This window comes from Pedobacter terrae (genome assembly GCF_036946585.1).
Taxonomy (GTDB): Bacteria; Bacteroidota; Bacteroidia; order Sphingobacteriales; family Sphingobacteriaceae; genus Pedobacter; species Pedobacter terrae_C.
This window is the reverse complement of the sequence record NZ_JAQIIV010000015.1, coordinates 57,672-115,342: the sequence shown is the minus strand read 5'-3', so window position 1 is coordinate 115,342 and position 57,671 is coordinate 57,672. Positions and strand designations below refer to the sequence as shown.

General features: G+C 37.6%; 53 protein-coding genes and 2 tRNA genes (2 of these 55 cut by a window edge). 15 read left to right on the top strand and 40 right to left on the bottom strand.

Going from position 1 to position 57,671, the window contains the following annotated elements; genetic code table 11:
• On the top strand, window positions 1-341 hold the 3' end of the coding sequence (gene feoB / locus PGN18_RS17500; protein WP_442955366.1) for a ferrous iron transport protein B. The gene continues 1,768 nt to the left of window position 1, outside the view; the window shows 341 of its 2,109 coding nt (coding positions 1,769-2,109); its start codon lies beyond the left edge, outside the window; the stop codon is at window positions 339-341.
• Window positions 342-1,455: 1,114 nt separating this feature from the next.
• Here feoB and PGN18_RS17495 read toward each other — a convergent pair.
• Entirely contained in the window at window positions 1,456-1,932 is a 477-nt protein-coding gene (locus PGN18_RS17495) for an Lrp/AsnC ligand binding domain-containing protein (protein WP_025145395.1), read from the bottom strand.
• Between the two features lie 349 nt (window positions 1,933-2,281).
• Between PGN18_RS17495 and PGN18_RS17490 the strand changes: the two genes are divergently transcribed.
• Both PGN18_RS17490 and PGN18_RS17485 read left to right on the top strand, forming a co-directional pair.
• Window positions 2,282-2,426, top strand: a tRNA-Asp gene (locus tag PGN18_RS17490).
• 138 nt (window positions 2,427-2,564) lie between these two features.
• Window positions 2,565-3,590: a LacI family DNA-binding transcriptional regulator gene (locus tag PGN18_RS17485; protein ID WP_335320884.1), complete on the top strand. Its 1,026-nt coding sequence runs from the start codon at window positions 2,565-2,567 to the stop codon at window positions 3,588-3,590.
• A gap of 56 nt (window positions 3,591-3,646) precedes the next feature.
• Here the strand turns inward: PGN18_RS17485 and frr are convergent, their stop codons facing one another.
• The 13 genes from frr to pnuC form a co-directional block, all read right to left on the bottom strand.
• Window positions 3,647-4,210, bottom strand: coding sequence for a ribosome recycling factor (gene frr / locus PGN18_RS17480; protein WP_335320883.1), 564 nt, complete (start codon window positions 4,208-4,210; stop codon window positions 3,647-3,649).
• Between the two features lie 36 nt (window positions 4,211-4,246).
• The gene (pyrH, locus tag PGN18_RS17475; RefSeq protein ID WP_335320882.1) at window positions 4,247-4,951 is read right to left on the bottom strand and encodes a UMP kinase; all 705 of its coding nucleotides are present in this window, start codon (window positions 4,949-4,951) and stop codon (window positions 4,247-4,249) included.
• 361 nt (window positions 4,952-5,312) lie between these two features.
• Entirely contained in the window at window positions 5,313-8,585 is a 3,273-nt protein-coding gene (locus tag PGN18_RS17470) for a TonB-dependent receptor (protein WP_335320881.1), read from the bottom strand.
• Window positions 8,586-8,640: 55 nt separating this feature from the next.
• A complete protein-coding gene (locus PGN18_RS17465) occupies window positions 8,641-9,306 on the bottom strand; it encodes a 3',5'-cyclic-nucleotide phosphodiesterase (RefSeq protein WP_335320889.1) in 666 nt (221 codons plus the stop codon).
• Between the two features lie 14 nt (window positions 9,307-9,320).
• Window positions 9,321-9,602, bottom strand: coding sequence for a hypothetical protein (locus tag PGN18_RS17460; protein WP_335320880.1), 282 nt, complete (start codon window positions 9,600-9,602; stop codon window positions 9,321-9,323).
• A gap of 10 nt (window positions 9,603-9,612) precedes the next feature.
• On the bottom strand, window positions 9,613-10,707 hold the full coding sequence (gene nagA, locus PGN18_RS17455; protein ID WP_335320879.1) for an N-acetylglucosamine-6-phosphate deacetylase: 1,095 nt from the start codon (window positions 10,705-10,707) through the stop codon (window positions 9,613-9,615).
• Between the two features lie 182 nt (window positions 10,708-10,889).
• Window positions 10,890-11,735 (bottom strand): translation elongation factor Ts, encoded by an 846-nt coding sequence (gene tsf / locus PGN18_RS17450; protein WP_335320888.1) that lies wholly within the window; start codon window positions 11,733-11,735, stop codon window positions 10,890-10,892.
• 113 nt (window positions 11,736-11,848) lie between these two features.
• A complete protein-coding gene (rpsB, locus tag PGN18_RS17445) occupies window positions 11,849-12,682 on the bottom strand; it encodes a 30S ribosomal protein S2 (protein WP_335320878.1) in 834 nt (277 codons plus the stop codon).
• A gap of 18 nt (window positions 12,683-12,700) precedes the next feature.
• Window positions 12,701-13,087, bottom strand: a complete 387-nt coding sequence (rpsI, locus tag PGN18_RS17440; protein WP_090765025.1) for a 30S ribosomal protein S9 — start codon at window positions 13,085-13,087, stop codon at window positions 12,701-12,703.
• Between the two features lie 3 nt (window positions 13,088-13,090).
• Complete coding sequence (gene rplM / locus PGN18_RS17435) at window positions 13,091-13,534, bottom strand: 50S ribosomal protein L13 (protein ID WP_039481184.1); 444 nt, start codon at window positions 13,532-13,534, stop codon at window positions 13,091-13,093.
• A gap of 213 nt (window positions 13,535-13,747) precedes the next feature.
• Entirely contained in the window at window positions 13,748-14,581 is an 834-nt protein-coding gene (locus tag PGN18_RS17430; RefSeq protein ID WP_335320877.1) for a hypothetical protein, read from the bottom strand.
• Between the two features lie 42 nt (window positions 14,582-14,623).
• Window positions 14,624-15,169: an ORF6N domain-containing protein gene (locus PGN18_RS17425; protein WP_335320876.1), complete on the bottom strand. Its 546-nt coding sequence runs from the start codon at window positions 15,167-15,169 to the stop codon at window positions 14,624-14,626.
• A 76-nt stretch (window positions 15,170-15,245) separates the two neighbouring features.
• Entirely contained in the window at window positions 15,246-15,908 is a 663-nt protein-coding gene (pnuC, locus tag PGN18_RS17420; RefSeq protein WP_335320875.1) for a nicotinamide riboside transporter PnuC, read from the bottom strand.
• 146 nt (window positions 15,909-16,054) lie between these two features.
• On the opposite strand from pnuC, the gene PGN18_RS17415 reads away from it, so the two are divergent.
• Together PGN18_RS17415 and PGN18_RS17410 are read left to right on the top strand one after the other, a co-directional pair.
• Complete coding sequence (locus PGN18_RS17415; protein ID WP_335320874.1) at window positions 16,055-17,134, top strand: mechanosensitive ion channel family protein; 1,080 nt, start codon at window positions 16,055-16,057, stop codon at window positions 17,132-17,134.
• A 270-nt stretch (window positions 17,135-17,404) separates the two neighbouring features.
• Window positions 17,405-17,860: a hypothetical protein gene (locus tag PGN18_RS17410; protein ID WP_335320873.1), complete on the top strand. Its 456-nt coding sequence runs from the start codon at window positions 17,405-17,407 to the stop codon at window positions 17,858-17,860.
• Between the two features lie 65 nt (window positions 17,861-17,925).
• On the opposite strand, the gene PGN18_RS17405 is transcribed toward PGN18_RS17410, so the two are convergent.
• The 12 genes from PGN18_RS17405 to PGN18_RS17350 all read right to left on the bottom strand — a co-directional run bounded on the left by PGN18_RS17405 (window position 17,926) and on the right by PGN18_RS17350 (window position 33,732).
• Window positions 17,926-20,220 carry a Tex family protein gene (locus PGN18_RS17405; protein WP_335320872.1) on the bottom strand — a complete coding sequence of 765 codons (2,295 nt, stop codon included), beginning with the start codon at window positions 20,218-20,220 and terminating at the stop codon, window positions 17,926-17,928.
• A gap of 630 nt (window positions 20,221-20,850) precedes the next feature.
• Entirely contained in the window at window positions 20,851-21,234 is a 384-nt protein-coding gene (locus tag PGN18_RS17400) for an iron chaperone (RefSeq protein ID WP_335320871.1), read from the bottom strand.
• A gap of 104 nt (window positions 21,235-21,338) precedes the next feature.
• The gene (locus PGN18_RS17395) at window positions 21,339-22,325 is read right to left on the bottom strand and encodes a pyruvate dehydrogenase complex E1 component subunit beta (RefSeq protein ID WP_335320870.1); all 987 of its coding nucleotides are present in this window, start codon (window positions 22,323-22,325) and stop codon (window positions 21,339-21,341) included.
• Between the two features lie 249 nt (window positions 22,326-22,574).
• On the bottom strand, window positions 22,575-23,186 hold the full coding sequence (locus tag PGN18_RS17390; protein ID WP_335320869.1) for a DUF4304 domain-containing protein: 612 nt from the start codon (window positions 23,184-23,186) through the stop codon (window positions 22,575-22,577).
• A 68-nt stretch (window positions 23,187-23,254) separates the two neighbouring features.
• A complete protein-coding gene (locus PGN18_RS17385; RefSeq protein ID WP_335320868.1) occupies window positions 23,255-23,812 on the bottom strand; it encodes a GNAT family N-acetyltransferase in 558 nt (185 codons plus the stop codon).
• 2 nt (window positions 23,813-23,814) lie between these two features.
• The gene (gene tnpA / locus PGN18_RS17380) at window positions 23,815-24,255 is read right to left on the bottom strand and encodes an IS200/IS605 family transposase (protein WP_335320867.1); all 441 of its coding nucleotides are present in this window, start codon (window positions 24,253-24,255) and stop codon (window positions 23,815-23,817) included.
• A 129-nt stretch (window positions 24,256-24,384) separates the two neighbouring features.
• On the bottom strand, window positions 24,385-27,240 hold the full coding sequence (locus tag PGN18_RS17375; protein ID WP_335320866.1) for a PD-(D/E)XK nuclease family protein: 2,856 nt from the start codon (window positions 27,238-27,240) through the stop codon (window positions 24,385-24,387).
• A 10-nt stretch (window positions 27,241-27,250) separates the two neighbouring features.
• Window positions 27,251-28,321, bottom strand: coding sequence for a PDDEXK nuclease domain-containing protein (locus PGN18_RS17370; RefSeq protein WP_335320865.1), 1,071 nt, complete (start codon window positions 28,319-28,321; stop codon window positions 27,251-27,253).
• A gap of 1 nt (window position 28,322) precedes the next feature.
• Window positions 28,323-31,541 (bottom strand): UvrD-helicase domain-containing protein, encoded by a 3,219-nt coding sequence (locus PGN18_RS17365; RefSeq protein WP_335320864.1) that lies wholly within the window; start codon window positions 31,539-31,541, stop codon window positions 28,323-28,325.
• An 83-nt stretch (window positions 31,542-31,624) separates the two neighbouring features.
• Window positions 31,625-32,140, bottom strand: coding sequence for an endonuclease domain-containing protein (locus PGN18_RS17360; protein WP_335320863.1), 516 nt, complete (start codon window positions 32,138-32,140; stop codon window positions 31,625-31,627).
• 85 nt (window positions 32,141-32,225) lie between these two features.
• Window positions 32,226-33,017: a tRNA threonylcarbamoyladenosine dehydratase gene (locus PGN18_RS17355; protein WP_335320862.1), complete on the bottom strand. Its 792-nt coding sequence runs from the start codon at window positions 33,015-33,017 to the stop codon at window positions 32,226-32,228.
• A 61-nt stretch (window positions 33,018-33,078) separates the two neighbouring features.
• Window positions 33,079-33,732 carry a TatD family hydrolase gene (locus tag PGN18_RS17350; protein WP_335320861.1) on the bottom strand — a complete coding sequence of 218 codons (654 nt, stop codon included), beginning with the start codon at window positions 33,730-33,732 and terminating at the stop codon, window positions 33,079-33,081.
• 187 nt (window positions 33,733-33,919) lie between these two features.
• On the opposite strand from PGN18_RS17350, the gene PGN18_RS17345 reads away from it, so the two are divergent.
• Window positions 33,920-34,453 (top strand): thioredoxin family protein, encoded by a 534-nt coding sequence (locus PGN18_RS17345; RefSeq protein ID WP_335320860.1) that lies wholly within the window; start codon window positions 33,920-33,922, stop codon window positions 34,451-34,453.
• 75 nt (window positions 34,454-34,528) lie between these two features.
• Here the strand turns inward: PGN18_RS17345 and PGN18_RS17340 are convergent, their stop codons facing one another.
• The 7 genes from PGN18_RS17340 to PGN18_RS17310 all read right to left on the bottom strand — a co-directional run bounded on the left by PGN18_RS17340 (window position 34,529) and on the right by PGN18_RS17310 (window position 39,982).
• Window positions 34,529-34,738, bottom strand: a complete 210-nt coding sequence (locus PGN18_RS17340) for a hypothetical protein (protein WP_335320859.1) — start codon at window positions 34,736-34,738, stop codon at window positions 34,529-34,531.
• Window positions 34,739-35,344: 606 nt separating this feature from the next.
• A complete protein-coding gene (locus PGN18_RS17335; RefSeq protein ID WP_335320858.1) occupies window positions 35,345-37,045 on the bottom strand; it encodes a glycoside hydrolase family 3 protein in 1,701 nt (566 codons plus the stop codon).
• 106 nt (window positions 37,046-37,151) lie between these two features.
• Window positions 37,152-37,727, bottom strand: coding sequence for a nicotinate (nicotinamide) nucleotide adenylyltransferase (gene nadD, locus PGN18_RS17330; RefSeq protein WP_335320857.1), 576 nt, complete (start codon window positions 37,725-37,727; stop codon window positions 37,152-37,154).
• 144 nt (window positions 37,728-37,871) lie between these two features.
• The gene (locus tag PGN18_RS17325) at window positions 37,872-38,255 is read right to left on the bottom strand and encodes a type II toxin-antitoxin system VapC family toxin (protein WP_265852413.1); all 384 of its coding nucleotides are present in this window, start codon (window positions 38,253-38,255) and stop codon (window positions 37,872-37,874) included.
• Window positions 38,255-38,458: a type II toxin-antitoxin system VapB family antitoxin gene (gene vapB / locus PGN18_RS17320; protein ID WP_335320856.1), complete on the bottom strand. Its 204-nt coding sequence runs from the start codon at window positions 38,456-38,458 to the stop codon at window positions 38,255-38,257. Before vapB ends, PGN18_RS17325 begins: the two co-directional genes overlap by 1 nt.
• 35 nt (window positions 38,459-38,493) lie before the next feature.
• Complete coding sequence (gmk, locus tag PGN18_RS17315; RefSeq protein ID WP_335320855.1) at window positions 38,494-39,060, bottom strand: guanylate kinase; 567 nt, start codon at window positions 39,058-39,060, stop codon at window positions 38,494-38,496.
• 58 nt (window positions 39,061-39,118) lie between these two features.
• Complete coding sequence (locus PGN18_RS17310) at window positions 39,119-39,982, bottom strand: YicC/YloC family endoribonuclease (RefSeq protein WP_335320854.1); 864 nt, start codon at window positions 39,980-39,982, stop codon at window positions 39,119-39,121.
• 547 nt (window positions 39,983-40,529) lie between these two features.
• On the opposite strand from PGN18_RS17310, the gene PGN18_RS17305 reads away from it, so the two are divergent.
• Genes PGN18_RS17305 through PGN18_RS17295 form a run of 3 tightly spaced genes read left to right on the top strand, consistent with a single transcriptional unit; the run spans window position 40,530 to window position 42,679 of the window.
• Entirely contained in the window at window positions 40,530-41,249 is a 720-nt protein-coding gene (locus PGN18_RS17305) for a hypothetical protein (protein ID WP_335320853.1), read from the top strand.
• A complete protein-coding gene (locus tag PGN18_RS17300; RefSeq protein ID WP_335320852.1) occupies window positions 41,246-41,962 on the top strand; it encodes a hypothetical protein in 717 nt (238 codons plus the stop codon). Before PGN18_RS17305 ends, PGN18_RS17300 begins: the two co-directional genes overlap by 4 nt.
• Window positions 41,963-41,968: 6 nt before the next feature.
• Window positions 41,969-42,679: a hypothetical protein gene (locus PGN18_RS17295; protein WP_335320851.1), complete on the top strand. Its 711-nt coding sequence runs from the start codon at window positions 41,969-41,971 to the stop codon at window positions 42,677-42,679.
• A gap of 211 nt (window positions 42,680-42,890) precedes the next feature.
• Here the strand turns inward: PGN18_RS17295 and rnc are convergent, their stop codons facing one another.
• The 3 genes from rnc to PGN18_RS17280 all read right to left on the bottom strand — a co-directional run bounded on the left by rnc (window position 42,891) and on the right by PGN18_RS17280 (window position 45,225).
• Complete coding sequence (rnc, locus tag PGN18_RS17290; protein WP_293788679.1) at window positions 42,891-43,619, bottom strand: ribonuclease III; 729 nt, start codon at window positions 43,617-43,619, stop codon at window positions 42,891-42,893.
• A 94-nt stretch (window positions 43,620-43,713) separates the two neighbouring features.
• Entirely contained in the window at window positions 43,714-44,967 is a 1,254-nt protein-coding gene (gene fabF / locus PGN18_RS17285) for a beta-ketoacyl-ACP synthase II (RefSeq protein ID WP_335320850.1), read from the bottom strand.
• Window positions 44,968-44,988: 21 nt separating this feature from the next.
• Window positions 44,989-45,225, bottom strand: a complete 237-nt coding sequence (locus PGN18_RS17280; RefSeq protein WP_008508386.1) for an acyl carrier protein — start codon at window positions 45,223-45,225, stop codon at window positions 44,989-44,991.
• 158 nt (window positions 45,226-45,383) lie between these two features.
• On the opposite strand from PGN18_RS17280, the gene PGN18_RS17275 reads away from it, so the two are divergent.
• From PGN18_RS17275 to PGN18_RS17265, 3 genes are all read left to right on the top strand, one after another.
• On the top strand, window positions 45,384-45,803 hold the full coding sequence (locus tag PGN18_RS17275; RefSeq protein WP_138818787.1) for an IPExxxVDY family protein: 420 nt from the start codon (window positions 45,384-45,386) through the stop codon (window positions 45,801-45,803).
• Window positions 45,804-45,953: 150 nt separating this feature from the next.
• Window positions 45,954-47,384 (top strand): pyruvate kinase, encoded by a 1,431-nt coding sequence (pyk, locus tag PGN18_RS17270; protein ID WP_335320849.1) that lies wholly within the window; start codon window positions 45,954-45,956, stop codon window positions 47,382-47,384.
• 393 nt (window positions 47,385-47,777) lie between these two features.
• A tRNA-Ser gene (locus tag PGN18_RS17265) sits at window positions 47,778-47,864 on the top strand.
• A gap of 349 nt (window positions 47,865-48,213) precedes the next feature.
• Here the strand turns inward: PGN18_RS17265 and PGN18_RS17260 are convergent.
• Together PGN18_RS17260 and PGN18_RS17255 are read right to left on the bottom strand one after the other, a co-directional pair.
• On the bottom strand, window positions 48,214-49,623 hold the full coding sequence (locus tag PGN18_RS17260; RefSeq protein WP_335320848.1) for a S41 family peptidase: 1,410 nt from the start codon (window positions 49,621-49,623) through the stop codon (window positions 48,214-48,216).
• A gap of 224 nt (window positions 49,624-49,847) precedes the next feature.
• Window positions 49,848-50,984, bottom strand: a complete 1,137-nt coding sequence (locus PGN18_RS17255) for an FAD-dependent oxidoreductase (protein WP_335320847.1) — start codon at window positions 50,982-50,984, stop codon at window positions 49,848-49,850.
• Between the two features lie 86 nt (window positions 50,985-51,070).
• Between PGN18_RS17255 and PGN18_RS17250 the strand changes: the two genes are divergently transcribed.
• The gene (locus PGN18_RS17250) at window positions 51,071-52,033 is read left to right on the top strand and encodes a helix-turn-helix domain-containing protein (protein ID WP_335320846.1); all 963 of its coding nucleotides are present in this window, start codon (window positions 51,071-51,073) and stop codon (window positions 52,031-52,033) included.
• An 80-nt stretch (window positions 52,034-52,113) separates the two neighbouring features.
• Here PGN18_RS17250 and PGN18_RS17245 read toward each other — a convergent pair whose 3' ends face one another.
• Both PGN18_RS17245 and PGN18_RS17240 read right to left on the bottom strand, forming a co-directional pair.
• The gene (locus PGN18_RS17245) at window positions 52,114-53,001 is read right to left on the bottom strand and encodes a helix-turn-helix domain-containing protein (RefSeq protein WP_335320845.1); all 888 of its coding nucleotides are present in this window, start codon (window positions 52,999-53,001) and stop codon (window positions 52,114-52,116) included.
• An 8-nt stretch (window positions 53,002-53,009) separates the two neighbouring features.
• The gene (locus PGN18_RS17240; protein ID WP_335320844.1) at window positions 53,010-54,014 is read right to left on the bottom strand and encodes an aldo/keto reductase; all 1,005 of its coding nucleotides are present in this window, start codon (window positions 54,012-54,014) and stop codon (window positions 53,010-53,012) included.
• A gap of 215 nt (window positions 54,015-54,229) precedes the next feature.
• Here PGN18_RS17240 and PGN18_RS17235 point away from each other — a divergent pair, with 215 nt between their 5' ends.
• Together PGN18_RS17235 and PGN18_RS17230 are read left to right on the top strand one after the other, a co-directional pair.
• Window positions 54,230-56,365 carry a S9 family peptidase gene (locus PGN18_RS17235; protein WP_335320843.1) on the top strand — a complete coding sequence of 712 codons (2,136 nt, stop codon included), beginning with the start codon at window positions 54,230-54,232 and terminating at the stop codon, window positions 56,363-56,365.
• A gap of 784 nt (window positions 56,366-57,149) precedes the next feature.
• Window positions 57,150-57,671, top strand: partial view of a SusC/RagA family TonB-linked outer membrane protein gene (locus PGN18_RS17230; RefSeq protein WP_335320842.1) — the 5' portion only. It continues 2,505 nt past the right edge of the window; the window shows 522 of its 3,027 coding nt (coding positions 1-522); the start codon lies at window positions 57,150-57,152; its stop codon lies beyond the right edge, outside the window.

Here is a 57,671-nt window from a genome sequence, read left to right as displayed (position 1 = left end):
ATTGGAAGATTGGCATAGGCTTAATTACCTCATTTGCGGCCCGTGAAGCCTTTGTGGGTACAATGGCTACCATTTACAGCGTTGACGGCGGCGATGAAGATACCTCAACCATTAGACAGCGTATGTCGGCTTCGGTTAATAACCGTACCGGTTTGCCCGTTTATTCTTTTGCAACCGGTATTTCACTAATGCTCTTTTATGCTTTTGCGATGCAATGTATGAGCACGGTTGCTATTGTTTACCGCGAAACCAAAGGTTGGAAATGGCCCGTAATCCAATTGGTTTACATGACTGCTATGGCATATATTGCTGCGCTGGTTGCTTACCAGTTGTTGAAATAAGTAAGTCATTTCGAGCGATATTTTATTGTATAAAAATTAATATAAATAATAGGAAGATTTATCATTATAGATCTCTTGAAGAATAGATCTCCTCAATAAATCGTCATTGCGAGAAGGCTTCTTTAGCCGACGAAGCCTGCCGGCAACAGGCTGGCAATCTTTATAATAAGGTTCGTTTTGCTCGAAAGATTGCTTCGTCGTTCCTCCTCGCAATGACGACCGAATTAGGCATTCTGTCAATAGTGGCGTAGTTGAAAAGGTTCCTATAAGCATGATGATTAAGATTTGGAGAGCATGGTCAGTATAGCTATCTATGTTGCCTCCCGTTTTCCGTTTTATCCCGATGAAAAATCGTGATATTCACTTCAATCGGGTCTAGTTGGCCAGTATGTTACTGCTGCTTTTGGCTGGGTGCTTAACTGCATAAGCTGCTGTTCTAAATACAATAACTTGATCAGTATAACTTTCTTCTCTGTCCTTTTGTATGTCACTCTGAGGGATAATTTATGGTATAAAAATCAATATAAATGACGTAACTGATTTCTTATTCCATACAGCTCGGTCTTGCCTCGGCTCGCCGCCGCCGAAGGGCTCTTACTTTTTGGCATCAAAAAGTAACAAAACCGAGGCTTTGCCGAGCTCATTAATACAAATGAAAACAACAGAAAACTATTAATAAAATGCCGGCTGAAAATTTTTCTTTTAAAGCAAGTAATAGGGCTTGGTCAGTGGAGTCCGAAAAATTTGTTAGGCCGGACTTAAATAGAACGGAGATACAGTGCTAAGGCCTTGTTGGATGGAAATGCATATTTTACAAGACTCTAAATATCAAACAATTAAGCAATAACGTCAATGGTAGCGTAGTCTAAGAGTCAATAGGCAACATTGCTATTTATTGCATTATCCATTGTTTCTGAACCCGGTAGCAGCGGCAGCCCCCGATTGCAATTCGGGGCTACAGCGGATAACGGGACTACTGTTACCGAAATACTACTGAGCGTTCATTTTCAAATAAAATCACTAATGGTTTTTACCATATAAGACATATAAGGTCATCTAAGCTCAGGTATGATTATATAGATTTTGGCCTTTCACCTTTATTTATCCATTCCGCTTATCCCAACTCAATTTGCCGTTTAATGCTTTCTTCCAGTGATATTAATGTTTCTGTCCGCTGAATACCGTTCACGGCTTGTATTTCCTCGTTTAAAACATGGCGTAAGTGATTGGTATCCCTGCAGATAATTTTGGCGAACATACTATAGGCACCGGTAGTATAATGCAATTCTACCACTTCTTTAATTTTGCTCAACTGCGCAACTGCATCTTTATATTGGATTCCTTTTTCGAGATAAATGCCTAAAAAGGCACAGATATCATATCCTGCCTTTTGCGGATCAATGATGAGATGAGAACCTTTTATAATGCCCATTTCTTGCAGTTTCTTCATCCTAACGTGGATGGTTCCGCCAGAAACAATCAGATCCTTTGCAATTTCTGTATAAGGTTTAGTAGCATCCTGCATCAATTGCTTTAATATATCGATATCGAGGTTGTCAATTTCTAAATTGGAATTGTCTTTTTTAAGCATATTTTTGAATTATGATAAACGAATTTACAAATATTTATTAATATTATAAAAATAAAATTAAATGTTTAAAATATTTGCAAGGTATTGCATGTTCCTTTACATTTGTATCAAGCAATTAACAAAAAGGAAACGTTCTTTCAAAATTGTTAAACATACTGTAGGGTGGTGAAACAGGCAGACACACCTCCTTGTCTCGGTGGCGGAGAATAATGGGAATATACCAGTTTTGGTACTAACCACTCCTTGAAGGTTCGATTCCTTCCCCTACAGCGGTTTCAGTTTGCAGTAGCCAGTATACAGTTAGCAATAACTGAGAATTGAAAACTGCTTGCTGATAACTTTTTTAAAATGTTGGGTGGTGAAATTGGCAGACACGCCTCCTTGTCTCGGTGGTGGGGAATAATGGGACAAACGCAGTTTATTGGGTTGACCACAAATTAATTTTTTGAACTGTAGCTAACTACCCCTTGAAGGTTCGACTCCTTCCCCAACAGCATTTTTTATGAATAATAAGTTAGTTAATCGAGCAATCCTGGATAGGTTGCTCTTTTTTATTTTAGACCAGTTTTATCATATCCTTTCTATATTTATATGATATATTATTATATTACCAATGAAATTTTATTCGTTTAATGCCTGTGATAAAGAAACGTATTTCAATTAAGGATATCGCTAAACAACTGGATATCTCCATCACCACTGTGTCGTTTGTAATTAATGGGAAGGCAAGGGAAAAAAATATTAGCGAGTCGCTCACTAAAAAAGTTTTAGACCTTGTAGCCGAACTAAATTATCAGCCCAATGCCCTAGCCACAAGTTTGAGAACAGGTAAAACGAAAATAATAGGTTTTTTGGTTGATGATATTTCTGAGCCTTTTTTTGCTGGTATAGCACGCCGGATTGATGAAATTGCATCGAACCTGGGATATAAAATCTTGTTCAGCAGTACCAGAAACGATACCGAAAAAGCAATAGAACTGCTACAGATTTTTAAAGATAGGCATGTTGATGGCTACATTATGGCCTTGCCCGAAGGATTGGAAGAGGAGGTTAAAAAATTAATTCAGACAGATGCCCCTGTAGTACTGTTTGATCGCTATGTACAGGATGTTAAAACGGATTACGTGATCATCGATAATGAGAATAGCACTTATAATGCCACTGAGCACCTCATTAAAAATAGTTACAAAAATATCGGTTTTGTAACCATTGATACCGTTCAGCAACAGATGGTTGACCGCTTAACTGGTTATGAAAAGGCTATGGGAAAAAATAACTTGCCGGCAATTGTTAAGAAGATCGAATATGTAGACTCAGCTGGATCTATTGAAGAAATGATCAGGTTTTTTAAGGCAGAGAGGCAGCTTGATGCCGTAATATTTGCTGCTAACTACATTTGTTTGGATGGCTTAAGAACGTTTAGAAAATTAGGAATTCAGATTCACAAAGATATAGCTATTGTTTCTTTTGATGATTTCGAAATCCTTGAATTTTGTGAGCCACCGGTTACAGCTATCACTCAACCTCTTGAAGCCATTGCAGAGAATGTAATGAAGATTTTATTGAATAAACTTAAAAAGGGTGGAAAATCAATTGAAAATATGCAGGTATCATTACCTACCATATTAAATATTAGGGGCTCCAGCGCAAAAAAATAAGGGCATAAAAAAGGGAATGAATTTAAATTTATTCCCTTTTCATTATTTTGTACAGATTAAACTGTCATCACATCTTTTTCTTTAGCCTCGGCATGTTTGTCGACTTTGATGATATAAGCATCGGTCAATTTTTGAACCTCGCCCTCGCCAGTTTTAATTTCGTCATCAGAAACGCCTTCACCTTTTAGTTTCTGAATTTTGGTATTGGCGTCTTTACGGATATTGCGAACGGTAATACGACCTCTTTCGGCCTCTTCCTTCACTTTTTTTACCAATTCTCGTCTGCGCTCTTCAGTTAAAGGCGGTACAACCAACCGGATAACAATACCATCATTTTGTGGGTTGATGCCAATGTTTGCGACCTGAATGGCTTTTTCAATTGCCGTTAATAGTGATTTTTCCCAAGGTTGGATAACGATGGTTCTGGCATCAGGCGTATTGATACTGGCTACTTGTGATAATGCTGTAGCTGCACCATAATAATCTACGAAAATACCATCCAACATTCCAGCTGACGCTTTACCAGCCCTGATTTTAGTTAATTCAGATTCACAATGATCGATGGCTCTCTCCATAGCAGATTGAGCATCCATTAATTGTAATTGTATGAGGTCGTTCATAATTGTGTGTATTTCTACAAAAATAATATTTATTCCTTATTTAACCAGGGTTCCAATAGGTTCCCCACTAGCGATTTTCATGAAATTGCCATGTTTGTTCATATCAAACACGATAATCGGCAATTGGTTTTCTTCGCAAAGGGTAAAGGCTGTCATATCCATTACATTAAGGCCTTTATCGTAAACTTCTCTAAACGAAATTTCTTCGTACTTAGTAGCCAATGGATCTTTTTCAGGATCTGCTGTATAAATGCCATCAACACGCGTACCTTTTAACACAACATCAGCTTTGATTTCTATGGCGCGTAAAGCGGCGGCAGAATCGGTTGTGAAATATGGGTTTCCGGTTCCTGCGCCAAAAATCACCACACGGCCTTTTTCTAAATGTCGAACAGCTCTTCTGCGGATAAATGGCTCGCAGATCTGCTCCATTTTAATGGCAGTAAGTAAGCGGGTTTTAATGCCAACCTTCTCTAAAGCATCTTGCAAGGCCATAGAGTTGATTACCGTAGCCAACATACCCATGTAATCAGCCTGTGCCCTGTCCATCCCACTTTTTTCTGCGCTTAGGCCTCGAAAAATATTTCCTCCTCCGATTACGATTGCAATTTCTAAGCCTTTATCATGTACAGCTTTGATATCTTCAGCGTACTGTTTAACGCGTTCATTATCAATACCATATTGTTTCTCGCCCATTAGTGATTCTCCACTAAGCTTAAGTAGGATGCGTTTATATTTCATGGCCCCAAAAATATTAACAATTTTTTAATACCTGGCTATGGTTTTTAATAATTGATGTAAATATTTAATAGAAATACTATTTGAACAAAAGGATCAATCGATTTAAAATTGCTCCTTTTAGAATTTTATGTTTATTGTGCTTTTGCAAGCCATAAAGATGCATTGAGGTGTAATGCCGGGTGCGAAGTAAACCCTGATGGTGAATCTCCCGACCAGCCATTAAATAGGTTATCATTGGGATCTCCTGTACCATCATCAGAAGGCGAACTGTCGCCAACAAAAACGACTCGGCCATTACCATAAAACGGCCTGATAGCTAAGCAATCAGGCCGTTTCTCATTTATTATACAGTTTAAAAAGGTTATTGATTAAATCTATATCTTAACCCGAGCTGGATTCTCCAACGGGCGGTTTCATCAATACTGTTTGAAAAAGTATTAACAAGTGGCACATTGTTATCTGCATTTAAATAAGGAAAAGAGAATGTAGGATTTCCTGTTGAAGCATCAATTCCCTTAAAGTTAAGTAAACCATTAGCTCTATTGGCAAATTTTGGAACACCCCAGGTTTTATTGATCATGTTGCCAAAATTGAAAATATCAAAAGTGAGCTGAAGCGAATGTTTTTTACCTTTAAGGTTTGCGAATAAATCTTGCGCCAAACGGATATCAAGCGTGCCGATTACATTACCAACAAGGCCATTCCGCTCGGCATATTGACCTCTCCTTTTATTTAAATAACTATCCTGACTGATGTAGCTATTTAATTGAGCCCATAGCTGATCACTGGTACGGGTATCAGCAGCATTTTCTGGTACCAGAACAATATCTGATTTACTTGCCGGAACAAAAATTAAATCATTACCATTTAAACCATCGTTATTTAAATCGTTTCCATAAGTATAAGAGTACCTGAAACCATCTTGCAACTGATAGAACATAGAGAATGTTGTTCCTAAATGGCTAATGTATTCTTTTCGGTAAACAACAGATGCAATAAAGCGGTTTTTGACCATGTAACTTGAGTAGGAAAGCGCATCAGTATTCGGGCTACCAGAAACCTGACGATCTCTCCACATCGATTGCGCAATGGAGCCACCATCATTAACTGATCTGGAATCGGTATAAGTGTAGCCTGCAGTTGCAAAAAAGCCGCTTGCAAATTCTTTCGATAATGTTCCGGTAATCGCTAAACTATGGCCTTTATCAGTATTGGTCATTACAATTGCGTCGGAAATATTTGGGTTTGCAGGGGTAGGAGCTGATGCCCCGTAAATTCTGGAAGCCGTATATCTTGGACGGTTATCGGCACCTTTTAAAAGTGTGTAAGAAGATGTATTTAAGTTCGCGTTACGAAAATAAACTGAATTGATATCTTTTGAATACAATGCTTCGATCGTACCGGTAATGCCACCAGGTAATTTCTGATCAACGGCTAAGTTAGAACGCCAAACCTGCATAAATTTAAAATTCTGCTGGGTTACGGCCAGGTTATATGCTGTATTGTTTGCAGCAGTAGCTTTGTTAACGTTTCTGTAAGCATCAACATTTGGCGTAAAAGGCCTGTTTGTTGGATTGGTGATAGATTCTGAACCAAATTGGACACCATTGTTGCTCGCCTGGTTTGATACCCAAACCAGCGGAGGTCTTCCGGTGAATAATCCAGTACCACCTCTTACCTGTGTTATTCCGGCATGATTTACATCCCAGTTAAAGCCTAAACGTGGTGACCATAGTATGGCGCTTTTAGGAAATCTGCCAACGTCGATTTTTTCTCCATTTTCAAAAGTTAACTTTTCAACATTTGGATTGCTTAATGATGCGGGTGAAGATACATCAGTTAAGTCTGCGCGTAACCCTGCTGTTAATTTAAATTGATCGCTTACTGTAAAAGCGTCCTGCACGTATAGGCCATACATATTTGAACGGATTTCGGCATACGGGAACGATCCATCAGGCATAACCGAGTACTGGATCTGGTATTTTGTTGCATTTGATACACCATTATTTGCACTGTTATAAAAATCGGCAAGACTATTAAAAGTATAGGCGCCGTAATAGTTTGGTGCAAAGCCGTTGAGCGTCCTGTAGCCTTCATAATTGGCACCTAAAGTTATTTCGTGGCGACCAGCATAGATATTGAAGTTGTCGGTAATCTGATAAACTTTAGTTTTCAGGGAATTAAACGCGGTAAAGGGTTCGTAACCAAAAGCAGTGTATGAACTTCCGTCAGGATTCATGATATCTACAAGTGGAAACGGTTTGTTACCCTTAGATTCTCTGAAATCGTTCATGTTGTTGTAACCAACCGTTAATTGATTAGAAAATTTGTTGTTGAAACGGGTTCTGAATTCGAGGTTAACGTTATCCATGTTGTTGTTGATGCCATATCCAGCCGATTGAAATGGAAGGCCCAGTTGCGATGGCTGTCGGTTATTTTTTGGTGCGCCGCTATTACTTGGTAAAATATCTTTATAAGATCTGAAATAGAAATATTTTAAACTTAAGGTGTTTTTATCATCAATATTATAATCTAATTTGGCTGATAATTTATCACTTCTTGTTTTTAAAGCATAGTTCTCATAGGCCCCTGGTGTATAACCAAGTGTTTGTAAGAATGTGCTTAATTTATCTAAATCTTCTCCTTTTGCCTGCGAAATGTTTGGACCTGTACTTCCGCCTCTTGAAGCAACAAATCCGGTTCCAGGATCAGCTCTTCTTTCTAATTCTCCGCTGGCAAAAAAGAATAGTTTATTCTTAATAATGGGTCCTCCAAGGGTAAATCCGTAACCTTTAAGGTTAAAATTAGTTATTGGTGCTTTTAGACCAGCATAATTGTAATCACTAACCAAATCCTGATTTCTGTAATAGGTATTTAATGAACCTTGAAACTCATTTGTACCACTTCTGGTTACCGCATTTATGGCTGCGCCTGTAAAACCACTTTGACGAATGTCATATGGTGCAATATTTACTGTAATTTCTTCAAAGGCATCCATATTAATCGGTTGAGAACTTGTTTGGCTACCAATTGTTCCCTGCAAACCGAAGGCATTATTGAATAAGGCTCCATCTACAGTAAAATTGTTGGCGAGATTGCTTCTTCCTGCAATACTTGGACTTCCGAACTGCAACGAAAACTGTGGAGTAAGTTTCACAAAATCGGTAAAACTTCTATTTAAAGTAGGTAGGTTTTGAATCGCGGTTCTTGAAATATTCTGCGATGCTCCGGTTCTGCCCGAGTTAAAAACTTTACTTTGTTTTCCTGATACCGTAACTTCCGATAAATTGCTGGCATCTTCACTTAGCGTTACATTTAATGTTGAGCTTTGACCTAGCGCTAATTTTTCAATACGTTGCGTTTGATTTTTAAAACCAATAAAAGAGACCGTAATGGAGTAAGGTCCGCCAATGCGCATGGCAGGTAAATTGTAACGGCCGTCTGTCCGGGTAGAAGTAGCATATCTTGAACCCGATGGTTCGTGTATGGCAATAACCGTAGCCCCGCCGATTGGACCTTTGTCATCTGCAACCATACCATTTATTGAGGCTGTTGTTTCATTTTGTGCTACAGCATCAATTTTTAAGAGAATTAAAAATAAAAATGTTGTAAACAGGAGTAAATTTTTTTTCATGAGTAATTTTTTGGCAAAAATACTCTGACTTGCTTTAGCTAATGTTTTACCTGCATTAATTTATTGTTAACTGATTTCCTTGTTCGGGAAATACTAAATTTAAATTCAAGGTATTTCCTAATACTAACTGTTTTTTTATTTTTTCTGATTGATGCTTTGGAGGTTTGATATGCGTTACAATAAAAGAAACTTTTTTAAATGCTTTTTCATTGGTTAAGGCTTTAAGTTTGGACAGTTCGCTAAAGAATAGTCTCGGTGTAAGGTGTCCAAACAATTGCTTGTCGGGCTGTTCATTCGGGAAAGATACCTCCAGGAATATGGCTTTTAGCTGTCCTGAATTAATGAGAGGTGCTATTGTTTGCCACAACTTCATGAGTTTATCCGAGTGTTCAATTTCATCAGCGCCTGTATCTCCCAGATAAAGTACATCACTATCATCATGGCTGATGAGAAAAGCCGAACTTTTATAAGGATTACCATGGCTTAGTTCAAAGGCTTTGACCTTCATTTCCGTGCCCGCTAGCGGATAAGTATTGCCTTCGATCAATGGGAAATAAGTATACTTTTTTAACTGTGGTTTTTCACCTTCATTGGCAAAATTGGCCCAGGCATCCCAGGTAAAATATTTGTCCCTTAAAATGCTAAGTACAGAAGGCATGCCATAGATATTTTTTGCGGTATCGGCCGGCGAATTGATTATTAAACCTGCTACATGGTCCAAATGTGCATGCGAAATCAAATACCCTTTATCAGTTTACGCTGGATTTCTTCACTTATGCCTTTAAGTGATCGATAATCAATGGCCTTTTGGATGCCCGCATTTATAGTGCCTGCATCAAGACAGACGTATTTATTGCTGCCTTTGGGTGCAATCATATAAGAAGATAAATTGCTCTCATCATCACCTCCTTTTACGCCAAGTGGTATGATGGTAAAAGCGGTATTTATTTGTTGCCCTGAGGAATGAATCGCATAAAGAGATAGAAGCAATAAAACAGAAAATATTTTTTTGACCATGTTGAATGATTTACACCGTTTTACCCTTAAATATGACCTCTTTTAAAATTAAATGATCATCAATGATCAATAGGTTTGCCTGTTGCCCAATCTCTATGCATGAGGTTAGGTTTTCTATCCCAATTAATTTAGCGGGATATGATGTTCCCATTTTTATTGCTTCATTTAAACTGATGGCACAATGTGATACACAGTTTTTAACCGCTTCCAACATGGTCAGTGAAGAGCCCGATAGTGTCCCATCTGGCATCACAAATTTGGTCCCTTTCTCAACGTGTTGATAGGGCCCTGTAGAACAGGTCGTAACAGCATCGGTGATGAGAAACAGGCGTTCTTTTAATAATTTATGGGCAAATTTAACCACTTCGAAATCTACGTGCTGCCCATCGGCGATAATACTGGCCATAGCTTTATTATGACTAAAAACAGCTGTTGGGATTCCAGGTTCCCGATGGTGGATGGGGCTCATGGCATTAAAAAGATGGGTAGTGGTTTGGATGCCTTTGTTATAAGCGGCTGTTGCTTCTTCGAAAGTTGCATTGCTATGTCCAAGTGAAACAACCACCCCGTTATCTAGGAGGTATTGAATTACGTCTTCCTCTTGAAGTTCTGGGGCAATGGTTATCATTTTAATCACACCATCTCCAAATTCAATCAGTTTCTTAACCTCATCAAGTGAAGCCTTTCTTACAAATTCAGGTATATGTGCGCCTAAACGTTTTGGGTTTAAAAACGGGCCTTCCAGGTGTAGTCCCAGGCAATTTTTAGCAATTGATCGATGTGCTTTGGCTGCTTTTATGCACTGGTTAAAAACTTCCGATGAATTTGTTGCCATACAAGCTAAAAAGCCTGTAGTTCCTTTTTTGAGCAGGTCATCTTCCATGATGGTTAACGATTCTACAGTTGGATCGGCGGAGAACAATCTATTTCCAGCACCGTAAATCTGTAAGTCTATAAAACCAGGTATGACGAGCGAGTGTCCATTTTCATTTTTGTTGCTGCTTTCATTAATACCTGAAACGACAGTACCATCAATTGAGATGTCCTGGTTTTTTATTAAGACGTTATCCTGAAAATAGGAGGCATTAGAGATTACTTTAGGCATATCAGAATGTTTGAGTAGATTAAGCTTAAGTTCAAAGTTAAATATTGTAGCTATATAATGAGGTTAATTCATGCTGGTAACCAAAAAATATAATTATTATCAGAACGGCCCGCACGATCTGGAATTAAAAGACATAAAAAAAGCCCCAATTTCTTGAGGCTTTTAAATAGTTTTACAAATGCTTATGCACCTAATTGTACGCGTTTGAAAGCTGTTACAGTTAAACCTTTAGCCGTATTATCTAAAAATTTACGAACATCCATAGAACTGTCTTTAACAAACTCCTGGTTTAATAAAGTACTGTCTTTGTAAAATTTATTCAATTTACCAGCAGCAATTTTCTCAACCATTTCTTCTGGTTTGCCTTCTTGACGGATAACATCTTTAGCAATCTCGATTTCGCGTTCGATAGTAGCCGGATCAACACCGTCTTTATCAACAGCAACTGGGTTCATTGCAGCAATTTGCATGGCAACATCTTTACCAGCTTCAGTAATATCTGCGCCATTAGCACCTTCGAATACTACTAAAACACCCATTTTACCGTTAGAGTGGATATAAGAAACGATTTTTTCGCCAGAGATATTTGCATATTCCTGAATAACGATTTTCTCTCCGATTTTACCGGTTAATTCAGTAATGGTTTCAGCAACTGTACGTCCGTCTTCCAAAGTAATTGCAGATAATTCTTCAGTAGTAGCAGGGTTGTTGGCAACTGCTGCAGCTAAAACAGCCTGAGCTAAATTACGGAAATCTTCAACTTTAGAAACTGGTTCAGTTTCACAAGCCAGAGCAACTAATTTACCATTAGTACCATCTGCTGAAACAGCGATTGATACCAGACCTTCAGAAGTAGCATTACCAGAACGGGCAGCAGATACTTTTTGACCTTTTTTACGTAATAAATCAACAGCAGCTTCGAAATCGCCATTAGCTTCTAATAAAGCTTTCTTGCAATCCATCATACCAGCACCAGTTTGTTGGCGTAGTTTATTTACATCTGCGGCAGTAATTTGTACAGTAGACATTTTATTTCCTTTTTTTACCCCCAAACCCCCTGAAGGGGGCTTGGAAATGATTAAATTAATTTAATGAATTTAGATTTTTAGACCATGTAATCCCCCCTTCAGGGGTTAGGGGCCTATTCTTCTGTTTTAGTTTCTTCTGATGCTGACGCTTCAACTTCCGCTTCAGCAGCTTTTTTACGTCTTGGCTCTTTTGTTTCCGGAGCATCAGCTGCAGCTTTAGCAGCTACTGCTTCTTTTTCAGCCTCATCATCTTTTTCGCGTTTACGCTCATCTAAACCTTCTTCAATAGCTTTGATAATTACGTCAGTAATTAAAGAGATTGATTTTGTAGCATCATCATTCGCAGGGATTGGGAAATCGATGTTAGAAGGATCAGAGTTAGTATCAACCATCGCAAAAGTAGGGATGTTTAATTTTAACGCTTCAGTTACCGCGATGTGCTCTTTCTTAACGTCGATTAAGAATAAAGCTGCAGGTAAACGGTTTAAATCAGCAATACCACCTAAAAGTGATTCTAATTTAATACGCTCACGTTGAATCATTAAACGCTCTTTTTTAGATAAGATCGAATAAGTACCGTCTTTAGTCATTTTATCGATGTTAGACATCTTTTTGATTGACTTGCGAACAGTAGCAAAGTTAGTTAACATACCACCTAACCAACGCTCGGTTACGAAAGGCATGTTTACTTTTTTAGCTTGCTCAGCTACGATTCCTTTTGCTTGTTTTTTTGTTGAAACAAATAATACTTTACGACCTGATTTTACGATTTGTTTAATCGCAGCCGCAGCTTCTTCAGTTTTAGTTAAAGTTTTATTTAAATCTATAATGTGAATTCCATTACGCTCCATGAAAATGTAAGGAGCCATTTTTGGATTCCATTTACGGGTAAGGTGACCAAAGTGTACACCTGCATCCAATAAGTCTTGATAAGTTGTTCTTGCCATTGTTGTTGCCTCCTGTGATTAACGTTTACTGAATTGGAATTTCTTACGAGCTTTAGCACGTCCTGGTTTTTTACGCTCAACCATACGCATATCACGCGTCATTAGGCCTTTAGCACGTAATGCAGGTTTTTTCTCCGCATCTAGTTCAACAATCGCTTTAGCAATAGCTAAACGAACAGCTTCTGCTTGTCCTTTTACTCCACCACCTTGTACATTTACAGTGATATCATAACGGCCTGTAAGTTCAGCAACTTCTAAACTTTGGTTTACGATATATTGCAATGGTAAAGTTGGGAAATATTCTTTGTGATCTTTACCGTTAACGGTAATTGCGCCAGCACCATCTTTTAAGTAGATACGTGCAACAGCTGTTTTTCTTCTTCCTGAAGTGTTAGTAACTGACATTTCTTAAAGTTTAATGGTTTTTGGAGATTGAGCTGCATGAGGGTGGTTTGCACCTGCATACACAAAAAGATTAGTGTATAATTTTTTACCCAATTTAGTTTTCGGTAACATACCACGTACCGCTTTCTCGATTACACGTTGAGGGTGTTTCGCCATTAACTCCTTAGGAGAAATAAAACGTTGACCACCTGGATAACCAGTATAAGAAACATATTGCTTTTCGCTGAATTTGTTTCCTGTCAATTTAACCTTGTCTGCATTAATAACAATTACGTTATCACCGCAGTCTACGTGTGGGGTGTACTCAGGCTTGTTTTTACCACGGATGATCATAGCGATCTTCGATGACAAGCGCCCCAAAATCTCGCCTTCCGCATCAACAACAATCCACTGTTTGTTTACAGTTTTAGCATTGGCCGAGACAGTTTTGTAACTTAACGTATTCACTTGCTTGTATTTAATTTATTAAACAATTTATTATTCCCATTAAATTTGGGACTGCAAAGATAGATAGAAAACTTTTATTATCAAATAGTTGATTTAAAAAAGTTTGGTCTTTTTAGGTAAGTTTTTCAAGATGTGTAATACTTAGCCTTACAGTATATATTTCAAACGCTGATCCGTTATAGATATTAAAGAGGTCCGAATTGGTTTGTCCGGTTATGATTTAGTTATGGATGTTTTTATCAAAGCAGGTGTTTCTGTTATGGTCAATGTGTATACGCCGCTCTTAAATATTGTGACCTTTCCGGATGAGGTGTTGGCTTGCGATATGGAATTTCCGTATACATCAGTTAGGCCTTTATAGAAGTCTGTCACATTAAAATTCTGATCATTGATGGGTTCACCATTTAGGATTTCAATTTCCTGAAGTTGATTGCCATTGAACTTTAAGGTATATGCTCCCAATAAACCTGGAATAAACGATTTATCAACATAATCAGCTAAAAAGGCAATGTTGGTAAAGTAAGAACCGAACCTTACCTGCGTTGGGCTGCTGGTACCAATGGGCACTAATGTAAAGCCAGTTGTTTTAAATCTGTTGGCATAGGCTGTAAACGATGCACTATAGGTTTTATCCAGGCTATTCCAAACAGAATTTATATTAAAGTCATTTACTATTCTTAAAGTTTGTTCTGCCGCCAGAAAATTTTGATTGTTTTTTACAGTACAGTTTATTTTATATTCGCCTGGTTGATTAATTGCCGGCAATTTAAAGAGCAAATTTGTACCTACTAAAATTGCAACCTGCTCTGAAACAACAGTTCCGCTTTGATTATTTAGTGTAAGGGTTACTTCATCTTTGGCTGTATAATCTTTAAAATATCTGATCCCGATATAAATATCTGTAGATTTCAATGGAAGAAGATATTCGGGTGCAATTAATATGCGTTCAATCTTTTTGGGTGTCGAATCCGTCGATGTTTCTGTTTTTTTTGAGCATGAAACCAATAAAATAACAGACAAAGCCAATAAGAGCGTGTTTTTTTTCATCGTTAGAGATTTAGATTTCCAAAAATAACATTTATTTACCAATTAAAAGCTAAAGTTCATCAGGCATGTAACCAATCCTTTTTCTTGGTTCAGTTTTCTTATCAATGAGTTTATCCAGGTAGGTAAAACCAGTTCGATGTTTTTATCCTGATTGCTTACTTTTCGTTTGATAGCTTCGATTTCGAGTTTAAGTTCACCGCTATCAATAATAAATTGGCGTATGTGAGAGAAAATCCTGACAATCTGGATATTCACCTGGATGGCTTGTTTACTGTTAAGCACACTTGAAAGCATGAGAATGCCATGTTCGGTAAATGCATTGGGTAGATAGGTTCTTCCACCCCTTCCTTTTTTTGAGGTCACAATTTGTGACCTCAATGATTCCCATTCCTCAGCGGTTAGTTGGAACATAAAATCATCAGGGAAACGTTCAATGTTTCTGCGGATGCTTTGATTTAAAACTTTAGTTGCTACACCATATAGCTCCGCCAGGTCACTATCCAGCATCACTTTTACGCCTCTCAGATTGTAAATTTTATTAACTACAATATTGTCAGGGATGATAGGAAGCATTTGTTTTGCTGTCATATCATTTAGGATTTAGATTAAAGATAATAAAATTGTTTATTTAAAATCAAACTAGAATTACAAGAATAATTTCTCTTCATGTAGCTTTACTGTAACCCTTGTATTCTTTTATCCAATTCCACAGCGCAAAGCCGGCAATAATGGTGAAAATAAAATATTCGACTCCCATGAACTTAATTCCTTTAAGAAAATAGAGATAGGTGGCTACAATATCAATGATCAGCCATATGATCCAGCATTCCACTCTTTTCTGGATCATTAGAAAAGTGGTGATTACGCTCATTACAAAAATAAATGAATCAATGAAAGGGTAAGCGCTCGGTAAATTAAATAATAGGGGCAGCCAATTGTGGAGCTGACTTGCAAGTGTGCCTATTACTAATGTACCAACAATACCAATAGCCAGTAAATACAGAAACTGCCTTCGTGGCATAAAGCTGATTTTTAGCTCTTTATTTTTATCCTCTTCCTCCGGCTTTGGATTTTTCCATCGCCACCAGCCCATTATGTTGGTTACAAAAAAGAAAACCATTAAAAACATATCCGGGTAGAGCTGACTCTGATAATATAGAAAAGCCGATAAAAATACGTTCACAATGCCCATTGGCCAGCTCCAAACACTGGCTTTTGCAGAAAGTATAACTGAAATGATTCCGGTAGTTACAGCAAAGAATTCCAAATAGCTCATTTTATAGCCAAGGGCAGTAAAAAATATACTTTGAGCATCGAAAAATTCCATTTCTCTCTTTTAAAATGTATAAAATGCTAATGTAAATAATTTATTTTCGGCTATTGGTTTTCTATTGGCAAACAATCCAAAAATATAGCTGTTATAAAAATGTCAAATGGCTAATCGCCGCATTCACTAACCAGCAAATTTCGTTTATGCAATATCTCGACCAGATTTTCGGTTATCCTATTCCTTTGTTTTTTAAGAACCTTATTATCGGTTTGATAGCGGTGTTTCTCGGTATTCTAATCAGGTTTATCATTCACAAAACTTTTATCCTGCTTTCTCGCTGGTGGGATTTTATCATTATTAAATCGACGATAAAACATTTGCGGAGGCCTATTGCTTTTTTAATCCCCTTATTGTTCATTAACTTCTCGTTAACGCTGATGGAAATGTCGCCAACATACCGCCTTCCAATAAGCAAAGCATTGGAAATAGCCTTAACGGTTGTTTTTGCACTTATTTTAGTGCGTGCAATTAACGTTTTGGAAGATTATTTATATCTGAAATATGATTTAAATAAAGAGAATAACCTCAAAGAGCGGAAAATAAGGACGCAACTGCAGTTTATTAGAAAGTTTATTGTTTCGCTGATTATTCTGGTTACTGTTGCAATTATATTGTTGAGTTTTGAAAGTATGCGCAAAATTGGGGCTGGCCTGCTAACTGGTGTCGGGATAGGAGGGATTATCATAGGTTTTGCAGCGCAGAAATCACTTGGTAACTTACTAGCCGGATTTCAGATCGCTTTTACCCAGCCCATCAGAATTGATGATGTGTTGATTGTGGAAGGTGAATGGGGTAAGGTAGAGGAAATTACGCTAACGTATGTGGTTGTTAATATTTGGGACCAAAGGCGCTTGATTTTACCTATTACCTATTTTATTGAAAAACCCTTCCAGAACTGGACACGGGTTTCTGCTGATCTGCTTGGAACGGTTTTTTTATATCTTGATTATACTATTCCTATTGAACCGATGCGACAGGAATTAACCAGATTGTTGAATGCAAACCCCTTATGGGATAAAAGGGTAAATGTGGTACAGGTTACAGACAGTACTAAAGACGGGACCATTGAAGTGCGTTTTTTGATGAGCGCCTCCAACTCATCGAGAGCTTTTGATTTGAGGTGTTACGTAAGAGAGGCTATGATTGCATTTATTCAGAATAACTATCCGGATAGCTTACCTAAAAAACGATTAGAACTTCGGGATAAGTTTACGGCTTTGTAGTTTCCATAATCTAAAGAAGCTAAATCGATCTAATTTGTTTTAGATATTTGCTTCTTTAATACGGTTGGTTTGTGCTATCCGATCTTTAAAATCGAGTTGAGAAACATTAATTAGGACATTATTTATTATACCAGCCGTTAAAAAAACGGAATGCAATTTAAAAACTACCTAAAAGTAGGTAGTCTCGTTTACCTGATATATAGTATTTTAATTATAGCTACTGGTTTTGGCATTTTATTGGCATATGTGCTAAGAAAATGACAAAAATCTATGAAAAAAATTTCAACATTATTATCTCTTGCTATTGTTTTTTCGCTATTATTTTCTTGCAAGAAAGATTCAGATGCTACTCCTTCAAAAAGTGGTAAAACTGCAAAATTTACAATTACTGCAAACGGCGTGAATGCAACTGATGACTACGTTTCATTCGTTATTGTAGGCGGTGATACTAAAGGTACTAAAACCATCTGGAAGGTAAATGGCGTGACCAGAAACAATGAAGCTGCTATTTCTTTAGGAAAAGACGATTTTACTGGAAGTACAAAAACTTACGTGATTGAGACTGTACTACCAGTCGATGTAATTTCGGCTAGCGCACAGTGTATTAACTTTAACGCCAGTTATCAGATTAGCTATAAAGCGGAAATAGATGGTAAAGTGGTTACCAATGATGATGGTGTTATCGTTGACGTTAATAAAGATTATACCCATCAATTTGATTATTAATTCGCTCTCTAGTAATTCCCTAACTGAAAGCGGCACAAGTTTACCTGTGCCGCTCAGTAACTATATTATTTAAACATCCCTTTAAGCTTTGCCAATTTCTCCTGTAAATCGCCATCTGCATCTTTTGGTTCATTACGAGGCTTGAAGTTTTGTTTGTTATTGTTATTCGATTTGAAGTTCTGCTTAGGTTTCTGCTCTTTTAATTCCCGACTGCGGACTTCAGACTTAGGACCAACTTCGGTTTTCATAGATAGGGAAATCCTTTTGCGGGCGACATCAACTTCCATAACCGTAACCTCAACCTTTTGATGCACTTTTACCACATCATTGGGATTGGAGACAAAACGGTTAGCCAACTGGCTGGTATGAACTAAGCCATCCTGGTGTACGCCGATGTCAACAAAAGCTCCAAAATTGGTAATGTTGGTTACAATGCCTGGAAGTTTCATTCCCACTCTCAAGTCAGCAATCTCATTTACACCATCGGTAAAACTAAAAGCCTCAAACTGTTCGCGCGGATCTCGGCCAGGTTTAGCCAGTTCTTTTAAAATATCAGTTAATGTTGGTAAGCCAATTTCATCTGTTACATATTGCTGTAGTTTAATCTGTTTTTGCAATTGTGTGTCTTTCATCAACGCGGTAACGGTAGTGCCAAGGTCTTTAGCTATTTTATCTACTACGGTATAGCGTTCAGGGTGCACACCGCTGGTATCTAAAACATTTTCTCCGTTGCGGATACGTAAGAAACCCGCTGCCTGCTCGTAAGCTTTATCACCTAAGCGAGGTACCTTTTTTAAGCTTTCGCGGTTTTTAAAAGCACCATGTGTGTTTCTATAATCGACAATGTTTTTTGCTAAAGTTGGTCCTAAGCCAGAAACGTAGGCTAAGATCTGTTTTGAAGCTGTATTTAATTCTACTCCTACAGCATTTACGGCACTGATTACCGTATCATCTAAGCTTGCCTGTAGTTTATTTTGATCAACGTCATGCTGATATTGACCAACGCCGATAGATTTTGGATCAATTTTAACCAGTTCGGCCAATGGATCCATTAAACGGCGTCCAATTGAAACTGCTCCACGCACCGTAATGTCCTGTGTGGGAAATTCTTCTCTGGCCACTTCTGACGCGGAATATATTGAAGCGCCGCTTTCATTAACCATTACAATAGTAATATTAGGTAAATTTAATGCTCTGACAAAAGCTTCCGTTTCTCTTCCTGCAGTACCGTTACCAATGGCTATAGCTTCAATATGGTATTTCTCGCAAAGTTGCTGTATAGTAAATCCGGCATTTTTCACATTTCCCTGTCCGGTATGCGGATAAATTGCGGTATTCTCTAACAGTTGACCTTGTTTATCCAAGCAAACCACTTTACAGCCTGTACGGAACCCCGGATCTATTGCCATTACGTTTTTTTGCCCCATTGGAGCTGCCAATAACAATTGGCGCGCATTTTCGACAAAAACCCGGATGGCTTCTTCATCTGCTTTTTGTTTGGTAAAAACCCGAAGCTCGGTTTCCATGGCTGGCTCTAACAAGCGTTTATAACCATCTTCTAAAGCCTGTTGCACCTGTTTTGATGCTGCATTGTTGCCTAAAATAAACTGGTTCTCTAGAATGGCAATGGCCTCTTCTGCTGGTGGAAGTGCATCTAGTCTTAAAATCAGTTCCTTTTCACCACGGCGCATGGCTAAAACACGGTGCGATGCAGCTGTTTTAACCGGCTCGCTCCATTCGAAATAATCTTTGTATTTAATGCCTTCTTCTTCTTTTCCTTTAATCACTTCAGATTTAAAGACCGCTTTTTCCTGGAAGTAGGTTCTCATTTTTGTACGTGCCTCTGCATTCTCTGCAATCATCTCCGCAATAATATCCCTTGCACCGGCTAAAGCTTCATCAACCGAGTTTACTCCTTTTTCGGCATCGATAAATTGGTGAGCTGATGCATCTAAATCAAAAGTATTTTGCTCAAATATCTGCAGAGCCAATGGTTCTAATCCTTTTTCTTTTGCGACCGATGCACGTGTTTTACGTTTCGGTTTATAAGGCAGGTAAATGTCTTCCAGAAGAGAAATGGTTTCGGCCCCGTTAATCTGTTTTTCTAGCTCGGGTGTTAACTTGCCTAGTTCGGTCATCGATTTTAAAATTGCGTCGCGGCGTTTATCCAGATCGCGCAACTGCAAAACCCGATCGCGGATGGCAGCTACCTCAACCTCATCTAAACTACCTGTTGCCTCTTTACGGTAACGGGAAATAAACGGGACGGTTGCACCTTCATCTAATAAATTTATGGTTGCGGTTACTTGTTTTTCTGCAACTTTTAATTCGGCTGCAATTATTTTATGGTGGGTTAACATATCCTAGAGGGTGAAATTAAAAGAAGCAAAGCTAATCAGGATTTGCGGGATTTTAAGACCAATTTTTCCACGGACGGTAGTGGAAAAGTTCAATTGCATAAAAATAGTTGAGAAAGTTTGAAGATATCACTTGAAGTGTTCTGCTATTGGCACAGTATTTGTCTATCTTCAATTTGGGCTAACCAAATATATAATTGTAAAAATTGATGTCTAATTTATATCCACGATGTTGGAAATGCAACACACACTACCACTATCAAATACCTAGGCCTTGGGTGATTAAAAACCTGCTTTTTTTTCTTCCTATCAGAAAATATTTTTGTCCTCATTGCGTAACTGCCAGATATTCTTGGATAAAGTCGAAAAACGAAAGAAATTATTTAGAAAGTGAGCATACTGTTAAGACCATAGATAAAAAGAATAGGCAAAAAATAAATGATATTTCTTCCAAGAATAAATAATTCGATCTAAAATATTGCTTTTTGACAGAATGATTTTTTTCACATGAGCCAAATATACCTATTAGGGTGAAATGCAGCGATATTACGTTCTCCTCTTTCTTACTTCTGTCAATCTTTTTCAGCCTTAAATTTTGTGATCCTGCTAATTAAGTCTAAAGCAAAGGTTTATTTAAGGGAAACTAAACGGCGCCTTTACTCCATTTATAATCGGTAAACTTAGCTTTAAAAACTTCAATTCCTGCACCAGTGGGATAAAAACAATATGTTTTGCATAGCCGGCAAAATACGCAAGAACACCATTCTGTTTAAAGGCTGGCATTCTATAGCTGATCACTTCTTTCGCCTCTGGTACAGCTTCGTGTATCGTATCTCGGACTTGCTTTAACAGTTTTTGTGTTTCTATTGGAAAGTTGGCTATATATTGATCAATGTTTTCTGTTTTGGGTTGTTCCATTGATGATATTTTTGAATGGTGATCCTGTTTTAAGATGTAACAGATATTTAGCGAAGGCATAGGAGTCAATATTTTTGCAACAGAATATAAATCGAACATATCTTCAAGAAGATGAGTATAAAAAAATCCCCCAAATTGCTTTGGAGGATTCACATCTAAAAGATTTTCGCTATGCTCAGATCCGATAACTATCTGATGACATTTTATTTTTTAACGTACATGACATCTTTTACCGCTTTAACCACACGCTCTGCATTTGGTAAGCTTGCTGCGATTAAAGTTGGTGAATATGGAAGTGGAACATCTGCACAGGTAATACGTAAAACCGGTGCATCCAAATAATCGAATGCATGTTTTTGTACCATGAAGGCAATCTCGCCTGAAAGTGAAGCCAATGGCCACGCTTCTTCTACCACAACCAAACGATTTGTTTTTTTAACCGATTCGATAATGGTTGTATAATCGATAGGACGTACCGTACGTAAATCAATTACTTCAACGTTAATTCCTTCTTTGGCTAATTCTTCCACCGCAGGATTTACCACGCGGGTTAACATTTTACCAAAAGTTACAATGGTTACATCTGTACCTTCTTTGGTTACCTTAGCTTTACCAAGTTCAATATAATATTCTTCTGCAGGAACGTCGCCCTTATCGCCGTACATTACTTCCGATTCCATGAAAATAACCGGATCCGGATCAAGGATTGATTGTTTTAATAAACCTTTTGCATCATATGGTGTAGCGGGAACTACTACTTTTAAGCCTGGTGTGTTTGCAAACCAATTCTCGAAGTTTTGAGAGTGTTGCGCACCTAACTGGCCTGCGTTACCTGTTGGACCACGAAAAACCATAGGGCATGAAAACTGGCCACCACTCATTGATAAGATTTTAGCTGCTCCGTTAATAATCTGATCGATCGCAACTAAAGAGAAGTTAAATGTCATGAACTCTACAATTGGAATGAGGCCCGCTGTAGCTGCACCAGTTGCAATACCTGCGAAACCTAATTCGGCAATCGGGGTATCGATAATTCGTTTTGCACCAAATTCATCAAGCATACCCTGACTTACTTTATATGCACCGTTATATTCTGCTACTTCTTCACCTAATAAAAAAACGCGGTCATCTTTACGCATTTCTTCGCTCATGGCTTCGCGAAGTGCTTCTCTAAATTGGATTTCTCTCATTGTAAATTTTAATAACGGTGGCAAATATAATTATTAATCGCTTTGAAACCAAAGGCTAAAATGCCTATGTTTTGTAATAATTATAAGTGTTTTGCCTGATTATTTAACGGTATTTTGGTGGACTTTCCTGTTAATTCCTTTAAAGAGGAAATATTATTGGGCAATTATGTTTTTGTTAAGCTAATTGTATCAAAGCTTATGCTTTTTCCGAAATATCTTCTCCAAAATGTTTACTGTGTTGACAACTTGTTACGTAAGTTTGTATTTTAGTCCATAGTCAATAACATTTTGCTTATAATAAGGATTTCTAAATTTTTCGGACATCAATTTATTATATTCGTCTTTTGCGTTTTCATATAATCCGTATTCAGCGAATATGATTAATTTGGAGAGTGGATGTATATGGCAATTAGCAGAATCAAGCCATTTGATAAAATCATCTTTTGATTCGAAATTTTTAAAATATGGTAAAATCCAATTTTCAAGATTTAAATCCATTTCGTTAATGAGGATATTCGGATCCGTGTTTTCATCAATATCAAACCAAATATCACTTTGGTTTTTGAGCTGTCCAATTCGGCTTCTAATTGCGCAATCAGGTTCGAGAGGGTATTCTGGAAGAATGTTCTTGTGGTATTCATGGGTAAGGTAGTATTCTGGGATAAATACACCAATGTTTATCGTGAAATGGATTTTTTCTTTTGAATAATATGCACTTTTCTGAATGTTTATAATCAGTCCTAAATGCTCTTTTTTTAAGTAAAAGTTATTTCCTTTTTTCTTGAAGCCCAAAGGCTTCAGTTTATTATGGAAACTCTGTTTTATAATGAAGTCAAATTTCTGTTCGGTATAGGTTTTCAAAATAATATTTAATTAAATTTCTTGTAAGATAGACCCTGAAATAAATTCAGGGTGACGTTTAGCCTGATTTAATGATTTGGATTCAATAATCCATAAATTTCGCTATCCAGAAACTGGCCCCTAAAGTAGTAATCCTGTTTAAAGTGTGCCTCTTTTACAAAACCATGTTTGAGCAGCATCTGCCTTGAAGCGTCGTTTTTTACATTGATGTTTGCACTGATGGTATGTAGATTAACGTCGTTAAAACCAAAATCGATCGTTTGCTTTAAGGCTTCTGAGATAATTCCCTGCCGCCAATAATCAGGATGTAGCATATAACCAATTTCCGCCCTATGATTCGCGAAATCGGTACGCCAATACCCAATAGAACCGATCATTTGCTTGGGCTCATTTTTTAAGGCAATTACCCAGGCAAGGTTGTCGCCATTTTCATAACCATTTCTGATTCGGGAAATAAAATCTTTGACTTCAAAAATATCATTCGGTCTTTCCCTGTCGATATATTTCATTACCGTTTCATTGGTCCGCATGGAAAAAAGTGCTTCGGCATCGGTAAGATCATGTTCGCGGAGGATTAGTCGCCCGGTTTCGAGTATGGGGAAATTTGTAAAATTTAGAGTTAGCATTTTTAAAGATCATCTTTTTCTAAAGAAAAACCATACTTATCTGCAAACTCTTTGACTTCAAATTCAAATGATTTTTTTGCATGATGAAGCTCCTGATTTTTGATGTAGTTGGTGACAGCTTGCAAACCAGATTCACCAACTGATACAGCGAAATAATCATCTTGCCATATAAAAGGTATGTCTGTTAGCATATTTTTATTGATCCAGAACGACGATTCTCCTTTTATTAGCTGGGCCACTTTTGCAATTGTTTGTTCTCTTCCTAAAGATATTAGGCAGTGCATATGTTCAGTGTACCCATTAATTGCCTGTAGAAAAATAGATTTCTCTCTGCAATTTTCCATAATGTGCTTTTGAATTTTGTAACGGATATTTTTTGTTAAATAGGGATGTCGGTTCTTGGTTGAGAACACTAGGTGAACCCAAATTCTTATATACGACATAATTCATGGTTTGATTAATCTAAATATAAGGAATTTTTGCAGTCCGCTAAAGCAGATTGCGAAGAAACGCAATTATCTATTTATATTTTCCGATTTATTGCCATTGGCTTCAGCCAATATCAATGAGAATCACTTCCCAAATAAAGTTTTATAAATAGAATATTTGTAGTTATCCTCAACTTTGCTGGCCACAAAATAGGGGGCTTCGAAAAGTTCGGTCAGTTTTTTTCTTAATTCAGTAAGGAATTCTGGCTTGATTTCTTCCAAATAATCTCCTGATAGCGTTTGCCTGCCCGATTTAAACCAAACGCCATCTGCGCTCATGGTTTTTACCACATAGAGGTTTGGTTCTACAAAACTTTTGCCCGAAAACTGTTCGTACACATAAGTATATAGCAAGGTCTGAATTAGTGCTTTGTTAATATGTTTTCCGTCAGAATTGAACAACTCTGGGATATCTTTAAAAGTTAGCTTGTCGCTACCGGTTTTATAGTCAATAATTTTAGTCACGCCATCTTTAACATCCACACGATCGATAAAGCCAAAAATTTTAACACTGGCATCTTTTCCTCTAAGTGGGAAACTGATCTCGGCCTCAACCTTTTGCTCCAGACTAATGATCGTAAAAGGGGTTTGTGCTTCATCCTGATTTAAAATGATATTCACATAGGCCTCTACAATGGATAAAATAACCTTTTGCATGCCCTTATATTCCATGATCAGATCAGGATTTTTGAACATGACGGCGTTAAAGGATTTTTGTATCAGCGTTGGAATCTGTTTACGTTTTTCTTTAATCAGCGCGGCAGTAATTTCGGCAGATCTTAAATCCTCGTAGAAATACTCCATCACTTTGTGCAGGATGGAACCAATTTCGTTGGCTTCTACCACTGCACTGATCTCTTTAGGCTCTTTAATGCCAGCAATGTAATTAAAAAAGAAATCTATCGGATTTGAAATGTATTGTGTAAGTGCTGAAGGTGAAAGTACCTTCTTTTTATCGAGGTATTTTTGAAGTGTTTCCTGGATAAAGGCATTATTGGTTTTCTCAATTTTTACTTCCTTAAAGGGTTCAGTTTTTACCTCCAGATTAAGTTCATTATAGGTAAATTCAAATCCGCTTTCGTACTCCAGTTGCTTTAAAATTCTGCTGGCTTCGCCCGAGGTAGATTCATCGGTTAAGCTGTTATAGACAAAATTGATATTCTTTGCCCGTTGTAATAGACGGTAGACCATATAGGCTGAAATAGCATCTAAATTTTCTAAAACCGGTAGCCCATAAACGCGACGTATGGAGTCCGGAATAAAGCTATTGCCAATGGATGATTTGGGGATAATACCTTCATTGAAACCTAAAATCACCACTTTATCGAAATTCAGGTTCCGGGTTTCAAGTAATCCCATTACCTGTATGCCATTCAAAGGATCGCCTGAAAGTGGTACTGCAATAGCCTGTAATGATTTTTGAACCAGGTAAATGACAAAGGGAATTTCTTCTTTGCCGATGTGGTTGCTAAAGGTATCGTGTAACCTGTTTAATTCTTGTATGGTTTTTACAAATAGTTCTGCATCAATTTTTTTGAGTGTTTTTGCATTTGATAACCGGGTTAACACATAATCCAGAACATCTAAAAGATTGGTAACCACATGCTGTGGATCGTCGATTTTTTTATAAAAGGCTTCAAAAAGTCCACTTTGACGTAACAAACGTTTATGATCAATCTCCACCTGGTTTTCTTCCAATAATGCGGTTAAAATTTTATCACGCATTTTTTGGGTAAGGCCTGTTAAAGGATGTGTTAAAAAAGCTTCTACATTTTTGTAACTTACTTTATCCCGCTGTAAGATTTCCAGCTGACTCGCCAGCCACAAATCAACCAAACCAAAAATACTGGAGGTTGATAAAGCAAAACCCATGGTTACGTTAAGGTCAATCTCTTTTCCGTTTAGGTTGGTGGGTATTGTTTGCAGCGTGGGAATCAAAAGGCTCTCATCTGCCAAAACTACCACTGTTTTTCCAACCATTTCGGCTGCCGTATAATCCTCTTCTAAAATATTGTTCAGGATTTTGGCCTGCGCAGATTGTCCCTGAACCTTAAAAACATTTACCTGGTGCGGGGCAGATTTCATTAAACTTTTTTGGTCGGCAAACTCATTCTTCAAACCAAGTTGATTGATGTTTTTACGCAGAAACAAACCTGCTTCCTGAGAAGTATCATCTAAATAATACGTATCGGCATCGAAATAAAATAGTGCTTTACCAGCTTCCTGTAACTGGGTAAATATTTTGGCTTCGGCACTGCTCAAAGCATTAAACCCAACGAAAATGATCTTTCCTTTATCAAAATTCGAGATGAATTCCTGGTGATTGGTGATATCATCAGCCAGATACCGATAAACGGAACCATTGGTTAAATAACCTTGCTCTTTAAGTTTCGCGTGGTATTTTTGATAAAGTTTAGGCATTCTGCGCCACATCCTGATAAAAAGTTCCTGTTGTTTTTTATGTTTTCCTTCAGAATACGAGGTCCAGAATTGAGCAAGAAACTCATATTGCTCAGGACTTAAATAATCAAAATCTTTATTGATGACCGATATATCTTCCAGATCTCGGTACAGTTTTTCTGCATCTACCAAATCGGCATCAATCTGATTAAAATCGCTTAAGATAATTTTAGCTAAAGGAAAAAACTTATGACTGGAAATAGTTTCTAATTTTTCTTCGGTAAGCAGTTGATTATAGATCCGGTGTAAAGTGAAAAACTGCAGGTAAAAATCGGCTATTTTATAACTGGTAGAACTGGCAAAGAACTCCTGTATGGTAAAAAATGATGGACTGAAAAATGGTTTGCCGATAATATCTGCAAAGTGTTTCTGCAAATAGGCCGAAGGCCGTTTATTGTTAAAAACGATGGCGCAGTTTTCCAGCTGATTTCCAAACCGGGCAACTAAATCTTCGGCAACTTCCTGTAAAAATGGTTTCATGTGTATTGTTTTAATCGTTGCTTTGGTTTTTTAATTGCAATTCAATAATTGCCTTATCGTTTTCAATCCACTCTGCTAACTGTTTTTCTGTAGGTAAGTACATTTGGTATTTTGATGCAAAAAGTTGTTTGCTATCCTTCAACATAGAATATTTAACAACTGTTTCTTCTTTATCAGTACAAAGGATAATGCCAATTGTTGGATTATCGTTTTCCTGTTTTTTTAAATCATCAAACATCTTGATATACATATCCATTTGGCCAACATCTTGATGGGTAAGTTTATTGGTTTTTAAATCAAATAATACAAAACATTTAAGGATATAATTGTAGAAAACCAAGTCGATATAAAAATGGCTTGTTTCGGTACTTATTCTAAACTGCCTGCCTACAAAAGAAAACCCTTTACCTAGCTCTAATAAAAATTGTTGAAGGTGGTTAATTATCCTGGTTTCTATTTCTTTTTCATTGAGTGTAGAGGGTTGCTCGATTTTTAAGAATCCCAAAACGTATGGATCTTTGATGAAGTTTTCTGAAAACTGTTTATTGTTATCAGATGGAACTACCTCTTTTTGATTAGATAGTAGTCTTTGATAATATGATGAATTAATATTTCTTTCTAGTTCTCTTGAACTCCATTGCTGGTTTTCTGCTTCATTTAAATAATATATCCTTGCATGAACGTCATCCACTCTCATGATTAGTCGATGATGTGTCCAGCTTAAATTGCTACGCAGTGCGTAGTATATTTCATTTGTTTGATTATCAGTGTTATAAGAAATGCTACGCACTGCGTAGCAAATCTGCTCTTCGGGATAAGTTAAATAAAATTGCCTGAAATTTCGAAGATTAGCATACGAAAATCCTTTGCCGAAATCTGCTGTTAATTTTTTAGATAATGATTGTAAAATTTCGTCCCCATAGGAAGCTTTTGTATTTCCCCCCTGCTCGTTTTCAACTATTTCTTTGCCGATTTGCCAATAAGAAATTACCATAGCCGTATTAACTGCTTTGTAAGCATCGGACCGATATCTTTTCAGTATATTTAGTATATTGCCATATAAATCGTTTGCTTTTTCCATATTATACTAATTTTAATTTGCCTTTAACAGCATAGAAAAGATAGGTTTTAATATTCTGGTAACCCATTTCAGTAAGCAAAACCCTGTAATTATTGACCTGCTCAATATGTTTGTCACTTTCTTCAAGGGTAAATTTATAATCAAGGATAATCACCTCATTTTCGTTAATCAAAACCCGGTCAGGGCGGTGCAGTTTTCCATTAGCATCTATAATGTTTTTTTCTACAATGCTTTCGCTTGCGTTACCTAAAATTTCTTTAAGTTCGGGATTGTTCAATACTTCAAGGGCAGATGTATTTAGTTTCTGCTTTTCTTCTTCCTTGATGATGCCCTGCAAAACCAGGTTGGCGGTATAATCATCAACTTCTTTATGTGTGCTGGCGCTTGCTATGATATCGTGCAGCAAAGAGCCTTTTCTACCTGATTTTTCAATGTTTACCAGATGTTTTAAATGTTTGTTTTCAGATGGGATATAAAGTTCTGATAAGCGCGTTGTGGTTGGATAACTATTTAAATTAATGAAATTCGATTCTTCCTCTTTACCTTCAATAATTACAGGTTCTATAATTTCATATATACCGTTTTCATCAAATTGCTCATCAAAAGTGAAATTAATTACATCACCCATATTGGATAATTTTAATTCCTTTTTAGCCATCGTAGCGATGTAGAGGTAATCCTTAGATCGTGTAGTGGCTACATAAAGCATATTCAGTGCATCCATATTGTTATAAAGCAACTCTTCATAATAAGCCTTCGCAATTGTCGAGTCGGCTAATGCCTCATTATATTTTAAAGGAATTCCTTTCAGTTCTTTATAAACTGTTTCTTCTGCAGATACCCAGAAAGTGCCATTAGGTTTGCCCTTGATTTCCCAATTGCAAAAAGGCACAAAAACAGCCCTAAAAGCTAAACCTTTTGATTTATGAATGGTAATAATTTGTATGGCATCGGCACCCTCTGGCGAAGGCAATGATTTTTTAATGCCATCTTCTTCCCACCAGGTTAAAAATGACAGGATACCTTTTTCTCCAAGTTTTGCGGCAGAGGCAGTTAAATCTCTGAAAGCAAGCAGATAAGGTAGGTTGGAGGTAAGAGTTTTTAAGCCATAACTTTCAATTAATATCTCTACCAGTTCAGGCAGGGGAAGTTGTAACCAACTCTGCCAGTTTTCGCACAAAGCAACCGGTAGAACTGTGGTAAGCGTACTTAAAGGTTTATTGTTAAGGTTAAAGTAATAATTGGCATCAATCTGTTTTTCATGGAGCGAGTGGTAAAGCGCGATACAATTGGCTTTGTAAAGAGCCGTTTGCGTTTCTAAACCGATCAGCACCTTTAACGTGTTAATGATCAGTTGTATGGCCGAGTTATTGGAAATCAATAGCGCATCGCCAGACAAAACAGGTAAGTTATGCGCCATTAATTTTTTAACAGTGAGCAGGGCTTCGCTGTTCGATCGAACCAAAATAGCAATATCTTTTAATGCATATTGCTGTTCATTTTTGAGATAATTTATTTCTTCAACAATATCGTCTAATGCAATATCCCTAAAAACAGTTTCAGTAAAACGGGCTTCATTTGGGGCATGGTCTTTACCAAACTTTTTAATCTTAATTGTCCCACCTTTTAGTGTATTCGTAGCAAAGTTTTGGGTAGAGCCATTGTAAATATCGGTTATAATCTGTTGGTAATTTTGTTCTTGCCACCATTGGGAAATACTTTCAGGTTTGGTCGCCAGATTTTCATTCAGTTCGTTCTGCAAGGTGAGGGGGATGGCCTTGTACAGAAAATTATTGAACGTGATGATGTTTTCAGCACTCCGATAATTCTCTGCTAAACTTTCTTCCAAAACATTTTCTGCGCCAACATCTAATTTGGCATGTTTATGCAGGATGTTCCAATCGCCATTGCGCCAACGGTAAATAGATTGTTTGGTATCGCCAACAATCAGGTGATCGATCAGCTCCTGGCTTGGCGTGGCCATGGCGTTAGTCAACAGGGACTTAAAGCTTCCCCACTGACTCGTTGAAGTATCCTGAAATTCATCGAACAAAAAATTGCGGTAACGGTTGCCCACTTTTTCCCAGATAAAAGAAGGGTTGTCTCCGGCATCTTCGGTAATTCCTGAAATCAGCTTTTGTGCATCACTGATCAGCAGGTTATCGTTTTCGGCCCTGTATTCTTTCAAAAGCGTGGCAATTTCCTGCATTAACCTTAAATAATAAAGGTTTTTATTAAAGGCAATAGCTAGACTATAGTTTGGTAAATGGGTTAAATAATGTGTTTTTAACTTTTTTAGTATTGGATTTACCGTGTCATAAGCTTCAGGGAAGTTTGTGTTTTTCTGAAACCATTCATCAGGCGAATCAATCAAATTAAAAAGTGGCTCGATCTTCGAAAAATCGCCTCTGGCAATGAGAATAATTTTAGCGAGCGGACTTCTCGATTTCCCCTTCAGGTGTTCGGTTTCCACACCGATTACATTCAACGCTTCGTTTGCTTCTGTTGCGAACGTAACCAGCTCTTCTTCAAAGTTCTTGATCTCTGCCTTGGTAATACTGATGTATTTTTTAAATAATTCATCAATATTTTCTAAACCAAGCGTGTTTACCGCATCTTCAAAAATCTGGAAACGTTCAGAGAAAATTTCGCCAATCAGATTGTAAAGTTCGAATTTATAGTTCCAGCTTTTATTATCGCTGATGCGTTCAATGGCCAGATCGATAATCCATTGTAAAAGCTGTTTGTTATGGTCTAAAGCCTCATCCAGTTTGTTAACCAGATCATCTTTTACCTTGTCATAATTCATTTCTAAATTATAATCGGCGTTTAGGCCCAGCTCAAAAGCAAAACCCCTGATTACTTTTTGTACAAAACCATCAATAGTGCTTACCGAAAAACGGCTGTAGTCATGCAGGATTTTACGGTATATTTTATCTGCTTTGACCTGTAATTCCTTTGTGCTCAATATCGGATAGGCTTGGATGATAAGTTTCCGATAATCATCTATTTTTTTTGATGGATTTCCCTTTGCCAGTCCTAACAACACCTCCAAAATTCTGGTTTTCATTTCCTCTGTAGCCTTATTGGTGAAGGTTACTGCCAAAATTTCCCGGTATTTATTATCACCACTAAACAATAGTGTAAGGTAATGTGCAGTTAAACTGAAAGTTTTACCGGAACCTGCAGAGGCTTGAAGAATTTTGAGGGGCTGGGGCATATCATTGTTTTTATTCCCCTCCTTTGGAGGGGTGCCCCTAGGGGCGGGGTGGTTAATTTTATTTTGATGTAATCTATATTTAATTAAGGATGTGTAATCCCATATTCCTGAATAATATATTCCTTTAAACCCATCATTACAAAATCCATTTGTTTCAACACATCATCAACTGTAATCCGATAAATTTTTAATCCTAATGAAATTAAATACTCTTCTCTCCGTTTATCATAAACCTGTTTATCATCATGACTACAGCCATCAATTTCAATTACTAAACCAAGCCGCTTGATATAAAAATCAACGATGTAATTTCCGATTATGCGCTGTCTGTCAAAATCTATTTTATGGAATTGCTTTTTGGTGACCTGCATCCAAAATAATACTTCAGGTAAATTCCCCGCCTGACGTAGAGCTTTTGCTCTTTCTTTTAGTCGAGGTTGATAAGGTAACTTGGTTATTGGTGCCAGCTTTAGTGTTATTCCATTAATTATAATATCCTTTTGTAACGTATCTTTCAACACCCCGTCCTGCGGACACCCCTCTGGGAGAGGGGAATACTGGGCGCCTAAATCGGAGGGGGTATTATTTATATCATGCATGTTTTTGCTTTGGGTTCTATTGCACTACCCTAACTTACAACAATTTAAAATTTTTCCGAAATCATGCTATCAACAATACACGTGTTTACGGCTTTTTCTTCTTTTTAGCTAATGTTTTATGGCTGATCCTTGCAGGACGTTCTGCCATTTCAATAGGGAGGCCAAGTAAATCACGGATTACAACTGATGCACATGCACCACCAAATGCGGCGGGCAGATAGGAGACTGTACCATAAGCTGAGCGTTTAAAGTTGCTCCCATCAGTCATAATCATGGAATTTTTATCCATTTCTTCGGTGGAGAAAACAGCTTTTATTTTTGCCGCATTGGCAAGTTTATTCAACCGCTTACGCACATAACTGGCAAAAACACATTGATAGGTATCAGGCAGTAAGGTAATTCTTAAACGGGTAGGATCCATTTTACCACCAGCCCCCATTGAACTTACAATAGGAATATTTTTTTCTAATGCTGTTCCTAACAAAGTAATTTTAGGCATTACACTATCAATGCAATCCATAATATAATCAAAATCGGCATCTAAAATTTCCCTGCATTTTTCTGGCGTAAGAAAGGTATTTACTACATGCAGTTTTAATTCGGGATTGATAGATAATAAACGTTCTTGCATAATTGCAGCCTTGCTAACACCATGATTGGTAGCCAAAGCAGGTAGCTGCCTGTTCCGGTTGGTCGGGTCAACCACATCACCATCAACAATGGTCATTTCTCCAATTCCTGAACGGCATATAAATTCAGCGGCAAAAGAACCCACGCCGCCCAAACCGATCACGAGAACATGTTTCGATTGAAGTTTTTCTATTCCATCATTACCTACAAGCAGGGCAGAGCGCGAAAGCCAGCTAACATCAGACATATATTGATTTTTCTATTTTTAACTATGAAGTGAACTTACTTTGTTTTATGTGCTTCTGTATCTAACTGTTCCATTTATTCCAGTCGGTAAAAATACGTGCTTTAAGTTCATCTACAGTACATTTTTTTAAAATGGCTGCTGCCTGGTAAATTTCCTCAATGGAAATATCAGCATCATCCGTTTCCAGGAAAAAATTACTGGTGCTTTGAATCAGTTTTGTTGTGCCGGAGTTTTCCTTCAAGGCAGTCAAACCAAAAGAAAGTAAAAATCCTTTATCCAACAATTGCTTGCCCAGTTCTTCGTTTTTATTAAAGCCGTGAATGATCATGGGCACTTTAACTTTTAACCGATCTTTAATCGCTATTAATTCAGAAAAACATTTAACGCAATGTAAAATTAAAGGTTTATTGATCCTTTCTGCCAATTCGATCTGTTTTTCTAAAATTATAATCTGATTATCCAGATTTTCGCCCCTTAACCGATCTAAACCACACTCACCGATCTGTTTTACATTGGTTTGATTGGCTACGACACTAAGATATTTCATCTGCTGGTCAAGATGATCAATTTTGGCAAACCAGGGATGTAACCCAACAGAGATTGGCTTGGTTTTAGGCATGGCTAAAAAGATATCGTGCGTTAACGACAGGCTTTGAATGCTGATTACCCCATTTTGGGTGGCAACTTTATGGGTATGTATATCTAGAAAATCCATTGCAAGGCAAAGATAGTTAAATGTAAAATGGTCGATGTAAAAACGCAAAATGGTTTAAGCCTTTTAATAATAACAAGTTCTATTAATGACCAATGACCAATGAATGTTTCTACTCTGTAAAGAATTTGCTAATCATCTACAATATTACTAGACTTTATTACATTTGCTTAGCCATTATTACACAACCATGAAAAGATTAATCATTTTATTCACTGCCATATTAATTTCGACCGCGGCATTTAGTCAGGCTAAAAAAGAAGGCGTTCATATTTATAACCCACAGGCTGATGCTAAAGCGGATATTGCCGCCGCAGTTGCAAAGGCAGCTAAAGAAAATAAACATGTTTTGTTACAGGTTGGCGGTAACTGGTGCACGTGGTGTATCGCCTTTCATCATCTGGTAGATAGCACAGCAACGTTAAAAAAATACATCGATGATAACTTTGAAACGGTGTTGGTTAATTATAGCCCCGAAAATAAAAATGAAAATATTCTGGCTGGTTTAGGCTATCCTCAACGTTTTGGTTTTCCGGTATTCTTAATTCTTGACGGAAAAGGCAAAGTATTACACATCGAAAATTCGTCTTATTTAGAAACGGAGGAAGTTGGCGCTAACGGTAAAAAGAAAGTAGGACATGATGTAAAGAAAATTACCTCATTTTTAAAAGGTTGGACAAAAGCAGCTGTTGATCCTGAAACTTATAAAGCTAAAGCTAAGTAGAGGTTTAAGGCTGAACCAAAAATGGAGCCTAAAAGTAGAAAGCCTTTCGGACTTCAAATCTGAAAGGCTTTCTTGTTAATCGTCTAATTCATCTTCATCCACCTCATCATCGAGGTTTAACTCATAAGAAGCTCTTGAAGCTTCATCGGCTTGCTCCAACAGATCTTTATCGTGTTCGACATTGGTATCATCACCGCTAATTTCGTTAATATTTTCTACATCATCCTCTCTGCGTAACGCATCATTAGGATCATTCGAATAATTGTCGTCTTCTGGATCTATCATAACTTTAAGGTTTTATATTAGATAATCGTTTCTATGATGAAATTGTTTTTTAGAAAAGCTAAAAGACCAAAGAAAAGCATACTCTGTAGAAATTGCCTGCTTAGTAACATGTCTATTCTTTTAAACACTCTTCGCTGCGCTACCATTGATAGATTGGTACTCACGATAATTTAACGCAAAATTCCTCTACTTCATGCGATCTGCTCCTTGCTAACCTGGCCTGGCAGATTTCCGCCGGGAAAAGCACGGAAATCTTTGCAGTTCCCAACTCGTACCCCACAACCTTAGGCAGGATCAAAGCGGGAGCAGTGGGCTAAATAAGGGTAAGAGCCTCGATGCTGCCGCTATCAAGATTCCGGTAGCTCTTACAAGGAAGGATGCAAGCCTTGATCTTTTGTTACTTTTGGATCAAGCCAACCTGCGAAGCAAGCTTGAAGACAGATAAAAACAGCTACAAACACTGAAAAAAGTAAGAGCGCTCTCGGCGGCGGCGAGCCGAGGCAAGACCGGGCTGTATGGCATAGAAATCAGTTAAGTCACTAATATTGATTTATATAAAATAAACTATCCCTCAGAATAACAAAATATCTTCCCAGTACCGTAGCGCTAAAGTCCATCACCAAATTTATAAAACGGAGCCACACTTACGGGTAACTTACCAGTTGGAACCATGCGGTTATTAATTACAGCGGCAGCTGAAATCTGCATAAAATCTTCTTTTTGATAGGCGACTACTAAACCTTTACTATTTTCTAATCCAGATAAGCCTGCTAAGTTATATGGATTGGCAAATAAGGCAAAAACAGCATTTTTAGTCGACAGTTCTTTAATAAAATTCTTAACACCTGCGTTTAGTGGCATGTTATTAGCCGGTCTTGATCTGCTATCATGAATACCTACAATTACCTGATCAAATGCGCTTACTTCACGTGCTATATTTGAAATTTGTGCGGCACTTGCATCTTTATCCAACACATAATAAACAGAGTTGTAATAACCTTTTGATATCTCTTTCTGAAAAGTTGTTACGGAAGGTACGCCAATGCTGATAATTGCTGTTCTTCTGATCGGGATCAGCCGTTTAATATAATCTTTACCTTTAAGCAAAGTTACTGATGCATTCGCCAATTCCTGTACCAAGGCATTGCTTGCATTGCGGTTCACCCCAGCCACAATACCTTTGGTTACAATGGTATCGCGTTTGGCCAGGCCTGCCCAATATTTTGCCGTTAATATTTTGCGCACGCTTTGGTCAATTTCAGCCATACTTACACGATTATTTCTTACCGCTTTACGCACCAGTTTAATGGCTCTATCGCTGTTTTCTGAAAGTTCGATGATATCATTACCGGCGATAATCCCCATCAGATCAGCTTCACCGTTTTTAAAGTATTTTACCACGCCTTTCATGTCCATAGCATCTGAAATAATCAGCCCCTTAAAACCTAATTTCTGCTTTAAAATACCGGTAACAATAGGCTTGGAAAGTGTCGAAGGTAAATTTGGAGTATTATCTAACGAAGGGATATTCATGTGTGCAATCATTACCCCAGACGCGCCTTGTTTAATCAATTCTTTAAATGGATACATTTCTAAAGTGTCCAAACGGGTGGCAGAGAAAGTGAGCTGCGGCAAATCGTAATGTGAATCTACGTCCGTATCCCCATGGCCGGGAAAATGTTTAAGTGTTGTTAATAAACCACCATCTTGCATGCCTTTCATATAGGATGCAACCTTGCTCGCTACATTATATTTATTTTCGCCAAAAGAACGATAGTTGATTACCGGATTTTTCGGATTATTATTAATATCCGCATCAGGGGCCAGGTTCATCTGCATGCCCATCCGTTTATAATCTTTAGCCACTTCCAAGCCCATTTTATATAACAGTTCTCTGTTTTGTATGGCCCCCAGGGTCATTTGGTAGGGATAAGAAATGGTGCTGTCTAAACGCATGCCCAAACCCCATTCTCCGTCGTTGGCCACAATAAGTGGTACTCTGCTCAGTTTCTGATAGGCATTGGTGGCAAGAGCCTGTCTTCCCGGACCTCCCTGAAAAAAGATCACTCCGCCCAATTGTTCTCTTTTAATCACCTGGCCAACCGAATCGGTGTATTTTTGGCCCAGATTGGTATGTGCGCGTACAAAGAACAGCTGCGCAATGCGTTCCCTACGGTTCAATTTATTAAAAACCGAATCGACCCATTTGGGTGGGTTGGCTAACATTTCTAAATAGGATTTTTGTTGTGCGCGGACAGAAAATGCCGCTCCGCAGAGGGCAATGAGGATAAAAAGATTTTTTTTCACTTATTTTGTTGTATCAGGTCAGCTAAATTAATAAAACTAAAGCCGTATTAAACAAAAACCCTTCCAATTAACGGATTTAATACAGTAAGTTAAAAAAAAATGCTTGTTAAGATCGGTACATCCCTTTTCCATCAATAAAATCAATTACTTTATCGGGCAGGAAAAACTGAACATTTTTTTTCTCTTTAATAGCCTTACGTATAAAAGTGGAGGATATTTCCATTAAAGGGGTATTGGTAAAAGTTATTGCGGGATTATTTTCCCATTCTTTCACATTCGCTCCAGGACGGGGGTATACATAAATCCGATAGTTTTTTAGCAGCACCTCGTAATTCTTCCATTTTTTAAAAGAAACGAGGTTATCAGCACCCATGATCAGTACAAATTCCTTTTCAGGATATTTTTCGTGGAGATAGGTTAGGGTATCAATGGTATATGAAGGCTGTGGTAATGCAAATTCAATATCACTCACGCGGATATGCTCTGCATTTTCGGTAGCCAGTTTGGCCATTTCCAAACGATCGTACATATTGGTTAAACCGCTTTTATCCTTTAAAGGATTATGTGGAGAAACCACCAGCCATACTTCATCCAGTTCGGTATGGTTAGCCATATAATTTGCAATTATTAAATGTCCGGTATGGATGGGATTATACGAACCGAAGAAAAGACCGGTTTTCATGTTTATAGGTTTTCAGTATTTGTAATCGTCATTGCGAGGCTGATTCAGTGATCCTAAGCAATCTAATTAGTGATAAGATAGCTCAACCTTGTCCTCTTTTTCCGCCGCTATGGTTCGCAATGATGGATTTATTAGATGATTAGTTTACCAATATATTTTAGTTTCATAAAAGCTAAAGTTTTGGTCCTTTGTTAAAATAGTTAGATTTTCCGAGATGCCTTGAGCGATTAGAATTCGATCAAAAGGGTCACGATGATGGAAATCTAATTCATTCAGTTTAATAATATGGTTGAATGAGATTGGTAATATTTCTATTTGATTTTGATCTAAAAAGTCTAAAATTTTATCAAAGTCTGCATTTAAAGAAAGCTTGTTTAATTTACATTTTATCGCAATTTCCCAAATGCTTGCAATACTGATAAAACATTCATTTTTTAGGTTTTTGATTTCATCAATTATCTTCTTTGGCAAAGATGAATCTCCATTTATGAACCAGATAAATGTATGCGTATCTAACAGAAGCTGCATCACATATAATCTTTAAAGTCTTCTAATGGCTCATCGAAATCGGCAGACATTTTAAAAAAATCTTTAGCATAACCAAATTGCCTTTCTTTCAGTTTTTTACCTGCTTTCGATTTTTTCTTTAGAGACAAGACAAAATCAGACACTTGCTTCTTCAGATCTGAAGGCAATGAAGATATTTGGCTATATAATTGAATATCAGTCATCAATCAAATATAAAGATTTCTGCCCGCTTAAGAAACTACTTTTTTAAAAAATCCCCTACCAACTGCTCTGCTTCTGCACAAGCGGTAGCCAGATCATAATTTTTTAAAATCACATCAAACTTATCTGCATAAAGCAATTCTTTCTCAGCTTTAATAAAACGTTCTTGTAATTTTTCCTGACTATCTGTTCCACGACCGCTTAAACGTTCTTTTAAAACATCTAACGAAGGTGGCTGAACAAAAATAGCCAATGCATCTTCTTCGTATTTTCTTTTTAAGCGGATGCCGCCCTCAACATCGATATCGAAGATTACGTGTTTACCTTCATTCCAGATGCGTTCTATTTCTGAACGTAAAGTGCCATAAAAGGTACCATTATAAACTTCTTCAAACTCTACAAACTCCTGGCGGGCAACTTTGTGTAAAAATTCTTCTTTGGTAATAAAATAGTAATCGTTTTCGTGTGTTTCGTCACCTCTCAATTCGCGGGTAGTTGCAGAAATAGAAAAGCTCAGTTCAGGAAATTTCTTTAATAAATGATGTACTATGGTGGTTTTACCTGCTCCTGATGGTGCTGAAAATATGATTAATTTGCCTTGCATTTTTAAAAGTTTTGTGACTGGCGTCTGGCGTTAAGCACTTATCGCTCTTCGCTTAACGCTACAACACATTCAGTAACTGTTCTTTTATCTTTTCTAATTCTTCTTTCATCCCTACCACAAACTGCTGCATTTGAGCATCGTTTGCTTTAGCGCCCATGGTATTGATTTCTCGACCTATCTCTTGCGAAATGAAACCCATTTTTTTACCGTTTGCTTCTTTGCTTGCTAAGGTTTGTAAGAAATAATCGCAATGGCTTTTTAAACGTGTTTTTTCTTCCGTAATATCGATTTTATCGATGTAGTAGATCAATTCCTGTTCAAAACGGTTTTGATCAATATTTACCTTACCTACGGCATCTTCTAAAAACTGGTTAAATTTATCACGGATGGCCGAAATCCTTTTAGGTTCAAGTTCTTCCACAGATTTAAAGTACGACAGGATATTTTTAATCCGCAGTTCCAAATCCGACTTTAAAACAGCGCCTTCATCCTCCCTGAATTGGTTAAAATTGGCCAGGGCTTCGGTAAAGATCTGGTATAGATGGTTCCACTCATCTTCGCTAACACTTTCTTCTTTGTAACTAATTACATCAGGAAAGGTTAAGGCTGTTTGTAATAAATTACTGCTATCCGCACCTAATTCGTTGTTAACCGCAACAAGCTGCTGGTAGTAGTGACTTAATAAAGCGGTATTAATGGTGGCACCGGTAACTTCACCATTAGTGCGTTCTATTGTGATGCTTAAACTAACCTTTCCACGTTCGATATCTTTGCTGCAGATGTTGCGCAGAATCAATTCTTTATCAGAAAAAGCTTTCGGATATTTTAAATTCAGCTCCAGGAATTTACTGTTGAGCGATTTAATTTCGACACTATACTTTGCATTTGCATAATCGGCTGTTGCTAAGCCGTATCCTGTCATGGATTTTATCATGCGCAAAGATAGGGTTTTCAGCCGAAAGGAGAAATAATAATAACCAAGGAGCCAGGGCTGTAGGGTTCAAGATAAAATACTTTGCATTTAGAAAACCAGCGTTCAGTGTTTCTTAGGTGATTGCAGCCCCGCTTTACGCTTTATTCCGTTATACTACGTGCTCGCTGCAATCGGGTTTAAGTACAAAGTGAAGTAGTTCTTGGCAAAGGCTTGTTCCCTACAGTGTGCAGAACCTCTATTCCTAAACCTGACAGGAACGGCAGCCTCCGATTTCTTCTATCGGAGCTACAGTGGATGGCAGGACTGATTAAGCCAAAAGGACCGGAGCATTCATTTTCTAATCAATATGAAGTTAATTTCAAAATCAACAAAAGATGCAGCCGTATCTAAAAAAAGAAAGGTTATTGCCCTGGTAAAAACTATTCTTGCCGCATATTATAAAAGGCTGCCTGTTAATTTCCTCATGACTATTAACGTTTTATTAACAACTTGAATGTGCAACAAATGTTAATTTTACAAAAATTCTCCTAGAGATATGAAAGCATTTTTTACGCTTATTTTTCTTTCGCTCTGCTTTCTAGTTGCTTCAATAAGCGTTAAAGCACAGGTTAAGGTTTCCAAAGGGGTTGTTGTTGAAAAAGGAACTGATATCAGAATTGCCCTGGCAGTAGTTACCAATATGCGCACCAGGCAGGGAGTTGGTACCAACGACATGGGGTTTTTCCAAATTGCCGCAAAAATTGGTGATACCTTATTGGTGGAAAAAAGAAGGTTTGATAATCAGATGGTGATTGTTAAAACTGATAATGACTTGATCGTAAATCTCGTTCGGGCAGATATGCTGCTGGAAGATGTAACCATCAGGGCAGAAAACAAACAAGAAAATCTATCGGTTGTAAGGTTAGCGCACAGAAAGAAAACCTATTTTTACGGGCATAACAGAAACCCGCTCCACTATATCCGTTATCCTTTATCGGCCATAATGGAATTGTTTAGTGCAGAGCGCAAAAGTGCCAGGCGGTTTGACCGCTATTATGATCGTGAGCAAAAGGAGTTAGAAATTGACCGTTTTTTTAGCCTAAGCCTTGTTAAAAGGAATACCAGTTTAACAGGCAAACAGCTCAATGAGTTTATGTTAAATTACAGGCCAAAGCTTGCACAAATTAAAAATTGGAATACTTATGATGCCGCCAATTACATTAAAAAATCCGAAAAACATTATTTAGATACTTTAAATACGCCATTAAGTCAATGAAGCATTTAAAACTCCTTCTTTTGCTAATTATCCTAACAAAAAGCCTTAATAGTAAGGCACAGAACTTTATTTTGAAAGGTGTGGTAATCGAAAAAGGTTCTAACGTGCGGATTGCCCTGGCAAATGTTACCAACATCCGAAGTAAAATGGGCGCAACCAGTAATGATATCGGTCTATTTCAGTTGAATGCCAGAATCGGTGACACACTTTTTATTCAGAAGAAAAACCTAAACGATCAAAAAGTAGTTGTTAAAACAGATGATGATATGGTTGTTTTTTTGGTAAGAGGAAGCACGATGTTAGCGGAGGTGACGGTTAAAGGACAGACCAAAAAGCAGGAGATGGAAGATATTAAACAGGATCTGAAGCATAATGGTTCTTTCTTTGCTGGCAAACCGCCATTAATTTTATTAAATCCGCTTGGTGGCAGCCCAATAACTTTTTTTTATGAGCTTTTTGGGAAAACACCAGCAAGAGCGCGTAAATTTAACCGTTATTATAAAAGAGAATTAAGTTTGATCGAGGTAGACAAGTTTTTTAATAAAAATTTAGTTTCGAATAATACAACATTAACAGGAAAAGACCTCGACAAATTTCTGCTCGATTATTACCCAACACGCAGCATGACCCTTAATTGGAGTAATTACGATGCGGTTAAATACATTAAAGAGTCGGCGAAAAAATATACCGATACTTTAAAGCACACAAATTAATACAACATGAGAACTATTAAATCTGCCTTTATAATCTTCGTTTTTACCATAATCGGCTTTGCAGCAAAGGCGCAAGACTTTATTGTAAAGGGTGTGGTTATCGAGAAAGGCTCAAATGTAAGAATTGCATTATCAGAAATTATGAATCTGCGTACCGGTATTGGTGTCGGCAGTAATGATATTGGTATGTTTCAGTTAAAAGCCAGATTAGGCGATACACTTCTGGTAACCAAGAGGGACCTTATTGACCAACGTGTTGTGGTAAATAGTGAAAAGGATCTGGTCGTTTATCTGGTTAGGGGAAGTACTACATTGGCTGATGTAACCATTCGGGGGAATACCAAACAGCAAGATTTGAATGAGATTAAGCGGGAATTTAAAAATAAGGGGGTATATAATGGCGGTAAAACCACATTGTTGTCCGCAATATTTAGTCCTTTAAATGCGATTTACAACCTCTTTGGCACTGATCCTAAAAATGCCAGGAGATTTAGCAGGTATGCGGATAATGAAATCAAACAATCGCAGATTGATGTATACTTCAATCAAAGCATCATCAAAAAGAATACTGAATTAAGGGGAGATACCTTAGAACAATACATGTTGAACTGCCGTCCTGAATTTGATAAAGCACAGTATTGGAACAGTTACGATTACATCAAGTATATTAAAGAGTCTTCGAAGAAATTTACAGATACGCTGGGAAAGGGGAAGTAGGTTTAGTCTTGAGTCTTTAGTCCTGGGTCGATAGATTTGTTTGGAGTCAGTTATCAGTTTACAGTTGGCGGTTTACAGTTGGCAATTTGCGGTTGCTCAAGATGCAATTTGGAGTTTAGTAAACCAGTTTTAATAATAACCGATTAAACAAGTTACCGTTTTCAGTTTAGCGATTTGCAATTACTGATCAACTAATGACGGCTAAGAACCATCAGATACTAAGCACTTCACAAGCTTTTTCTGCAGCAAGTTTTTCTGCATTTTTCTTATTATAGTCTCTGCCTGTACCTACTTTTTCACCTTCTACCACTGCACTGATGGTAAATAATTTAGTGCTTTCGCCTTCACCATTTTCAGCCAATTCAAACAATACATCCTTACCATGGCGCTGGCACCATTCAATTAATTTACTTTTAAAATTGGTTTCAGTAAGTTCAAGGGTATGGATATCGATATGTGGTTTTACAATTCTGCGCAATAAAAACTCCTTGGTAAAATTGTATCCCTTATCCATATAAATAGCGCCAACAATAGCTTCAAAAGCATCGCCCAACATTGAATTATGTTTGGTTTGTATACTAACGGAACGCTGATCAAACTGGATAAGCTTGTCAAAACCAATTTTTTTCGCCAATTGATTTAAATTAGCCCGGTTTACAATCTTTGACCGCATTTCGGTTAAAAAACCTTCTTCCTTGTAGGGATAGTGTTTAAAAAGCAACTCCGCAATTACTGAACCCAAAACAGCGTCGCCCAGAAATTCTAAGCGTTCGTTGCTGCTCCTGCTTCCATTTTTTAGGATTTTTGCTGCAGAACGATGTCTGAACGCCATTCTATAAAGCGTAACATTACCCGGAACAAAGCCTAAGATGTTTTTTAGCTTTTTAACAAACTCCTTTTCAGGAGAGAGATAGAGTTTATATAATTTTAATATCGGCATTAAATAAATAACACAATTAACGGCTAATTAGCATATTTAACTAAGTTATCTATTTTTAATTAGCATACAAAATTATATACCAGTACTGTTTTAATTAATCTTCGTATTTCTTGAAAATTACAGAAGCATTGTGGCCACCAAACCCGAATGTGTTACTTAAGGCAGCTCTAACGGTACGTTTTTGTGCTTTGTTGAAAGTAAAATTCAATTTAGGGTCAAATGCAGGATCGTCTGTAAAATGATTAATTGTTGGAGGGACAACATCATTTTTAACGGCAAGTATTGCCGCTATGGCCTCAACAGCTCCGGCTGCACCTAAAAGGTGGCCAGTCATTGATTTGGTTGAGCTAATGTTTAAGCGGTAAGCATCTTCACCAAACAATGTACCAATGGCTTTGGTTTCACTAATATCACCCAGCGGTGTAGAAGTACCGTGTACATTAATATAATCTATATCAGCAGTTGTTAAACCAGCGTCTTTAAGCGCATTGGTCATTACCATTCTGGCGCCTAAACCTTCTGGATGTGGCGCAGTGATGTGATTGGCATCTGCACTCATTCCACCGCCAACAAGTTCTGCATAAATTTTTGCACCCCTGGCTTTAGCGTGTTCAAGTTCTTCTAAGATAATGGTTCCTGCACCCTCACCAGCTACGAAGCCATCGCGGTCTTTATCAAAAGGACGTGATGCTGTTGCCGGATCTTCATTGCGTGTTGATAATGCATGCATGGCATTAAAACCACCCATACCAGCTTCATTGATGATGGCTTCAGAACCGCCACTAATGATGACATCAGCCATACCCAAACGGATATAGTTAAATGCATCAATCATGGCATTTGTTGAGGAAGCACATGCTGATACAGTTGCAAAATTTGGCCCACGCAGGCCATACTTAATCGAAATATGCCCTGGAGCGATATCTACGATCATTTTAGGAATAAAGAATGGATTGTACCTAGGGGTACCATCTCCCTTAGCGAAATTCGAAATCTCATCCAGGAAAGTTTTCAATCCACCTATGCCAGCACCCCAGATTACGCCGATCCGGTTGGTATCTAATTTTTCAAAATCAAAACCACCATCTTTTACAGCCTCATCTGTCGCTACAAGAGCATATTGTACAAACGGATCTAGCTTGCGGGCTTCTTTTTTCTCCAAAAAATCTTCAGGATTAAAATTTTTAACCTCGCATGCGAATTTGGTTTTGAATTTTTCAGTGTCAAAACCTTTAATAGGAGCAGCGCCACTCACCCCGTTAGTCAACCCTTCCCAAAAATCAGGGACATTATTGCCTATAGGAGTGAGCGCACCCAACCCTGTTACTACTACTCTTTTTAATTCCATTTATACTGAAAAAGCGTAATTCTATTTAACGTTTTTTTCCAAATAAGCAATTGCCTGGCCAACTGTACCGATGGTTTCAGCCTGATCATCAGGAATAGCTACATTGAATTCTTTTTCAAATTCCATAATCAATTCTACGGTATCTAAAGAATCTGCACCTAAATCGTTGGTGAATGAAGCCTCTGGCGTAACTTCGCTTTCGTCAACACCTAGTTTTTCTACGATAATAGCCTTAACTCTTGAAGCAATATCAGACATAATTTTATAATTTAATGGTTAAATAATTCTGTGCAAAGAAAAATAAATTCTTACAATTTTCAAATGTTTTTATTTCGATACGTAATTTTGGTACCTCAATAACACAGCGAATATAGAATTAGTTTTTTAATTTCGTTCTGTAAATAATTTATTTCGCTTTGAATAAGACTTACCTGAAACTTACCTTAGACCTTGATTTCATACTAATTGCGATTACAGCACCCCTTAAAGACTATGTTCTTTGCCACAAAATTAATACCCGGCTAAACACGCAATTTGAGAAAATAGAGGATCACGAAATATTTTTCAATATCGATGAGCCAGCCTGGTCTTTCTCTAAGTATTACTTTTTTGTAGAGCAGGGTGAAGTAGAGTATTATTTAATCTGCAATAAGAGTAGCGATGGCTTTCTGATTCCGGAGATGAGCAAAGTAGATTTTTTTATTATCATTAAAGAATTTATTGATAAGGAAGATTTGGATTATTTAATTAATGGATTGAATAAACTGCCTGATATACAGGTTGCTGCAAAGATAGATCCGACGAAATTAAAAAGCCGTGAAAATTTGGTAATATAAAAATTATATACATGGTGTATTAAATACACTATATTTGGCAGTTACAAACGAAGAACAAAAAAACAAAATATATAAAATTTAATGCAGTTTGATTATTTTAGATAATAATTAGTGCTTTCTTTAAGCTGCATTCCTAAAATCAATTAATAAATGAAACCTTTTCATTCGAGAACTAAAATTGTCGCCACGCTTGGGCCTGCATCAGCAAAACCAGATGTATTATATAGTATGTTTAACGCAGGTTTAGATGTTTGCCGTCTAAATTTTTCACACGGATCACAAGCAGATCATCAGGCGGTTTTGGATACCATCCGCGATTTGAACGCAAAATACGAATATAATGTAGGTATTCTTGCCGATTTACAAGGTCCTAAAATCCGTATCGGTTTAGTAAAAGAAGGTGGTATTAACCTGATCAACGGAACTACTACTGTAATTACAACGAATGAATGTATTGGTAACGAAGAACGCATTTACATTACTTACCAAAACTTCCCGCAGGATGTTCAGGCTGGTGAAATTATACTTTTGGATGATGGAAAACTTCAAATGAAAGTGATTTCTACCAATTTAAAGGATGAAGTGGTTTGTGAAGTTGTTCACGGTGGAATTTTAACATCCAGAAAAGGTGTTAACCTGCCAAATACTAAGGTTTCTATCCCTTCTTTAACTCCGGAAGACCGCGAAAACTTAGAATTTGTTTTAGAAAATGATGTAGAATGGATCGGTTTATCTTTCGTGCGTAAGGCCGAAGACATCATAGAACTTAAAAATATTATTGCTGAGCGCGGTAAAACTGCCCGCGTAATTGCTAAAATAGAAAAACCAGAGGCTATTGCCAATATAGACGAAATTATTGCTGCAACTGATGGTATTATGGTTGCCCGTGGCGATTTAGGCGTCGAATGTCCGATGGAAGAAGTTCCATTATTACAGAAAATGATTGTTGCGAAATGTAGGGCAGCTTCTAAACCGGTGATTGTAGCAACCCAGATGCTGGAAAGTATGATCACAACCCCACGTCCAACACGTGCAGAGGTAAATGATGTGGCTAACTCTGTTTTGGATGGTGCTGATGCGGTAATGTTAAGTGGTGAAACATCAGTTGGAGAATTCCCGCTGATTGTGATCGAAACCATGCAAAAAATTATTCAGAACATTGAAGAAAATAATTATCCTTTCCATCCTGATAAGTTTTTAAAACCAAAATCACCTTCTTTCTTAAGCGACGCGATTTGTGATTCGGCTTGTTTCTTAGCGAAACAGACCAATGCAGTAGGTATTGTATCGATGACTTTAAGTGGTTATACTGCTTTCGAGATTTCAAGCCACCGTCCGGAAGCCCTAACTTTTATTTTTACCAGCAACAGGGCCTTATTAAATGCAGTAAGTTTGCTTTGGGGGGTAAGAGGTTTCTATTATGATAATTGGGAAAGTACTGATAATACCATTATTGAAGTAAATGAATTCCTGAAAAGTAAAAAGTTGGTTAAACAAGGTGATATCATTATCAATACCGCCGCTATTCCAATCGAAGCAAAAGGCAAAACCAATATGTTGAAAATTACCGTTATAGATTAATTATATATCATTTATTACAAGGCGCTTCATTTTAAATGAGGCGCTTTTTTTTATGCCTGATCTTTTAAACATTGGGCAAATTGCTTATCCTTATCTAGAGGTGTAATACGGATTTAATTCAGACTTTGGTCAGGTGAAACTGTCATAAGTCCGACGAAACCCCGACTTAAGTCCGGCTAAAGTCCGTCAAAGGAGTTAAGTTGTTTACTTGCAAACTGTACTTTCGACCGCAGTGGAGAAATCTTTGCAATGCGTTTTATACGAATCAGCTTTACAAAAAACAAGCGATAAACGGGATATAATTTAACAAAAGAATAAATCCATCAAACTGAATTTATTGTCATTAATTTTTGTGGAGATATGAATAAAAAAATTACTTTTGCAGTCCAATACGGAGAGGTGTCTGAGTGGTCGAAAGAGCAAGCCTGGAAAGTTTGTATACTGGCAACGGTATCGAGGGTTCGAATCCCTCTCTCTCCGCGAATTGATTTTTTTTGAGTGAGATTAATGCCTGCATAAATCTTGGTGAGACTGGTAGTTAACAGAATTAAGTGGACAACGAGTTAGATAAATACTAACCAGATAGTGAAAGTTGGATTCTTAAGGACAAAACAAGTTTTAAAGTTAACAACATAAGTTCTCTTTGCTGCATACTTAGGCGGGCAATTAATGGGCTATTTTCGTTGATGAATAAGCTTAAAATGTTTTTGAAACGGGAGGCTGTGCTGTTAAAGCAGACTAAATAGCTGCTATTTAGAATTCTGAATTTATTTGACGGGAAAGCGCTTCACTAAAGTCGAGTTCATTTATATTAAATCGAATGATGGTTCTATCTTTTAGGCAAATCGTCCACGACAAAATCGATCCACTTGTTTTCGGGAAGCCTTATAGGTACATCGGTAGCAAAACCGGTTTGATCAATTGGATTAGTGTCAGTCCAATTAGACTTTGCGATGGGTATAGTCAAAATAAATTTATCATAGGGCAATGGGGTTGGGTTAGACATCCCTTCATAATCCATCATTCCAATGGTATTTGATCCATAAGTAATTACTTTTTTTGACTGGTCGGAAAGGGATATAAAGTATTCCGTTGAGCTACCACAGAAGTTATTAACAATCACAGCAACTTTTTTGGGCTGTTTAGCTATTGCCTCGAGCGGGAAAGTAACAGCGGGGATCGGGTAAAATTTTTCTTTTGTTGTGGGTAATTCGGCATAAGCTTTTTTATATAAGCTCAATACCTGTTCTGGAAAATACTTTTTATATTCAGTATCTATGGGATTTTTAACAAAGTATTCTAATTCGGGTAACTTGCGTTTAATATTGTCCGGAGTTACACGGATCAATGCGGGTCGCTGAATGATTGGATTAGTCATAAGATAGGGTAGAAAATATACCCAACCAGTATTACCTCCACCGTTGTTTCGCAGGTCTACGATAAGATACCTGGTGTTCCTAATGGTGGAATCACTTGCAGCTATCAATTGTTGGATCCTGGTGTCATTATTATAGAAAGTAGGGATCTTCAAATAACTTGTTTCGCTGTTTATTTTTTTAAATGCGAGGCCATTGTTATTATCTCTCCAAGTTGAAAGTTCTTCGTTTTCTGCTTTTGTCATCTGTTGAGGAAATACTTTACCCCAGACTGTATGATTCCAGATATGTAATAGGTTTCCGCTTTGTTTGGCGGGGAAATCTGTACTGACAAATGCATCATATTTTTTCACAACGTATTCATTTCCTTTAGGCGTAAGGGTGAAATAAACAAATCCTTTTGGGAAGCTATCTGTAGATGATTCATATTTGATCGCGTTGAAGGTGCCATTGGTGGATTTTTGGATGGCGATTTTGGTGGTGCTATCAGGACTTATCCAGATACCTTCAATTGGTAAAACCGCTTTGCTGGAGTAAGAGACAATAGTACTGTCAAAATCCCTGCGGTTAGCATAAGATATAATGAAGTGTTTGTCCTTGAAAAATCTTACGTAGTCACGGATAAGATAGTAGCATTGTTTAGGAGCTGTTACTGTTGTGGCTTCTGTTTGAAGACTTGAAACCAGTTTTTTGTAATCGGCATTCACTTTTGCAGGGTAGCCTGCGTAATTAAGTTCGGTTTCCTGAATAGTTTTGTTTAAGTTATCAAGGCAGTTACATGTATCGGATTGAGCCTTTAATTTGGGCGTGTTTAGTACGAACGTTAAGAGGAAGATCAGAGGTGGAAATATTAGATTATTCATGGTTGGCGAAATTTGATGTTACTAACCTTACTTTCTGAATGCAGGGTTAAAATAATGCAATAATTGTAAAAATGCAAGTCGGGGATGGGATTTTGTGGGGATACGATTTATGTAGAAAATGGCCACGTGCCATCCTTTCTATATTTCATTTACCATTAACATAAAGATTATAGGTATAATTAAAACCTTGCCTTGATTATTCTAAGCGAATACTTTGGGATTTTTTATTTATGAATAAGCTTCTCAAAGGTGAAATTAAGCTGATGCATTTCTATCTCGTTTCTTACTGATGCAAGTTGTGCTTCGTTGGCATAAATAAACATTTGCTGTTCATAGTCATTTATAGCATCTTCTAAGTTTTCGAATTTTCCATCCGTTAAATTACCAGCTAAAATTAGTGCATCCATTAATCCGGTATTTACACCCTGACCTGCAAAAGGTGGCATTAAATGCGCTGCATCTCCGATAAGCGTAATTGGTAGAGGGCGGTCTTTTTTCCAAGGTTTACCGAGTGATAGTTTTCTTGTCGGAAGTCCCCAAAAAGACGAGGTTGAACGGAATAATTGTTTGTAATGTTCATTCCAATCCATAAATCTGTCTAAAAGAAATATTCGAATACTGTCTTGATTCTGAAAGTTTAATCCACTATAATCATCATCCCAATTTTCAGGCTTTTTAAAAATCACACCATAGGTTAACACACCATTATTATCCGGGTTTGCTACCAATAAATTTCCTTCGTAAGCAGCCATTAATCTGTTACCATTACATAGTCGGAAAAATTCAGGACAATTTAATTCAGGTTGAGGTACATCGCCTTGTATGATAAAAGTTGCTGTGTTTTCAGCGACTGTATCCGTAACGTATGTTCTTATTTTAGACATTCCACCATTGGCCACGATAACAAAGTCAGCAATTACTAATGTTTCGTTTTCAAATCGCAAATGCCATTTTTCATCACAAACTTCGAGTTCTTTACATCTGCTGTCCCAGATTACCGTACCCTGTTTCAAACTATTTAACAATATATTTCTGAGGTCATTTCTGTTTATTTCAGGATTATCGTATTGATTTTCGGGTTTAATCTGTTTGGCAAATAATATTTTTCCTTTTTCATCAGTTATCATCGTGCCCATGGGCTTTGCTATGTCGTAATAACTTTCCAGTAAACCAGCTTTTTTCATCACTTCCTGTCCTGAATCTTTGTGCAAATCAAGCGTACCACCCCAAATTCTGGCTTGTGGACCTTTATCTCTTTCATAAACGCTTACATCAACGCCTTTCTGTTGTAATAATATTGCCATGGTCAGCCCAACTGGTCCTGCGCCGATAATAGCTACTTTTTTTTCTTTTGTTAACATATCTTCATTAATTGATGGTGTAAAATTACGGGTCGATCCAGCATAAAATATCTATATTAGACATAAAAATAGTCGTAAAAGACTTTATGGAAACAGCAGATCAAACGGTTCCCTATGTGTTGAAAAGATTGGCGCGCCTATTGGGAACACAACTAATCAATAGAAAATTAGAGATACCACCACAGTATGGTAGCGGATATTGTATTGGATTTGTTTTTAATGAGCATATACGCATGCTTATCAGTAATTACGAGCTTAATAAGGATGTAGTTATTCAAAATCCTGATGTCAATACTGCTAAGAGAATGATATTTTTCAAGTTTCAAAACATATTCTCCAGAGCGGAGACGTTATCAATCCTCAAACATACCACCCCTTCGGTTTTAATAGGAACCAGTCGGATCAATACAGACGATATAATTTCGATCCATACCAATACGGCTACGATTAATATAGAAGTTGATGCAGATTATCTAAGCAGCCTGTTTACTGCGCCACAAGAATCATCAGTTTTGAAAGGCCTTTTGCAAAATAAACACCCCTTTTTGTTCGAACAGATCATGTATCCGTCTTTACAAAAAAACGTGGATGAAATCCTGTCTGAACCAGCCAATGAAGCATTTAAACTTTTCTTTTTAAGGGTAAAGGCCGAAGAACTTATTTGCAGGTTATTGATGGAACTGGAAAACCGCGATGAAAAACAATTACATGCTTTAAATACTCATGATATACGAGCCATTTACCGCGTAAAACAGCAAATCCTGGAACATTTAGAAACACCGCCAGTGATTAAAGAGCTTGCGCTTGTTGCGCATATGAGTCCAACTAAACTGAAACGTTTATTCAGGCAAATTTTTGGCGACAGCATTTTTAGTTATTATCAGCAGTTTAGAATGCAGGAAGCTGCCCATTTGTTGAGGGCGGAAAAACTATCTGTATCAGCCGTTGGTTACCGGCTGGGTTTTACAAACCTCAGCCATTTTTCCAGAATATTTAAAGCGCACATTGGCATGAACCCTAAACATTATGCATTAAATGGATCAAAATAATGCGTATTTCAAAAATTTACCGTCATTTTGCTGCTAAAGTCACATTCAAAAAAGAACGAAAATCTGGTTCTCACCCTTCATCAGTTAAAAGCCTGACGAAATTCCAGCGGCGATAAACTTGTTTTCTTTTTGAAAAGTGTACTGAATGATTGCGCATGTTCAAAGCCCAGGGCATAGGCAATCTCGCTGACGGAAAGATTAGTGGTGGAAAGTTTTTCTTTTGCTTTTGCAATCAGTTTTTCATGAATGTGCTGTTTTGTGTTTTGCCCGGTATGAATCCGAAGTAAGTCACTCAGGTAATTTGGCGACAGGTTCATCTGCCCGGCAATATATTGTACCGTGAGTAAACTGTTTACGTCGCTGTTAAAGTAATCATCTATCAACTGTTCAAACCTGGTCAAGAGGGTCAGATTACTATTCTTGCGAGTCAAGAACTGCCGCTCGTAAAAACGGTTGGAATATTTTAGAAGGCTCTCGATCTGTGTGAGAATGATTTCCTGGGTATGTTTATCGATATGCTGGCACTCCTGATCAATTTTATGGAGAATTGAGATCAGATTATCTTCTTCCTCTGCAGATAGGTGTAATGCCTCATTAACCGCATAATCGAAAAAGCCGTATTGATGAATACTATTTGCCAGTGGGTGCTGTAAAAGAAAGTCTGGGTGGAAGATCAGGAGATAACCAGACCCGCATTCCATATTTTGCAGGTCTAGTTGTTGCACCTGGTTGGGCGCGGTAAAACTCAATACACCTTTATCGTAATCGTAATGCTGCTGCCCATACCTGATCTTACCTTTGGCTTCGCGTTTAAGTGCTACGCAATAAAAGCGGTTAACGAAACCTTTCCAGATTTCATCTTCCAAGAAAATACTTTTTGCCAGGTTGATCACACTTACCAGCGGGTGGCGAGGTTCTGGCAATGAAAGTAAACGGTGAAATTCGGATATGGAGTTGATCGCATTCATAAACAAACTTAATCAATTAAGCCCATACTAAACTCATCATATGGTGCACCGGTATCTGTACCCAATGGTACGATGCTTTCCAGTTTAGAAAGATCTGCTGCCGTTAACTCAATGCTGGTTGCTGCGATGTTTTGTTCCAGGTACTTTCTGCGTTTCGTTCCCGGAATCGGTAAAATTCCTTTGCTCATGATCCAGGCTAAAGCGAGCTGCGAAGAAGTGACATTTTTTTCCTCGGCCATGGCTTCAACCGCTTTCACCAATTCAATATTCTTATTAAACATTTCACCCTGGAAACGTGGAATTGCTCTTCGGAAATCATTCTCCGGCAGGTCGTCGATACTTTTGATATGACCCGATAAAAAACCACGTCCCAGCGGCGAGTAAGCTACAAAGCCGATACCCAGTTCATTTAAAGTGGCTAACACTCCGCGCACTTCAACTGTCCGTTCAAATAAAGAATATTCACTTTGCACGGCGGTAACTGGATGTATGGCATGCGCCCGCTTAACCGTTTCAGATGAGACTTCTGACAGACCGATATAGCCTATCTTCCCTTCCTTAACCAGTTCGGCCATGGCTTCAACTGTTTCCTCAATTGGCGTATTTTTATCCAGGCGGTGCAGGTAATATAGATCGATGTAATCGGTATGAAGGTTCTTTAACGAACGCTCTAAAGATTTCTTTACATAATCTTTTTTGCCGTTAATGGTCCAGGTTACTTTATTATTGTCGTCGATTTCCCAGCCAAACTTGGTGGCCAAAATATACTGATTGCGTTTTCCGCTAATGGCCTTAGCGATAAGCTGTTCGTTTTTAAACGGTCCGTACAAATCGGCGGTGTCCAAGAAATTACCGCCCAGCTCCAGCGAACGGTGAATTGTTGCGATAGCTTCCTGTTCATCCGCCGGGCCATACATATGTCCATCTTCAAAACCCGTCATGCCCATACAGCCTAGTCCGATTATTGGTAGAACCAAACCCTGGTTGCCCAATGCCATTTGTTTTATTTCCATAATTCAAAGATCAGCAAGTTAAATTGCCTTGATGTACGCAAATCCCTGAAGTTTGTAAGCAAATCAAGGAATGATTTTTTAATGGGTATAAATAGTTTGGTTGTAAGGATAACGTTTGCAATTTTCGCTGAATACAAAAGCCTGTTGATTTTGTATCATGATTAATACCAATCATTTGCCGAAACAGTCTTATTTTTATCGCAAGATTAACTAACATGATGAATAAATATTGGTTTACTGTAACGGCTTGTACCTTGGCTTTTACCGCAAATGCCCAGCAGAAGGCTTTAACCGTTAAAGATTATGAAAGGGCGGAAAGTTTGATGAGCTATAATACAGCAAAGTACATCGATCATGCCAACGTTCAACCAAACTGGCTTGAGGGCGATAAATTTTGGTACAGCACTAAAAGCAATGATACAGAACAAACTTTTTTGGTAGATCCGGTAAAGAATACAAAAACTTTAACTACTGATTATAAAGGCAGTGCAGCACCATCACGCCGGGGGGGCAGCCGGAATGAAGTTCTTTCTCCCGATGGGAATAAAGCCATTTTAATCCAAGATTATAACCTTTTTGTTAGAGAGTTAGCCACCAGAAAATTAACCCAGCTAACTACTGATGGCATTAAGGATTATGGGTATGCAACCGATAATGCAGGTTGGAAACATAGCGATGCGCCAATTTTGCGATGGTCGCCTGATTCGAAAAAGATAGCCACCTTTCAGCAGGACCAGCGGAATTCAAAAGACATGTATCTGGTAACCACGAATGTGGGAGCACCAACATTAAAAGCCTGGAAATATCCTTTACCTGGCGATAAACAAATTGCAACAATTAGAAGAGTGGTAATTGATGTGGAAAACGGGAAAATGGTTGCACTCAACATTCCTGCAGATCCACATCGGGCGACCTTAAGTGATGATATTTCGAGCAGTGGTACTTTTGATGATATTGATTGGAAAGCTGATGGTACTGAAGTGGCATTTGTATCTACTTCCCGCGATCATAAAAATGAAAAGTTCCGCATAGCCAATGCTACAACAGGTGCCGTTCGTGAAGTTTTCGAAGAAAGCGTAAAAACACAGTACGAATCTGGTCAGGGTGCCATCAACTGGCGTTATCTTCCTGCCTCAAAAGAGATTATCTGGTATTCGGAAAGGGATAACTGGGGACACCTGTATTTATACGATTCGACTAACGGAAAATTGAAAAACCAGATTACGAGAGGCGATTTTGTAGTTACCCGTCTAATTAAGGTTGATGAAAAAGCACGTACACTTTATTTCTTCGCCAATGGTCGTGAAAAAGGTAACCCTTATTTCAGCTACCTATATAAAATTGGTTTCGATGGTAAAAACTTAACTCTTTTAACGCCGGAAGCCGGCAATCACCAGGTTGTATTTTCGCCGTCTTTTAAATATTTTGTAGATAGTTATTCTCAGCCTGATGTTCCTACGGTTACGGTTTTAAGAAGCATCAGTGGTAAACTGATCAATACTTTAGAAAAAACAGATGTTTCCAGGTTAGCTGCTACAGGCTGGAAAGCACCAACTCCGGTATCGGTGAAAGCCAAAGATGGTAAAACCGATATTTATGGCCTGGTTTTTACACCAACAAAAATGGATGCCAATCAGAAATATCCGGTTATCGATTATATTTATCCGGGTCCGCAAGGTGGTAGCGTTGGCAGCTGGGCTTTCGTTGCTTCGCGTGGCGATCATCAGGCTTTAGCCGAGTTGGGCTTTATTGTAGTGGTAATAGAAGGCACCAGTAATCCTGACCGGTCTAAAAGTTTTCATGATATGAGCTATGGCAATATGGCTGAGAATACGCTGCCTGATCAGATTGCAGCCATCAGACAACTTTCATCAAAATATCCTATTGATACCAACAGGGTAGGGATCTGGGGACATTCGGGCGGAGGTTTTGCCACTGCTGCTGCGATGTTCCGTTACCCTGATTTTTTCAAAGTAGGCATTTCTGAATCAGGTAATCATGACAATAGAAACTATGAGGACGATTGGGGCGAACGTTACAATGGTTTGGTAGAAAATTCGGATTATGAAGCACAAGCTAACCAGAATTATGCTAAAAACCTAAAAGGAAAATTGATGTTGGTACACGGTATGATGGATGATAATGTGCCACCGTACAATACACTTTTAGTTGTAGAAGCCTTGGAAAAAGCGAATAAATCTTTTGATCTTGTTATTTTTCCGAATAGTGCACATGGTTACGGCGCCTACTCGCCTTATATGATGCGCCGTCGCTGGGATTATTTTGTTCAACATCTTTTAGGGGTGGAGCCACCTAAGGATTACCAGATGAAAGGCTCATTGGTCAGATAATTTTGAAAACTATAATTTATGATTAAACCCCGAAAGTTTTAAAAAGCTTTTGGGGTTTATTATTTACATCAAATTGCCAAATTTTATTTCCATGTCTACGTGGGAGCGGTAACCAAATCCATAAACCAATAAAGTGATATTTGTAGCTGTTTTATTGCATTAAATATCTTATTGTTTTGCAATTATTAATAATGCAAACCCCTCATTAAATAGCGTGCAGCTCTTTCTTAGTAAATTTTATTAATAAATAATGATCCTTTTTATGGTTTTATATAATTTATAAGGTATATTCATATTATAAAATGGATAAGCTTTGTAAGCTTAACGGTTCAACAAAGACACTTAACTATTACGTTAACCAGATACTAAACTAAATCACAATAGCTCAGGGTTCTCTATTCTCGGGACTCGATTTATTGTACCGAAAATTATGAGACCACTACAAATGTTTATCATTTTATCTCAGCTGTTTTCTCTCACTACTGGCTGTTTGCAGCCCTTAACTAACAATTTTCAAATTAAAAGAAACGATTCATGCGATCTGGATGTGCTAAGAATATGTTTATCTCTGGATGAATATCAGTTAAAAATGCGCTATAATTTTGATGTCATTAATATCGGGAACGATCCCAATGATTTGGAATTTTCTTAGCTGCATAAGCTTAAAAGTATAATCAACTAATCCAAAGTACATAAATAGAAACTATGAAATACAACCCACCTTAAATCCGAATCTCCTAAATCGTTAAACGCCCCTATTTTCTAACCAATTAATAAATCCATTATGAACATTACTTTACCAGGCAATTGTTCTGTTTTGTCCTTAAAACAGAAATTGTATTCATTAAAGAAATTTATAGGCTTAAATCTCCTGATGCTCTTATTTAGCACAGCAGCCTTTGCGCAGATTACTGTTAAAGGTATAATATATGATAGTGATAAAATACCCTTAGCAGGCGCAACCATACAGGTAACGGGTACCAACACCAGAACCCAAAGCGATGTTGAGGGTAAATACCAAATTACCGCTCCCACCGCAACATCTCGGCTAACAGTGAGTTTTGTGGGCTATGAATCGCAAACGGTAAACATCAATAATCAAACGTTATTGAACATTACCCTAAGTTCGCTGAATAATTTAGAGGCGGTTGTGGTTGTGGGCTATGCATCAGTAAGAAAAAATGATTTAACCGGAGCTGCAACTACGGTATCGGCAAAGGATTTTAATAAGGGCCCATTAAATGCCCCCGATCAGTTAATACAGGGCAAGGTTGCAGGTGTACAGATGATCAATAACAGTGGTCAG

Excerpts from the sequence above, each read along its gene's own strand:
- PGN18_RS17495 (WP_025145395.1), bottom strand. The coding sequence starts at position 1,932 with ATGCTTAAAAAAGACAATTCCAATTTAGAAATTGACAACCTCGATATC.
- PGN18_RS17485 (WP_335320884.1), top strand. The coding sequence starts at position 2,565 with ATGCCTGTGATAAAGAAACGTATTTCAATTAAGGATATCGCTAAACAA.
- frr (WP_335320883.1), bottom strand. The coding sequence starts at position 4,210 with ATGAACGACCTCATACAATTACAATTAATGGATGCTCAATCTGCTATG.
- pyrH (WP_335320882.1), bottom strand. The coding sequence starts at position 4,951 with ATGAAATATAAACGCATCCTACTTAAGCTTAGTGGAGAATCACTAATG.
- PGN18_RS17470 (WP_335320881.1), bottom strand. The coding sequence starts at position 8,585 with ATGAAAAAAAATTTACTCCTGTTTACAACATTTTTATTTTTAATTCTC.
- PGN18_RS17460 (WP_335320880.1), bottom strand. The coding sequence starts at position 9,602 with ATGGTCAAAAAAATATTTTCTGTTTTATTGCTTCTATCTCTTTATGCG.
- nagA (WP_335320879.1), bottom strand. The coding sequence starts at position 10,707 with ATGCCTAAAGTAATCTCTAATGCCTCCTATTTTCAGGATAACGTCTTA.
- tsf (WP_335320888.1), bottom strand. The coding sequence starts at position 11,735 with ATGTCTACTGTACAAATTACTGCCGCAGATGTAAATAAACTACGCCAA.
- rpsB (WP_335320878.1), bottom strand. The coding sequence starts at position 12,682 with ATGGCAAGAACAACTTATCAAGACTTATTGGATGCAGGTGTACACTTT.
- rpsI (WP_090765025.1), bottom strand. The coding sequence starts at position 13,087 with ATGTCAGTTACTAACACTTCAGGAAGAAGAAAAACAGCTGTTGCACGT.
- PGN18_RS17430 (WP_335320877.1), bottom strand. The coding sequence starts at position 14,581 with ATGAAAAAAAACACGCTCTTATTGGCTTTGTCTGTTATTTTATTGGTT.
- PGN18_RS17425 (WP_335320876.1), bottom strand. The coding sequence starts at position 15,169 with ATGACAGCAAAACAAATGCTTCCTATCATCCCTGACAATATTGTAGTT.
- pnuC (WP_335320875.1), bottom strand. The coding sequence starts at position 15,908 with ATGGAATTTTTCGATGCTCAAAGTATATTTTTTACTGCCCTTGGCTAT.
- PGN18_RS17415 (WP_335320874.1), top strand. The coding sequence starts at position 16,055 with ATGCAATATCTCGACCAGATTTTCGGTTATCCTATTCCTTTGTTTTTT.
- PGN18_RS17410 (WP_335320873.1), top strand. The coding sequence starts at position 17,405 with ATGAAAAAAATTTCAACATTATTATCTCTTGCTATTGTTTTTTCGCTA.
- PGN18_RS17405 (WP_335320872.1), bottom strand. The coding sequence starts at position 20,220 with ATGTTAACCCACCATAAAATAATTGCAGCCGAATTAAAAGTTGCAGAA.
- PGN18_RS17400 (WP_335320871.1), bottom strand. The coding sequence starts at position 21,234 with ATGTTCGATTTATATTCTGTTGCAAAAATATTGACTCCTATGCCTTCG.
- PGN18_RS17395 (WP_335320870.1), bottom strand. The coding sequence starts at position 22,325 with ATGAGAGAAATCCAATTTAGAGAAGCACTTCGCGAAGCCATGAGCGAA.
- PGN18_RS17385 (WP_335320868.1), bottom strand. The coding sequence starts at position 23,812 with ATGCTAACTCTAAATTTTACAAATTTCCCCATACTCGAAACCGGGCGA.
- tnpA (WP_335320867.1), bottom strand. The coding sequence starts at position 24,255 with ATGTCGTATATAAGAATTTGGGTTCACCTAGTGTTCTCAACCAAGAAC.
- PGN18_RS17375 (WP_335320866.1), bottom strand. The coding sequence starts at position 27,240 with ATGAAACCATTTTTACAGGAAGTTGCCGAAGATTTAGTTGCCCGGTTT.
- PGN18_RS17370 (WP_335320865.1), bottom strand. The coding sequence starts at position 28,321 with ATGGAAAAAGCAAACGATTTATATGGCAATATACTAAATATACTGAAA.
- PGN18_RS17365 (WP_335320864.1), bottom strand. The coding sequence starts at position 31,541 with ATGCCCCAGCCCCTCAAAATTCTTCAAGCCTCTGCAGGTTCCGGTAAA.
- PGN18_RS17360 (WP_335320863.1), bottom strand. The coding sequence starts at position 32,140 with ATGCATGATATAAATAATACCCCCTCCGATTTAGGCGCCCAGTATTCC.
- PGN18_RS17355 (WP_335320862.1), bottom strand. The coding sequence starts at position 33,017 with ATGTCTGATGTTAGCTGGCTTTCGCGCTCTGCCCTGCTTGTAGGTAAT.
- PGN18_RS17350 (WP_335320861.1), bottom strand. The coding sequence starts at position 33,732 with ATGGATTTTCTAGATATACATACCCATAAAGTTGCCACCCAAAATGGG.
- PGN18_RS17345 (WP_335320860.1), top strand. The coding sequence starts at position 33,920 with ATGAAAAGATTAATCATTTTATTCACTGCCATATTAATTTCGACCGCG.
- PGN18_RS17340 (WP_335320859.1), bottom strand. The coding sequence starts at position 34,738 with ATGATAGATCCAGAAGACGACAATTATTCGAATGATCCTAATGATGCG.
- nadD (WP_335320857.1), bottom strand. The coding sequence starts at position 37,727 with ATGAAAACCGGTCTTTTCTTCGGTTCGTATAATCCCATCCATACCGGA.
- PGN18_RS17325 (WP_265852413.1), bottom strand. The coding sequence starts at position 38,255 with ATGCAGCTTCTGTTAGATACGCATACATTTATCTGGTTCATAAATGGA.
- vapB (WP_335320856.1), bottom strand. The coding sequence starts at position 38,458 with ATGACTGATATTCAATTATATAGCCAAATATCTTCATTGCCTTCAGAT.
- gmk (WP_335320855.1), bottom strand. The coding sequence starts at position 39,060 with ATGCAAGGCAAATTAATCATATTTTCAGCACCATCAGGAGCAGGTAAA.
- PGN18_RS17310 (WP_335320854.1), bottom strand. The coding sequence starts at position 39,982 with ATGACAGGATACGGCTTAGCAACAGCCGATTATGCAAATGCAAAGTAT.
- PGN18_RS17305 (WP_335320853.1), top strand. The coding sequence starts at position 40,530 with ATGAAAGCATTTTTTACGCTTATTTTTCTTTCGCTCTGCTTTCTAGTT.
- PGN18_RS17300 (WP_335320852.1), top strand. The coding sequence starts at position 41,246 with ATGAAGCATTTAAAACTCCTTCTTTTGCTAATTATCCTAACAAAAAGC.
- PGN18_RS17295 (WP_335320851.1), top strand. The coding sequence starts at position 41,969 with ATGAGAACTATTAAATCTGCCTTTATAATCTTCGTTTTTACCATAATC.
- rnc (WP_293788679.1), bottom strand. The coding sequence starts at position 43,619 with ATGCCGATATTAAAATTATATAAACTCTATCTCTCTCCTGAAAAGGAG.
- fabF (WP_335320850.1), bottom strand. The coding sequence starts at position 44,967 with ATGGAATTAAAAAGAGTAGTAGTAACAGGGTTGGGTGCGCTCACTCCT.
- PGN18_RS17280 (WP_008508386.1), bottom strand. The coding sequence starts at position 45,225 with ATGTCTGATATTGCTTCAAGAGTTAAGGCTATTATCGTAGAAAAACTA.
- pyk (WP_335320849.1), top strand. The coding sequence starts at position 45,954 with ATGAAACCTTTTCATTCGAGAACTAAAATTGTCGCCACGCTTGGGCCT.
- PGN18_RS17260 (WP_335320848.1), bottom strand. The coding sequence starts at position 49,623 with ATGAATAATCTAATATTTCCACCTCTGATCTTCCTCTTAACGTTCGTA.
- PGN18_RS17255 (WP_335320847.1), bottom strand. The coding sequence starts at position 50,984 with ATGTTAACAAAAGAAAAAAAAGTAGCTATTATCGGCGCAGGACCAGTT.
- PGN18_RS17250 (WP_335320846.1), top strand. The coding sequence starts at position 51,071 with ATGGAAACAGCAGATCAAACGGTTCCCTATGTGTTGAAAAGATTGGCG.
- PGN18_RS17245 (WP_335320845.1), bottom strand. The coding sequence starts at position 53,001 with ATGAATGCGATCAACTCCATATCCGAATTTCACCGTTTACTTTCATTG.
- PGN18_RS17240 (WP_335320844.1), bottom strand. The coding sequence starts at position 54,014 with ATGGAAATAAAACAAATGGCATTGGGCAACCAGGGTTTGGTTCTACCA.
- PGN18_RS17235 (WP_335320843.1), top strand. The coding sequence starts at position 54,230 with ATGATGAATAAATATTGGTTTACTGTAACGGCTTGTACCTTGGCTTTT.